This is a genomic window from Planctopirus limnophila DSM 3776 (genome assembly GCF_000092105.1).
GTDB lineage: Bacteria > Planctomycetota > Planctomycetia > Planctomycetales > Planctomycetaceae > Planctopirus > Planctopirus limnophila.
In genome coordinates this window covers 873,185-930,855 of sequence record NC_014148.1, presented here as the reverse complement: position 1 = coordinate 930,855, position 57,671 = coordinate 873,185, and the positions used below count along the sequence as shown (strand labels likewise).

Here is a 57,671-nt window from a genome sequence, read left to right as displayed (position 1 = left end):
TCATCAAGCACCTGATAGACAGCGTCTTCCTCGTAGTTGGAAATCGGCTCTCGATTATTCTTCTGATTGCAACCAGTGACTGTGGCCTTGAGAGTCAGCGGATACTGTTCCGGCGTCGTAATTCCCTTCTCAATCAGCGTGCCGAGAACTCGACGCTGCTTCCTGGAGAGCGACTTGAGGGGAAAAACTTCTGTGTGGGAGGTGTCCATGCCGAAAGCCCTGTCCTCTGGATGTACTGATCAGTTGAAGCTCTTTGAGTATTGCCGCCTTTTTCCCCGTGTGGATGCGAACGTATTCTGACGCAACCTCTGCCCCCTTGCCAACATCAGTCTGCTCACCAACGCACGAGGATTTCAAAGATCCTGACGAGTTTCCAGCAGGTGGAAATCTCCCCTTGACCCTTTGGCGATGTTCGACAACAACCAGTGAGAAAATCTGTCGAGATCGATTGAGGCAGACGTGCAAGGCCCGGCTGAAACGATGGGGCCGCTGGAGGCAACATGCCCAGGTTCTGGCCATTTGCAAATCGTTTGCCTGCTGCATTGCCGCCGACATGCAAGGCCTGGGTGCTGAATGTCATGAGTCGCACCGGGATACGCCTCGGAATGTCGGCTCTCTTTGTTTCTGCGAACGACCCCGCATATGCCGGCGATCAATCGGCTGGGGCCAAAGCCCTGGAAGAACTCGGTTGGGAAGTCACTTATTCCCGTATGGTCAATCAGAAAACTCCTCGACCAATCGTTTCAACGGAACCGGCACCTGCAGTTCTGGCTCATCCAGGTTTTACGCCACCGCACTCTGCTTTGACACCACACTCCGGGGCGATCAATGACCACTTGTTTTGTGACGATTTCGACGAACACCAGAAATTCGATCTGATTGTTCTGCCCCGCGCGATCAATGAAGAGAATCTGCTCTCGCGCCGGTTGCGACTGCAGACCGCCGGGTGGCTGTCACTACTGGCTCCAGGGGGATTTTTTGTGATTCCCCAGCTAGGGATTTCAACACAGCGAGTTTCAACACAGCGAGTTACAACACAGCGAGTTACAACACAGGGAGTTTCGGCAGAGGGAACTTCAGCCGAGAACCATGGTCTGGAGTGTTACCTTCGTCATCTCACCTGCTTTCCCGGGGATGTCCAGATTCTGCAGGAACAGCCACGCTTGCGGGACCTTTTCTCAGCGGGCGGCTGGCGGAAATCTGCACATCGACAACAGCCCTCCACTTCGTTGTCTCCTTTGAAGACACAGGGATTGGAAATCGCCTCCCAGCGAAATCATGCTCATCTGGTGCTGCAGATTCCCCCGATTTCTCACAGCCTGAGTGATTGGGAGAATTACGTCGAGAAAGGCTTACTCACCGAAATGGCGGCCTGTTGTCGTGGCCATCAGCAACTCCATAGTGCAGCGAGTGATCGGCAAAATCGCGTGGCTGCCGGGGCAAGCTCTCCAGAAAAGAGCCCCTTCTTCAATGAGCGTCGCAAGGCTGCCTGATCGAACACAGCTTTTCTCGCAGCCTCTTTGTGGCGACTTGCATGTCGAATCCACTCGGGCTCACTATCATGCGGAGGGTTGCCTGATGGAGCAACTTGACCGATGATGCATGTGCAGACTCTGTTGCGAGATGCTTTTCAGGTTGTGAGAAGCTTCTCGAATTCTCTCAACTGTTTCTCTCAACTGTCGCCAGGAATGATCCTCATGAAGCTGCTGTTGCCTATCATTTTCGCTGTGATGACGGGTTTGTTCTGGGGCACATATGGCCCAGCTGTCGGTTTAGCACGAGAAGCACTTCCGGGAGATAAAAGCCCGTTCAAACCTTACCTGATGATCGGGCTGGCTTATCTCGTCTGGGGTGTGATTGGCGGCGCTGTCGCCATGCGTGCCACAGGGGCCACGTTCACCTACAACGGCGGACAGGCTACCTGGGGCTTTATTGCCGGTTCGCTCGGAGCGTTTGGTGCACTGTCGTTGACGATTGCCATGTTCTCCGGGGGGATGGCAATGCCCCAGGTTGTGATGCCGATTGTCTTCGGCACGGCGGTCTCCGTCAGTGCTATTGTGGCGACATTGACCATTAATAATGTTGAAGTGAATCCGATGCTCTATGTCGGGATTGTGGGGATGGCCATCTGCATTGTGATTGTGGCCTACTTTACACCTCACCCCAAAAAACACGGCCCACCCCCAACTCCTGCAGCACAGGTCACAACTCCCTCGACCAGTCACCCGGCCTGATTGAACTGGGTTGCAGACGATCGTCGTCGAGTGAGCCAGTCTTTGTGGAGCATACCCGCGGATCGATGCAGGCATGCTCCACAGTCTTTTGTGAGGGATCATCGTGACCCCAAATCCTGCAGGGTGGCCCAGACGTGGCTTTGAACGTCTGGGTGACGAAAGTCACAAGAAAGTCCGTGCAAAACTCTACATAAGTTGCTTACGCAGAGAGAAAGACTCTTCGTGCAATGCTTACGGCTCGGAGTGAGGATGCCGGATTTGCGCTTGGTATTGTTCGCCGAAGGAAAAGAACACACGCTTGCTCAGAGCCGCAAGCATGACACGGATTTCCGAAGGTTTTCAACTGCCAAAGATGCCATTTGGCCCGAGATTCAGCTCGAATGGCATCGATAGATGACCCTCAGCAAGCTCACCAGAAACGACCGCTGGGCGAGCCAGCAATGCCACCCAGACGACACACAGGTTGTCCAGCAGACGGTACATAACGGTGCCGACTTTCAGCCAAGGGATTTATCAGGTGGGGGCACGAAAAATCCGCTGGGCGAAGTGGTAGAGATCGCTCTTCCAGACTTTGAAATCGTGGGCACCACCCGGGATCACTCGATAGAGATGAGGCACACTCTCTTCATCGAGTTTTTTGTGGACACCTTCGCTGATGCGAAAGAGGCTGTCCTGATCGCCACAGGCCACGTAAAGCAGCTTGAGCTTCTGCCTCGCTGCCGCGGGATCATCCAGCAGTTCCGCAGGTCGTCTCGTATTGGGAGCTGACGAAAAGCCGCCGACCCACGCAAAGGTATCGAGGTTTTTCAGGCCAATGTTCAACGATTGACCACCACCCATCGACAAGCCGGCCAGTGCTCGGGATTCTCGATCCGATTGGACGGAATAGGCTTTTTCGATCCACGGAATCAGATCGTCGAGCAGATCCTGTTCGAAAGCTGCAAAGGCGGGTGATTGCTTTGGAATCGGATCTCGTGGCCCGACATCCTTAGCCGCCCGGCCATTGGGCAACACCACAATCATGGGCACCAGTTTTCCCTCGGCGTAGAGATTATCAAGAATCACTTCGGGGGTGCCCTGGCGATACCACTCATTCTCATCTCCACCGATACCGTGGAGCAGATAGAGCACGGGGTATTTTTTTTCGGAGGAGTACCCGGGAGGCGTATAGACGCGAGCTTTGCGTTTGACGCCCACCGTTTTCGAATCGTATTCGATGAGTTCGATCTTCCCGTGCTCAATCCCTTCCCGCCGCACATCGTAGCCTTCTGGAGGAGCGGTGAGCCTGGTTTCATCGGCTGTTGAATTCGCAGAGATCGCGAATACCGTGAGCAGAGTCAGAGCCAGATATCGCCAAGTTAACATGTTCATAACGCATCCTCTGGAGAGCCGGGGAAAGTGTGTCAAGTGACCGTTTCAAGGTCTGTATGGAGGTCAGTATTCAGACCAGTGGCCACACATTGAAGCAGCCGGACGAGATCCTGAATTGTGCCGGGGGGAAGTGAGTTCTGAATTTGCTTGCGGATGGGTTCACCAGCCTGCCAGAGCTTTTGAAACAATTTCTCACCCTGCGGAGTCAGTGCGACGGTTCTGGCACGAGCATCGGTGGGATGAGTTTTTCTTTGAATCAACCCCTGCTTTTCGAGCAGCACCAGCATGGCCCGGACAGTACTGGGATCTGAGGGCATCCGCCGCGCCAGTTCGCGCTGGGTAAGAGCTTCGCCGCGATGCAATGTGGCGAGGAGGACAAACTGATCGGCTGTGACACCATATTCGGCAAAGCGATGATCTGATTGCCGATGGAGTGCCAGATAAGCGGCACGCAGCACCATAGGCAGCTGGTCTCTGGCGGTCTTCATCCGATCAGTCTCCACGGTTTTCATACGTATACGCACGAAATTAGCGGCTGAGCATCATGATCGCAAGAATTTTTTTCTGTCCGGTGATTGGGATGAGCCGGCACAGGTGGCTGGAAAAAATCGACCGTGGCCTCCGTTTGAGAGCACCGACTGATCGTATTCGTCGAGACGAAGATTGCGTCAAAGAACTCGGGGCGGCAGACTGGCTATTGAGTTTTTCACCAGCAAGCTAAGGCGAGTGACGATTGGGGCGGGCTACTCTGGAACAGCCCTGAATGTCTGCTTTGGCCGCAGAGAGTTATGGAACAACAAGATGATGGATCAGATTTTTCCCCATCGTGGTTGCCAGATTCGAGAGGGCAGTCCCGAGAAACCGGAATCAATTTTCGGAAGGTTATGGCTGGTGCTGGCTGGCTTCGCCTGTTTGACAGCTGCTCCAGTTCTGGGGGCTGATCCACAAGCTGCCAGCCGGCCCAATTTTGTCTTTGCTTTCGCCGATGATTGGGGCCGGATTGCGTCGATTTATCAGGAAACTGGTCAAGGGAAAGATCCCATTGCGCTGCATCAATTTGTCAAAACACCAGCGTTTGACGAAGTGGCTCGAAATGGTGTGCTCTTTACGCATGCCTTTGTGAATGCCCCTTCGTGTACTCCTTGCCGGAGTTCGTTGCTTTCTGGACAGCATTTCTGGCGAACGGGAATGGGTGCCATTCTGGTGGGTGCTCAGTGGGATGATGCCATCCCTGCCTGGCCGCTGCTGTTGAACGAAGCGGGCTATCATATTGGAAAATCGTACAAAGTCTGGAGTCCGGGGACTCCGGCCGATGCTCCATATGGAGGACGCCGCTTCGCTTATGAACAGCGTGGGCGGAGAATCAACAATTTCTCTGAAACAGCCACCAAACTGGTGAGTGAGGGTTCTACCATCGAAGCGGCCCGCGAGGAGTTGCTGGCGGAAACTTCGGGGAACTTCGACGATTTTCTCAAAGCCCGGCCGGAAGGTCGGCCCTTCTGTTACTGGTATGGCCCGACCAATGTCCACAGGCTCTGGGTGCGTGGCTCGGGCCAAGCTCTGTGGGGGATCAACCCTGATTCTCTCAAGGGGCAACTCCCTCCATTTTTCCCGGATGTTCCCGAAGTTCGTGAGGATGTAGCCGACTATCTGGGTGAGATCGAGGCCTTCGATGCCCAGGTGGCAGTCTTGATTCAGCAACTCAAGGATAAGGGGCTGTGGGAAAATACCGTCTTCATTATCAGCGGCGATCACGGCCCCCCCGGCTTTCCCTATGGAAAGTGCAACCTCTACGATTTTGGTACGCGGGTTCCTCTGGCGATGTGCGGCCCTGGTATCAAAAGGTTGGCCTTGGCAAAGCCAGATGCAACTGCTGAACCGAGAGTTGTTCACGATCTGGTTTCACTCCCGGATCTGGCACCTACGATTTTGCAGATGGCGGGTGTCCCTGTCCCTGAAGTGATGACTGCCAAAAGTCTGCTCCCCATTCTGCAGTCGGATGCTGCCGGGCATGTTGATCCTCGGCGGTCGCATGTGCTGATTGGTCGTGAGCGGCATGTGCAGAATGCCCGTGCGGGACGATTGCCTTATCCGCAAAGAGCAATACGCACGCCGGAGCATCTACTGGTAGTAAACTATCATCCCGAGCGTTCACCCATGGGCGATGGCGCACCGACTCCACCAGCAGGATGGGATTTCAATGTTCTGGCCGAAAACACACGCGCGACGTTTGCGGATATGGATGCGGGGATTACGAAAGCGTGGATCGTGATGAATCCCTCTTCGGCAGGTCTGGCTTATACTCTTTCGTTTAACCAGCGGCCAGAAGTCGAACTTTACGACTTGAAAAACGATCCGCATCAGATGGTAAATCTGGCCATCGGTGCCAGTGCAGAGGATCCTCAAGTGAAGGCGACCATTCGAGAGTTGCGAGAACGCATGGAGCAGGAATTGATTTCGACCGGTGATCCACGTCTGACGGGGACGAAAGACAAGTTTGATAAGCCGCCATTTACGAATGAAGGTCGCTAAAGACGATATAGATTTTCTATCGGTGAGATTGTCGGAGTGTTGAAATCCAGGAGAGAGTCATGAGTGAGCCTGTCCGACAGCGTCCTTTGCAATCGGCAGGTTTTGTCATGCTGGCGATTGCTGCGACCGACTTTATCATCAAACTGATCGAATACATGGCGGGAGATACACCGCTCTGGAAGATGATGCTCGGAGCCGGGATTGCGGTGCTGCTGGTTGATCTTGTGGCTTACGATCGATCGTCTGTGGGAGCCAACCTGCGCTTTGCCACTCAATGGCTCTGGCAAGGGCTGAGGCAAGGCTTTACGACAATCTGGCAAACCATCTCGCCACTCTTCCGCAGGACACCACCCGGCACGAATGGCTGACAGGAGTTAGCAAGAGCTACTTGCAACGCCACCAGAGATCTTCTTCGAGTTGATGTTTCTGGCAATACTCGACGATTTCGGCACGGAAACGTCGCGCATCCTGCGGATAACCTTGAGTGGGTTTAATCTTTGGGAGTTGCTGCAACCACCAGTGATTAAAAGCGTGCATACAGCATTCGCGTAGATACTTACATACCAGAGAAGCTGCTGCGACTGGTAGATAGCTTTCACTACGGGGGGCAAACGACGCAAAAATATTTTCTGCCAGATAGTAGCGACCTTCACCGGTGGCAGGCAAAGTCTTCCACCAGGCATCTGGAAAGTAATTGGCTAATAGAGCCTCGTAGTTTTTGCGGCCACCATGCTGATCACTCAGCAGAAGGATCGGCGCAGCGGGATCGTTCGCCAGTATTTCTTGAACAGCTTTTTGCATTAATTCGAAGGCGATTTCTGAGACTGCGGTTGATTTATTGCCTGTACTCTTCACTCGATAGTTGAATTCCGGAGTAAAGACGACTCGGGAATGAATCGCTGTCAACTCGATCTGTGCCTCGCAGCAGACATTGAGCCAATTCGAGATGGCACTTTCCTGAACTGAAGTCAGCTGTTGACCTGGTAATGGAATGGCCTTCAAGTCAGCAAACCAGGGTTCGATGATTTCGCTTGTTTGATGTTTTGCGGGCGACGATTGTTCGACCAGATCAACCAGCTCTCCGATATTGGCCGGAAGGCTTTTGCAGGAAGAATCAGCGCCGGCATGCCACACATGCAGCAGCCCATTGACAGATGCGGCCAGTGAGTCGAGGCCGCGTGATGTCGAGTAGACGGCTTTGGAATCGGCAATGTGCAGGCGTGTCTCCTCACGCGAAGTCGTCTGGGTGATGGCGCTACTTTGGCTTTCCCAGAATGTGTTCGATGCGGCATTCAGACACTGAGGAATTTGACCTTGAGTTGAGGAAGGCCACCAGGCAAGGGGGGTTTCCCAGACCGTGGCGGTAATCACGAGCGGTCCCAGGTTCGGTCCCAGCCCCGCTTCATCCAGGCCAATCCAGCGCAGTTTTCGTTGTTCTAAGCCTGACAGTTTGTTTCCGATCTGCAGAAAGTTCATCAATGATCCCAGGATCCAGGTCAGCGAAAAACAAGGAAATCAGTGGTGCTTGTTACGAGTTGATTCTCGGTGCTGATGAAAGGTTGGTATGTCACAGGGCCGTTGCTCTGCACTTCTCCAGATGGTGAAGATCCAGATGGTGAAGACCTTCTCGAGAGAGAGGTATCGGCGGACAAAAGTCGTTATCATCCGTTCCACCGAGTTTATCAAGTTGCCTATGATCCGCAGGGGATGGATTTGCGTTTCCATGCAAAAGCCCCTTCGAAAGCTTTCGTTTCATGACAAATTTAATCCAACTCATTGATCAGCAGACGGGTGCCAAGGCCACCATTCTTCCCGACCTGGGGTTCAACTGCTTCCAATTCACAGCCGTGATTGACGGGCAGCCGGTGGAAGTGCTGGATGCACCGGCAGATTTTGCCTTGGGGACTGCGAAACCTTCCAGCGGTGGGATTCCGATCCTTTTTCCATTCCCGAATCGAATTCGCAGTGGTCACTTCCGCTGGGCAGGCCAGGATTATCAGCTCCCTCTGAACTCGCAGGGAAAGAATGCCATCCACGGATTTGTTTACGACCGTCCTTGGCGTGTGACGGCTCATGGGAATGATTTTGTGACCGGCGAATTCCAGTTAAGTGTCGATGCTCCTGATCGCATGAGCCTCTGGCCGGGTGATTTCCTGCTGTGCGTCGATTACGAACTCATTCATAACCGGCTGCGTGCGAATTTCCGGATTACCAATGTTGGTTCCAGACCCATCCCGTGGGGCTTGGGAACGCATCCTTACTTTCGCCTGCCACTTTCTGCCCGGGGTCGGTGGGAAGACTGCGTGATTGAACTCCCTGTCACTCAGCAGTTTGAACTGGTGGAGAGTCTGCCCACAGGGAAGATCGACGCCATTCAGAACGAGCTGGACTTCCAAAGTGGTGAATATGTCTCGACTTTGAAGCTCGACGACATTTTCACTTCGCTCGATTATGACGGCCCGCAGTTCGATATGACGCTCATTGACGAAGCTGCCGGCCTGCAAGTGGTGCAGACCTGCCCACCGATCTTTCGCGATGTGGTGGTCTATACTCCAGCAGGGCGACCTTCAATCTGTATAGAACCTTATACCTGCCCCACTGATGCCATTAATCTGGAGAGTCAGGGGTTATCAGCCGGTCTACGAGTTCTGGCTCCAGATGCTGAATTTCATACATGGGTTGATATCAGCGTCTCCAAAGTGATTGCTTAAGGGGTTTTTGACAGGTTGCGAAAACTCTGAATTTCAGTGAGCTTTTCATACCAGATGACCAGTTGCTGTGACAAAGACGGCCACATGAAATACACCCGCAGTGTGCTGATCGTTGAAGACGAAGAGATCATCCGGACATCGCTGCTGGAGTTTCTGACGGATGAAGGCTATCAGGCCATGGCGGCCCCCAATGTGGCCACGGCTTTGAAGCTGGCTCGAGAACGTGAGTTTCAAGTTGCGGTCTGTGATGTTCAGCTCCCGGATGGTGATGGTCTGGCGCTGCTCCGCAAGCTGCAGCAGATTACGCCCGGAGTTTCCGGCTTGATCATCACGGCCTACGCCACAGTCGAGAATGCGGTCGAAGCGTTTAAGTCCGGGGCTTTTGATTATCTCGTCAAGCCGGTGATCTTCGATGATCTCGCCAATAAGCTGGCCAGACTGTTTCAATACCGCGATCTGTATCTCGAAAACCAGATCCTAAGGCGCGAGTTAGCCCGCCGGGATGATGGCGATGAGATTGTCGGTTCCAGCACGATTCTGCGCGAAGTTCAGGATTCTGCCCGAAAAGTGGCTTTAGCCAATGCCAATGTGCTGCTGGTGGGTGAATCCGGTACCGGGAAAGAACTATTTGCCCGCATGATCCATAAGTGGGGGCCCAAAAAAGACGAGCGGTTTCTGGCGATTCATTGCGGTATGCGCCCGATTGAAATGCTTGAGAGCCAGCTCTTTGGAGCAGCGGCGGGAACAATTCCAGGGAGTGGTGAACAATCGGGAGCGTTTCGGTCTGCGGAGAGCGGCACTGTCTACCTGGATGAAATCACTCTGCTGCCACTAGCCATGCAGGCCAAACTCGTGCGAGCTATGGAATACAGTGAGGTACTCCCGTTAGGAAGCGCTGATGCCGCCAAAATTCACTGCCGTATCATCGCGTCGTCGTCGCGCGACCTGGCACAGGAGATTGCTGAAGGACGCTTTCAGGACGATCTGTTCTACCGGCTGGACGGAGTGAAGTTGCTTATTCCTCCACTTCGAGACCGGCTCGACGATATCCCGGAACTGGTCGATTTTTTTATCGCCCGCCACAGCAAAGTGATGAATCGCCGCGTGACCAGTGCCACCAGTGAAACGATCCGCCTGTTGCTGACTGCGAACTGGAAAGGGAATGTCCGGCAGCTCGATAATGCCATTCAACGGGCGGTTATGCTCTGTGATTCAACGCAGATTACGCCCAAAGACCTGCCACCAGATCTCGTGGGAATCTCTCAACCACTGCCTGATACCGATGATCTGCGAACAGCGATTCGTCACTACGAGAAGATGCATATTCTTCGAGTTCTAAAGCTTTGCCCCGACAAACGAGAAGCGGCAAAACGACTCAAACTGGGCCTGTCGAGCCTCTACCGAAAGATCGAAGAACTCGGGATTGATCTGTAACCAATCTCAGGACTTCACTTCGTCAAGTGGGGAGTTGATTCTCAAAGGATGTGTGGGTCGGGACAAATTCTTCGACATGATGACCTCTTGACTTATGATTCATAGAGCAAATTGATGAAGTGTATGAGAACAGCCCGCGACATGAGCTCATGTCGCGGGCTGTCGTTACTGAACACCATAAATCGGCCGGTTCAAGAGTTTTGCGGATGGACATGTGCGGGGCGTCCTCCACAGAACTTAAGCCGGCTGAAGATGTGTGAGCACATCCTTCAATCGGTTACGAGCTGTGTGGAGCCTGCGCTTGATAGTGCCGACCGGACTCTGGAACTGCTGGCTCATTTCGATCAGTGATTGACCTTCAAAGTAAAAGGCCAACAACGTGGCTCGATCCAATGCCCGCAGCTTTCGCAGCCCAGCCTTCACCTCTCCCGCCGCTTCACCCTTCAAAACATGCTCCAGCGGAGACCGACCTTCGCCCCGGATGTTTCCGAAGATTTCGGGGCTGCTGATCGTTTCCTTCGGGCGACGGACTACCCGGTTGATGGCCATCCGCACGGTGATTCGCCGCAACCAGCCGGCAAACCGTTCTGGTTCCCGCAACTGAGGCAGCTTCCGCATGGCCTGAACCAGGACATCCTGTGTCAGCTCGGCAGCTTCAGTCCGATTTCGCAATCGCCGCAAAGCAATCGCGAAAATCGTCGATTCGAACTGCCGGGCGAGCACACCGAAAGCCTGCCGGTCACCTGATTGAGCCAATTCCACTAACTGCAACAATTCCAATTCATCAACCATATTTATTCGATCCCAACCTGCATTCACCCTCGGGCATAAAGGCCACCGTGGCTCAGGCAGATATCACTGTTCTGCTGTTTTGATGCGGTCGAGACAAAGCCATGGGACTGATCGCGAGGAGGGGACATCTGCCGAGTTCACTCGTAGAACGCCATCCGCTGAGCAGGAGGTGCTTTGCCTGACGATGCCGCCAGAAAACAAGCAGGAAATTCAGGAAGTCATTTGCAGATCCCCAGGGAAACAACCCTGTGAGAAATGCCCAATGTGGTCAAAAGGAGGTTTTCCATTTGCCACTCCCTGCATCGAGAACCTTTACGGCTGATGAAGCGAAAGCTTCAGATCAACCGCAGGGGAACTCGATTCAGTCATCCGTTGCGGATCGGCCTGCGACGAAGGAACTCTGCTTGAGTTGACCTGTGATAAAGACTTCGCCAGCCAAACTGGAGAAATCTTCCGTTGCAGACGACCGCTGTGCTTGAACTGGCAATTAGCCAGCACAAACAGGCTGCAGGCCAAAACCGGTGCTTATTGCACCGAAAGCCTGCCATCTGCCGCCTGAAAGCCAATTCAGCCAAAAGCTGACTGGCATCATCCAGACGGAGACTTGCGGATCACTGACGCAGCACAAGTCGTTTCCTTGCCCCGGCTGTACAACCTGTACCTGACGTACTACGACCTCGCTGGGTCGATAACTACGCAGATAACAGGGTGATTCATTCACCGTGGAAAACGACTCTTCGTGATGGGGTGATCGTTTCGACATCTTGAGTAACGAATTATCAAGACGTGTCGATCCACGATGACCCAGAGCGGCGGCGGCGACTGTCGCAATGTTTGCGGCGACAATGGTCGTGGTGTTTGCAATAGCAATGCCGTTGAACTGGTTCATCGTTAAACCCCCTGCGGACTTGCCGCAGCTTCCTTTTTGGAATCGAACTGTAAAGCTGTTTCGGTTCTTTCCTGATCACTCAATCATGTGTGGTGGGTGCCACTCGGCAAGCCCATCAAGAAACACACTCGTTAACCTTAGGCTTTCACAAAGCCCAATGAATACTGGCGATCTGTACAGAAAACATCAAGAGATGTTTCAACAATCCCAGTGATTACGAATGCATTATCGCCACGCAGACTATGACGCAATCATGGCTGTTGAGGTTCGCACGGAAAACTCGAAAAAATGGAAATTTTCCAAAAACGCCCGGATTCAACATTCTCAGGCCGATTGTGAAAGAGCTTGCGATTGTTGAACCTGTGGTGGTGTCAGACTTTAGCGCAAGCCTGAGAAAATCTCAAAAAAAATCTGGAAAAAAGACTAAAGCGTCAAAGTTTGCCCAATCATCATGCCGATAACCTGATTGTGGGGTGCAATGCCTCACAGGGAGATTGACCTGCAGATCTCCTGTCTTGCCTGTTTTCACAAATCCCGCCTCGAACCCCTCCGCAACTGCATCTCACAAGGACATGACATGAAGTCGCTACTTTCCCTTGGAATGGCTGCAATGGCCATTATGTTTGCCGCCGGCTGTTGCTGCCCGCGGCAATACGCCTGCGTGAATCCCTGCACCCCGGATCCTTGTGAAGCTGTGATTGCTGGCTGCGGACACAGCACCTGGTTCCAAAGAAAAGTTCAGCACTGGCGAGCCAAGCGTGCTGCCCGAAAATGCGGTGGCTTTGGTTTAGGTGGCAGCGATTGCTGCGGCATGGCAACTCCGACTGATGATTGCGGATGTGGTGGCGCTGGTGGCTTCCTCCTCGGCGGCGATACCGGTGGCTGTTCATCATGCGGCTCTGCCGCCAGTGTGGGCGCCAATTACATGCCGAGTGCGCCGGCAGCCAGCCAAATGGCACCCGTACCACCTGTGCCCCCAGTGACAACTCCTGCTCCGATGTCTCCGATGACCCCGATGCCAATTCCCGAATTCAATTCGAGCCAGCGAATGAGCACTCCACAAAGCCAGTTTGCACAGATGCAGCCGCAACAAGTCTCTTATGAAGAGTTTCAGCGGCTGCCAGGCGTGATCATTCAGGGGCCAACACCAGTCGGCAGCCCAATGGCGACTGTGCAGGCTTCTGGGCCCACACCTTTGCAGACAGTCAGCTTTGAAGCGGCCATGCCTCAAGCAGCACCTGTTCCAGCAACCACCGTTCAACCAACCACGATTCAGCCAGTGCAGTTCCTGCAACCAGTTCAGGCCAGACCAACAGCTCCTGGCAGTCCTGTCTGGACTCCCGCCCATTAAACCCTGGTTTAGTTCAACTCAGATGCTCACATGATCTGAAGAACTTTGTTGACTCATGAAAAAAGGCTGTCCTGCCCTCGCGGTGGAGACAGCCTTTTTTCGTTTCCAAAAGAAGAATGTATCGATGCAACTTTTGAATTGATTGAAATTCACCAGAATTCAGACCGACAGGCCAAGTCTGAACAGAAATGTGAACAATCAACTGGCCATGAGACTTGACAGCGCGATAATATGTTTACACAAGTATTTGTGCATAATATGATGTTACGATCACATGATGCAATTTTTTGAATTCATAAAAAGTACACATCTGGTGGGGTGGAGCATGCGGATTTCTTCAAAACGTATTTCATCAAGAGGGTTTACGCTGATTGAGCTACTGGTGGTGATTGCGATCATCGCCATTTTGATTGCCTTGCTATTACCAGCCGTGCAACAGGCTCGAGAGGCCGCACGCAGGACACAGTGCCGCAACAATCTTAAGCAGTTAGGTCTGGCACTGCACAATTATCACGACAATTACCTGATGTTTCCGCGGGGGAATTATCAGTCGCAGACGGGTGGCGGAACGATTCAGGATCCGAACCCTTATCGTGGCCGCAGTGCCCACATGATGATTTTGCCATACATTGATCAGGGCCCACTGTACAACACGCTGAATTTTGGATTGGCATCCGACAGTGGAGTCAATGGCCAGGCCTGCCAGCGCATTATTGCCGCGTTTTTGTGCCCCTCCGATCTGGGGACAGATAACTCGGCAATCGGTGGCGGGAACAATTATGTTGGTTCAGCAGGCCCCAGTGTCTATTGGGGCAGCCATACGACCGCGAACACCGATGCAATACAGATCGGACTGTTCAACACACGGGTGAGCGTGGCGATCCGCGATGTCACGGACGGTACCTCAAATACCGTGGCTATGAGCGAGCAGATTATTGCCAGGCCGGACAGTACTCCACTGAGCACCAATTCGAGAGCCGCAACGAAGCGTGGCGGTTCATTGGGATCGATTCCGCAGACATTTATGTCGGTCGCAGATCAGAAGACGTTCACCGATAGTTGCCTGGCGGCATCGGTGGGATATGTGGATGATTCGGGAGGCGAGGGCATCCGCTGGACGAATGGGATCGCGAACCAGACGCTGTTCAACACGATTCTGACACCGAATTCCAATCTGCCGAACTGCGTCAACGCCTGCACAACCTGCTCGGCTACAGACAATATGGGAGTCTGGGCAGCCCGCAGCCGACATACCGGCGGTGTACATGCTCTGATGGCGGATGGTGCTGTCAAGTTTGTGAGCGAGAATGTGGATAACACAACATGGCAGCGTGCAGGAGCACGGGCTGATGGAAATACCCTGGGTGAGTTTTAAGCTCTCCTGAATCAGCATTGAGGTACCATGATAGATCCTCAAGATTCGCTTTGCCCAAAGTGGGTTTTGATAGATCTGCCTTCTGTGTCGCAAATGAAACTACATGAATCGTAAGGTGAGTCAGAGATGATGTCGCGACTGCTGCAGATGGCCTTGGTTCTTTCCGTCTCTGTTTGGGTAGCCGGTTGTGGCAATGACCGCCCGGCTTTACCCGTCTATTCACTGGATGGTCTCAAGCGAGACCTGGGATCGATTGCCCAGACCGGGGACGGTGGGAGTGCGCTGGAAGGAATCAAATACTCGATCGAGAAGCTGGCCGGTGAGAAGTTCGAAGGAGCTGAAGAACTGAAGAAACAATTCAGTCGGCTGGAAAAGGCTGGCAATGCGGAGAACCGCAAGCAGATCGCTGGTGAGATGCTCAAAATTGTGGAAACGCCCAAGCCCGCCGCTTAAAGTCTGGCTGAGTTCCGCAAGTCTATCGTCAAAATGTTCGTTCCGCAGACCAGCGCTTCTAACCTGGCCCGCATGTAGACAATGAACCAAAGTTTTCATCAACCCGGTGGCCACTCTTCAAAGTGACTGCCGGGTTTTATTTTTGATGAGAGGACTGCTGAGCACACGCTGATTGTGCGATGAGGCCACCGCTGTGAGGACGAGCCTGGTTCACTGAAGATACCCAGCAATTCATTCCGTCTACTGAACGAGATCAGAACGAGTTCTATGGCCTAATACGAGCGGCGCTGGCGGCTTGAAGGTATGTTCAGCGCTTTGCGGTACTTGGTCACCGTGCGGCGGGCGAGGTTGAAGCCGTGCTTGGCGAGTTCTTCGACCAGAGCATCATCGCTCAATGGGTCATCTTTGTTCTCACCATCAACAATCTCTTTGAGTTTAAGGCGGATGATGTGCCAGGCAACCTCTTCCCCTTCGGCCGTTGTCGTACCGCCTCCAAAGAACCTTTTGAGTGGAAACAGTCCCCGTGGTGTCTGGATCCACTTGTCATCGACAGCACGCGAGACGGTCGTGACGTGGACTTTGACGATATCCGCAATCTGCTGCATTTTGAGAGGCGAAATAAACTCCGGGCCTTTTTCGAGGAATTCGATCTGATGATCAACAATGGCCTGAGCCACGCGCTTGAGTGTGTTGTGTCGCTGTTCGATCGATTCAATCAGCCACTTGGCTGATTCCACCTTGCGTTTGATGTATTCGCGCGTGGTGGGATCGGATGCTCCCTGCCGCATCATCTCAATGTAACGCTTGCTGATCCGCAGCCTGGGCGTGTACTCATCTTCGAGGCGCACGACGTACTTGCCGTTCTCATCCTGTTCCAGATAAAGATCGGGTGAGACAGTCTGATTGGGCCGACTTTCGAACTCAGCCCCCGGGTACGGATTCAGCTTTTGAAGCTCTTTGAGGGCTTCTTTGATGAGATTCAGCGAGTACCCTGTTTTTCGTTCGATCAGTGGCAATCGGTTCTGCGCGAGGTCTTCCAGATGCTGGGTGATGAGCACTGCCAGTACATCTCGAAAAGGGGTGTCTTCGTTGAGTTGTAAGAGCAGGCACTCTTTGGCGTCGCGGGCACCGACACCTGCGGGTTCGAGCTTTTGAATGAGGCTCAATGCCTGCTGGGCATCTTCGAGGCGAACGTGCCGACCATAGAGCTGAATCAGATCGTTGAGCGGACTCTGCAGCCTGCCGTGATGATCGAGGTTCTGAATCAGAAATTCGCCAAAATCGCGAATTTCTCGCGGAACTGTGAAGTAACTGAACTGATCGAGGAGGTGGTCGTGAAGTGACTGCGGCTTTTCGGTGATATTCGCAATCATGTCGTGAGCGCGATCACCAGCTTCATCGATCCGATTCGAAGAGGGCTTACTGCCGGACGTGTAGTTGTCTTCCGGCCAGTCCTGGGAGATTTCCAGAAGCCTCTCGAAGGCGGCCTCGCCATTCGCTTCATCTTTGCCTGCCATTTCTTTGGCAGAAATGGGGGTTTCAAAGGCTTCTTCGCGGGCCAATTCCATTTCGGCGAGCTTGCCGGGAGCATCGGGTTCGTCGAGGCGCATCTCGAGACAGACGTTTTCAGCCAGTTCCTGCTCGATGCGTTCCTGCAATGCCAGTACCGGCAGTTGCAGGATCTCCATCGATTGGATCATGCGCGGAGCCAGCCGCATTTGCTGGCTCATCTTCATATGTTGACCGAGATTAAGCTGCATAAGTGATCCCGGTGGAAAAATCAGCAAATCAGGTAAACGAAATCCGGATTGTTCACGAGCGCCAGAATTCGCTCAGATGCCGTCTATTGCACTCTTTCGGAGCGTGACTTAGAAACTACGTTAGCCAGTATAAGCAGATGCGAGGCTGTCTTCACAGAGAATGTACCCTGATTATTCAGCTTTGGCGTATGATTTGCTGTAAGTTTTGTCCCAGAGACGGAAATTCTTGACGTTGTGCCAATTCCAACGGAATTTTGCGGAATTTGTACAAGTTCAAACTGGGATTGCGCCCAGAATTCGTGACTGGAAACGCTCTATTGTGCAATGATCCAGCATGGGCCGAGAGAATTTACGAAATTCATTGAAAATCCTGCAGCGATGAGGATTCCTTAAAAGCTCTGGCGGCCCTTGAGAGCATCCGAAAGCATCTCGCGATTGGCAAATTCCAGTACACTGCCGGTGGCGATCCCGCGTGCCAGACGAGTGATTTTGACCGGTTCATCGGCCAGAAGATTCACTATGTACAGGGCGGTTCCATCCCCTTCGAGAGTGGGATTCGTGGCCATTACCAGTTCGCGAATCTTCCCGGCTTTAACACGGCGGATGAGCGTGGCGAGGTTCAAATCATCGGGGCCCACACCACTCAGTGGTGCAATGCGGCCACCGAGCACATGGTAGACGCCCCCAAAGGTTCCGGTGGCCTCCAGCGCCAGAAGGTCTCGAGGTTGCTCCACAATGCAGACCAATCCCTGATCCCGCCTTGAATCGAGGCAGATGTCGCAAGTTTCCTGCTCAGTCAGATTGTGGCAGACCGAACATCGACGAATTGTGCGGCGAACATCCAGAATGGCATGGGCAAGAGCAGCCGCTTCTTCCTCAGAGCAATCGAGAAGATGCTGTGCCAGCCGCTCCGCCGACTTCTGCCCAATCCCCGGGAGAGCCGCCAGTTGCTGAACAAGCAGACCGACATGTCGGCCATACGCATGATGATTCGGTTCAATGGCACGGGGCATGACTCTCCTTAGTCCTTACTTGAAGTTCTGCTACTGGTGCTGCTGCTGTCGATGAAGGGTTGGCTCTGTATGAATTCGACTTCTGGGGCTCACTTATGGGGAGGGAAGTTTCCCACCGAGTAATCCTTGAAGCATGGAAAGATCGCCCAATGCCGATTGTGTTTCTTTGGCAGCAGCCGCCTGTGCCTGCTTCATCGCCTCGTTGGTGGCCTCGATGGTGCAACGGGCAATATCCACTTCACGATAGCCGGGCTGAACTTCGCAATTCGTCATGTGCAGCAAGCCATTCACTTCGACCTGAACGGGGCCTGAGGTCGCCGAGAAGCGGAGATTCGCCAGGTCAGTTTGCAGACGCTGAAACTTGGCCGCCATCTCTCCCATCTGACTTCGCATTGACCACAAATTGGCAGCGAGGCCAGCCATTTGTCCAAACATTGCCGCTCTCCCGGGTCAAAATTATGAAACATGCATCGTTGTGATGAGAATTGAGGATTCCTCGATACTTAATTCTAGTCGTCGGAGCTGGAATCCGCAGTCGTGTCGGAATTCTCTTCGATCTCCACGGAGACAATCCGCTCACGCTCATGCACGCGCCAGCAATCAATGCCAAAAGCCGCTCCAATCGACTGGACGAATCTGTCCTCTGGATCTTCAACAGTGCGGCTGGCTGGCCGAATCGCTGGCGTTTCTGTCACTGAAGGATGAGGAAGAGGTTGCCGTTCCACTCTCGAATTGAGAGAAGTTTCAGGCTGAGCGACACCCCCGTTGCCATCCGCCAGCTGACCATTGGGGGAACTGGCAGGGTTATCTTTTGATGATGGAGACTCTGAATGTATGAGCGGATTGGATTCGCTGGATTCGTGGGCAGAGCCGGTCGTGAAGCGCAGACGAATGGATGTTCCCGTTGCGGTTCGCAGTTGCTGTTCGAGCTTACTCACAATGTTCGGCTGTTCGAGACACTGCTGCTCGAAGCGATGATTCGCTGAAATGACAATTTCCAGTTGGGTGGGGCCCGTGATCTGACAATGCGTGGCTCGCTGAAGGTGAATACCAGTCAAATCAGTATTTTTGGTACGCAAGTATTCTAGCAGAGTCGCTTCATTCCCCGGTTGAAAAACCAATTCAGGCTCTGCGAGCGAAGTGCTGATACTGGAGGCTTCAGCGGAAGAATCTACGGAAACGGTCGCGTCAGAACTTACTGGGACAACGGTTGCATTCGATGTGTTCGCCGTTGCGTGTTGATGGTGCTGAGGCTCAGTCTGCGATTGAAACTCAGGCTGTGATTCTTGAACGTCCGGCAAATCGCGAGATTCTGGAGAACCCTGAATGATGGCCACAGGTGGTGGCAAAACCCGTGGAGAAGAGTTCATGGGCCGGTCGGTCGCCAGGCGTCCTGAACTGGACGTGGCGGGAATTGACTTCCCTTGGAACCGGGCAATCAACTCATCGAGGCGGCTGAGATCTTCGAGGAGCGTGATACGGACAAGTGCCAGTTCGGTGAGTGCTCGCCCCCAGGTGGCGCGGGCCATCTTGATCTTGGCTTCAGCCAGAATCTGCAGGGCTGCGGAGATCGTTTTCAACCCCCAGGCTTCCGCCTGTGTTTCGACTCTCGACCGGGATGATTCAGTCGCCCCCAGGAGAGCGATGCCTTTGACTCCGGCAGCAGTCACCATCAGATCACGCAGGTAAGAAATCAATTGATCGGTCAAGGCGTCGAGCTGGACGCCATCCAGAATCGCCTGATCAAGAGCCTCCAGTGCACGGGCGGCATGACGGTCAATCAAGGCCTGTACCAGCTCGATAACCCGGTCATCGCTGGCAGTCCCCAGCAATCGATGCACATCGGCGACGGTGACATGCTGATGACCAAAAGCCAGTACCTGATCAAATAGCGACTGACTGTCGCGCATCGAACCATTGGCTCTGCGGGAAACAAGTTCAATGGCTTCATCATCAACCTGAAAGCCTTCGGTGTTGGCAATCTGCCGGAGCCGTTCGCCGATACTTTCGATGTTGACAGTACCGAAGTCGAATCGCTGGCAACGCGAAAGAATTGTATCCGGAAGCTTGTTCGGCTCAGTCGTGCAAAAGATAAACTTCACCCCTTGAGGTGGTTCTTCAAGTGTTTTGAGCAGCGCATTGAAGGCTTCCTTCGTGAGCATGTGAACTTCGTCGATGATGTAAACCTTGTAGCGGGTTCGCATCGACTTGACGTTCACATTCGCTCTCAACGTGCGGATATCGTCAATCCCCCGGTTCGAAGCTCCGTCGATTTCAGAAACATCAACATCCTGCCCGGCGGAAACCGCCCGACAGATTTCACAGGTATTGCAAGGGACAGCCTCGACAGCATTCGGACAATTGAGGGCCTTGGCGAAGATTCGCGCCATCGAGGTTTTGCCCACACCCCGGGCACCGGTAAACAAATAGGCGTGAGCGACGCGGCCTTCGAGAATGGCGTTTCGCAGCGTCTGGGCAATTCGATCCTGCCCCACAACTTCGCTGAAAGTCTGCGGGCGGAATCGACGTGCCAGAACGGTATAATTCTCAACATTCATCGGTCAATCACCACATGACAAAAGGCAGCAACTCAGTGCCAGGCTCGCAACACAGTGCCAAACCCGCAGCTCCGGGCAAGCATGTCTTTTTCTGCGGTAGGGTGCAAGGAGTTCAGATGGATTGCACCATCTTCATCTCAGATGAGCGAATTCCAGGAGAAGCCGTCAACAGACGTCATAAGAACCCGACTCTTCAGGAACAATTGAAGCACAGACCACGCAACAGTCATCAGGAATCGGATTTCAAACGAAAAAAGGGGTGGAAAGCTGCCCCCTTCTGCACCTGAAAACCTGCTGCTTAGGGCTGCTTCCTTTCGGACCTGACCCGGTTCACACGGCCTCACCACAGTCGGAGGCAGCTTCTCACCCCCCGTTGTTCCTGCATAGTTGTTATCGTCTCGTGTTCAGGATTGCAAGGAACCGGCCCGGCAGCCTGGCTGACTTTCGACTCGTAAGTCATACGGAGACTGTCTATGCGGTCGGAATGTGTTCTGACGGATGAGTTTGACCTTTGAACTGGCCCATGGATTCGATGACGCACACGAACAATTTTCAGTCGGTTTACATCCACGTTCCGTTTTGCCGACATCGCTGCGGCTATTGTGATTTTACGCTGGTGGCCGGGCGAGATGATCTTATTCCCAGGTATCTGGCTGCGCTGGAGCGGGAAATGCAGGCCCATGATCAGCCACTGGTCGTCCAGACCGTCTTTTTCGGCGGGGGAACTCCCACACATTTGCCAATTGTCGAACTGGAGCAACTTCTCAAGATGGTGACGAGACGTTTTCCACTGGCCGATGGTGGGGAATTTTCGATCGAAGCCAATCCTCTGGATATGACAGAGGAAGTGATCGACGTGTTGCACAGTGCGGGCTGCAATCGAGTCAGCCTGGGAGTGCAATCATTCCAAAATAAACATCTGCAGACACTCGAACGCGACCATCAAGGGGGAGAGATCCCCGAGATCGTGCAGCGAATTCGGGCCCGGATCCCCAATGTTTCACTGGATCTGATTTTTGGTGTGCCCGGGCAAACTCTGGTCGACTGGGAGTATGACCTGGAGCAGGCACTTGCTTGCGGCCCCACGCATCTTTCCACCTATGGACTCACCTTTGAAGAAGGGACGGCCTTCACGACCAGAAAGCGACGTGGACAACTGACCGAGATTGACGAAGCTCTCGAACGGGAGATGTACGCACTGGCCATAAAGAGGCTTCAGGAAGAAGGATTTGAGCATTACGAACTCTCGAACTTCGCCCGCCCCGGCTATCAATGTCAGCACAATCTGGCGTACTGGAATGGTTCGCCTTATGCCGCCTTTGGCCCGGGGGCAGCCAGTTATCTGCAAGGAACGCGGCGAACCAATACTCGCAGTGTGCTGGGCTACTTATCGCGGATGGAGCAGGGAGCGTCGGTGATTGCCGAAGCGGAGACTCTGGAGAAAGAGCATGCCATGCGCGAAGCTCTTTACGTGGGTTTACGCCGCTTGAGCGGCATGGATTACGCAGAATTCCAGCATCGGTTTGGTATCGATCTGCAAGAATTTGCGGCTGAGACCATTCAACGACTCGTCAGGCAAGGTCTGTTGGCAGCTGATGAAAAGAGAATTCGATTGACCAGCGAAGGAATTTTTCTGGCCAATCGAGTCATGGCCGAGTTCCTGTAGCCTTGCCTGTCTCCCGAGAGTCCACTGATGGTGCCAACTGACAGAGTACGCCTCCATGGAAAACTTTGCGGCCTAAGTAGCCCGTAGCGAATCAGGATCGTTTCTCTGGCTGCATCTTAATTGCTGCCGAGCATTTCGATTGGACGGAGGCCCACTTGCAGGGAAGAGTTCGAGAGTGACGAGTAAAGTTGTTTCTGGCAGCACGAGGAATCATTAAAGATGTTGAACTTGAGTATCGGTGCCAGGTATGGGCTCGCATTGCTGCTGGGCCTGGCAATCTTTACCCGACCGGCGGCAGCCTGCACCGGAATCACCTTAAGACCCAAAGACGGATCGATCATTTACGGCAGAACTCTTGAGTTTGGTGCCGATCTGTTGTCGAACGTGGTGATTATCCCCCGCGGCTTTGCCTATACAGGGACCACACCTGATGGAACGCCGGGCCTCAAGTGGAAAAGCAAGTACGCTTCGGTGGGGGCCAATGCATTTGGGCTTCCCGTGCTGCTGGATGGACATAACGAAAAGGGGCTCGCTTGCGGCCTCTTCTACTTTCCGGGCTATGCCAAGTATCAATCGATCAGTCAAGAAGATCTCCCTCGGACGATTGCTCCCTGGGAAGTGGGGGCCTACATACTGGGAACCTGCAGTACGATCGAAGAAGCCACCAAGGCGATTCGCAGCGTCAAGGTGGCTAATACAGTCTTGCCGCAGATGAATATGGTGCCTCCTGCCCACTACATTTTTACGGATGCTACCGGCCAGGCCATTGCCGTCGAGTACGTCGGTGGAGAGCTCAAGATTCACGATAATAAGCTCGGAGTCTTCACCAACGCTCCGACGTTCGACTGGCACGTCACGAATTTGAGTAACTATCTCAACCTGGATCCACTGGGAAAGACCTCTGTTAAGTTAGGTGAACAGCAGGTGAAATCGCTCGGCATGGGAAGCGGCATGCTGGGATTGCCTGGCGACTTCACGCCTCCTTCGCGGTTCGTGCGGGCTGTCGCCTTCTCGAAAACAGCACTTCCCGTCCAGACCAGTCGCGAAGGGGTGCTGCAACTCTTTCATCTTTTGAATCAGTTTGATATCCCCAAAGGGTCAGCAAGGTCACTCGAAAATGGTGAAGAAGTTGCAGATTACACGTTGTGGACGAGCGGAAATGATCTGACGAACAAGCGATTCTACTTCCGCACATTTGAGAACAGCGAAATCCGCATGGTGGACCTCATGAAGGGGCCGCTAGATGGAACAGAGATGGTGGTCTACTCTATGAAAGGTGAGCAGAAAATCCAGGAACTCACCGCACCCGCTCAAAAAGTTTCGAGCATCTCGCCAGCTATAGTGCCTGTTAAGATCGTTCAGAACGCCGAAACCACCCGCCGCCAGCGAATCTTCCGACGCCCAGCCAATTTGATTGCTCCGTGAGTGCTATTATGAATCAAATACCGCCTCGTTAAAGGTCGTCAGCTGCGCGTTTTCTGGATGGGTGGATGAAGTCCTGACACTATACCTGATCTCCTCGCTCGCAAAGCTCTTTGATACCGAAGCTCTTGGCTCCGCAAATACCTACTAAGTTAGAGTCCCGCATAACCTACTGGGCTGGGAGACATGCTACGCCACCAGATTTCCTGTGTTCTGCACATGGGTTTGGATGAACAGGCATAGTGGGCCATGTTCACAGTTCAGATCTGCCGATTCCAAATAGCCGCTTTTCTGTCGTTCTGGAAGGACTGCCTGGTGAGGGTCTCGTCGAACAAGTGGCAAGAGTCTGAAATTCGTATCAGATCTCTTGCGTATTGAACCACTTTTTCAGGGGTGGCTCGGCGGGGAGTGAGAGTTGTTCCAGAAGGTCAACTGGTGTGGTGGCGATGCGCAGGAGCAGCCGATGTTCCGGACGAACAAAACCCTCGGTAACAAGATGATCGATCTGCCCAATCAGTGGCGTAAAGAACTGCCGTGTGTTCAGAACGGCGATGGGTTTATTGTGCAGGCCCAACTGCTTCCAGGTAATGGTCTCCAGCAGTTCCTCGAGTGTGCCATAACCACCCGGAAGAGCGACAAAAGCATCGGACAGTTCCATCATCTGACGTTTGCGGGAGTGCATGGAATCGGTCACGAACAACTCAGTGCAATTGTCTTTCATGACTTCGCGCGTGGCGAGAAATTCGGGAATGATTCCGATGACCTTTCCGCCGGCCGCGATAACCGCATCGGCCATGATTCCCATCACGCCAATCGATCCGCCGCCATACACCAGATTCCAGCCCTGAGCCACCATTAGCTGGGCCAGTTCGACAGCGGCATGCTGATAATCGGGATGAAACCCGGAGCTTGAGCCACAGTAGACACAGAGATTCGGCATGACACCTTCTTGATACGTATCCCAGGCGGTCATCCACTACGCTGTTATAGTAATGAAGACAAGCTTGCCCAGGTTGTGAAGACATGCTTGCCCAAGGCTGCAAGCATGGCACAGGTCTGCAAAGCATAGTGCTCAACAGGTACGGCGCACAGAGCACCTGGATGACATCGAAAGCGTATCAGAAATTGTTACTTGAAGAACCCGCCGATCATTTCGACGAGAGCACCGCTATAGACGGCTGTCTGCCCCTGCGAAGAGATGACGCGCATCAGATCGGCGGCAATCACAGTCCCTGCCACCAGCGTCAGGGTTGAAAGTGCCAGGAGTGAAAATGTGCCAGCGCCCCATTCCTCTTCACGAGGAGTCGGTCGTCGGACACCACCGGCAGCCAGGCCGACGGCACTGGAACCTTCGACCATTTCCGAGTCCATATCGTCTTCGTCGGCATCGGCGAAGACGTTGTCGTCATCATCGTCGGCATCGTCAAATGTCACGACGTCATCGTTCTCGAGTTCGGCGACAGAGCTATCGCTGAGATCTTCGAATTCATCATCGTCGTCGACATTCCGGCTTCCCTTGCGAATGGTGGTCGCCAGATTGCCATCAAGGTCTTCGTCGTCATCGAATAAAAGCACATCAGCCTCTGTCTGATCGCGACGATTCCCTTTGGAAGGAGCAACATCGTCGAGCATGGGGACTTCGAAGGCTGTCGTCGAGACGGTGTCTTCTTCATCGTCCAGAATCAGCATCGGGGCTGTCTGGTCAAGGTCGTCACGCGCGGGAGGGGCCTTGCCGGAGTTCTTTGAACCAGAATCGCCAGCCAGCTTGGGGCTGGAATCCATCGCGAGAGTGAACTGCTCGGGCTCAGTTTTGGATTCAAACAATCGCGAGCTGCTTGAACCTGGTTTCGGTTTTTCCAGGAGAATGCCGCTATCAGCAGGGCGTCCCAGCTCCATGCCGCTGTCGCCGCCTAACCTTAAAGCACTGTCGCCAGGCAGGAACAGGCTGTCGCCCTCATCGTCATCGAGAATTGCCGAACCGCCAAAATCGCGATCTCTTTTTTCCACATCCGAGACCAGTGCGACGTCGCTATCGCTACCGGGCTTCACAATATCGCGCCCACCCACGAGACGGACATCGCTGTCAGAACCGGGAGATTTCGCGAGTTTAACGTCACTATCGGAGAGCGAGAGACGGACATCGCTATCCGAATCGGAGCGGCTCATCAGTTTGACATCGCTATCTGAACCTGGTTTTGAAGCCAGACGGACATCACTATCGGAAGGAGCCGCAGCTAACGAAATTTCCGGATCGGTGCGAACATCGCCTTCGTCGAGGGCAAAAGAGGGGGCCACCAGACGGACATCGCTGTCAGAACCCGATTCCCCTTTTCTACGCGAGGGTGTTGGCTCATTGAACAGGTTGCCATCCTCATCATCAGACAGCAGGTTGACGTCAGGATCGGAGTCGATTTGACGCCGCCGGAGGGCTTCTTCGATATCTTCCGATCGAAACTTCCAGTTGCCGCGATCGGCGAAGCCTCGCAAATCGCCTTTTTCGCGCATGCGGCCCACATCTTCCGGGCGCATGCCGAGCATTTCTGCTGCTTCTTCGAGGCTCAGATATTTCTTCGCCATTGCGATGTTACCCCAGACAGTTCATCTCGCTGATGAGGACTACAGAATTGGAAGGTCTGTCGCCTGATCGTGTTTCTGCGCCTGATCGTTATCTTGCCTCACATCGGCATCTCCTCAGGCAGACCCATTGTTCAGCCGGGAAATTCTCCAGTAAAGTCAGCCAGAATTCGCTTGCGATCCTTATGCCCCGCATACCTGTCGCAATCGCCACACCCTCTGAGGGAGGAAGTGGTGCTGAAATCTCCGGATTGGTGAAGCGAGGCACTATTTTCCGCTGCTGACCGGGCTGCTGACAAGCAGAAATCAGGGTGCGTGCGGATTTCGTGGGAATTGAGGGTTGGAATTGACGGGAGACCAGTCTTTCCCCGCGGGCCTGGCATGAATTCAGACTCCCTGGAGTGAACAGATGCCAGGGAGGAATCCTTTGGCCGGCTTGAAGGGGATCGTAAAGATCGGAAATGACGAATTTGCCGATTTCGAGTGTGGACGCCCTGAAAATTGGTCTAAGTTTTTACAATGCTTCAAATTCTTTCATGCTTTGGACTTAGTTTTGCACTGATCGATCTTTTCATTCTTACAAAAATGTGGTATTCCAGACTCTGAATGCAAAAGCTGCGCATAGGTCATGCGGGCTTTGAGTGCACGATGCACGTTGCGGTAGGGGATGGATCCATGCTGTCCGGTTTCTGGAAATTTGCCGCCCTTTCGGTCGTGGTTGGGGTCTGTTCACTCGTTGTCGTGAATGTTTACGGCCAACTCAACCAGCTTAATCAGTTGAAGCAGCCTCTGGTGCATGCGGGTGAAATCTCCGCTGAGCAAGGCGCCGAAACCTTCCCGGAACTTGATCTGGCTGTCGATGCGTCGCTGCCTCCTGTCCATGAGGCCCATGTTTCGACGAATTCGACCAAGGTAGTCCCGGGTGAGACGGCAAAAGGTCCATCTTCAAGTCGTGGACTCGATTTTCGACTGGCGGCTTATCAGGCCGGTGGGGAATTCCCCGAAGCTGACCCCACGGACGATGAGAAGCAAAGTCCTGTCGTGCGCAGTCAATCAGCCAACGAACCTGTATCGGGCCCTGCACTGGTATTGCCTCCACCGACCGTCGCCGAAAAAGACTCAGCGGCAGCCATGCCCACACCTCCTGTCCTCCCCGATCTGGATGCTCAACCACTGACAAGAACCTCAGGTTCGGCACGCACTGCACAGATCGAACCCACAAAAGAAGCTTCCGGGGTCGCACCTCGTTTATTGGAGATTCCTGATGCCCAGCCGATTCCGATCGGTCAACCGACTGTTGGTGAGAAGACCCCAGCCGGAAGCAGGATTCAACAAACCAGCGGCATCCAGAATGGTGAGGCGGATCCCTTTGCTGATGCATTCCCAGCGGACTTACCTCCATTAAAAAACAGTGCTCCAGCCAGTAGTGGACGAGAACCTGCGGGTGCTCAACCGGGTGACAATCAGCAGCCCGGTGACATGCAGCCTTATCGCCGACCATCAATGGCCCCCTCGGCACCACCGGCGGTGATCCCTGAGGCAGATCCCTTTGGGCTGGATACTCCTGCAACTCCTCCCGCTGGCAATAATAGCCGAGATCGTCTGCCATCGCGGAATCCATCGAATCGTGAATTGCCCACCGATTCCGGTCTGCCAGCCAATGGTTCTGGTCGCACAACTCCTCCAACCAGTTTGCCTGTCGATCTCGATGTTGAATTGGGTTTGCCTTCTCAGCTTCCGCCTGCAGGTTCCACGAATGCTCCGGCCACTGGTCGAAATCGGAATGAGCCCGATCGATTACGCCTGGTTGAACCTGCGATTGGCCCTGATCGTGATTTTCCCGGCGATGAAGTTCCTCGTACCGTTTTGCCTCCGCGCAATTCGGGATCACGAGATCTGGAAAACTCATCGCGAACTCTTCCGGCTGATAATGATCCCTTTGGTTCTGAGCCCGTGCGGGGACGGTTGCCGCAAGATCCTCGCGGATCAATTAGAGATGATTTCCCGCAACGACGTCCCGTGAACGAAGTGGTTGAGCCACCATTCGATTCCTCAAACCGCCCGGCACGTCCAGCCGTGCTCCCGGAACCTGGAGCAGCGGCCGAACCCACTGCGCGGGCTGTTGAACAACCGCGGGTTGTCATTGAGAAGCAGGCTCCCGCCAGTGCCGTACTGGGCCAGTCGCTGATTTATTCGGTGGTGGTAAAAAATGAAGGAACTGTGGCTGCCCGGCAGGTGATTGTCGAAGATCGAATTCCTAAAGGAACACAGCTGACGGGAACTGCTCCTCAAGCCGAGATCAGCGACAAGCGTTTGATCTGGAAGCTGGGGACTTTGACGCCCGGTGAAACCCGCACCATTCAAGTGCGAGTGACCCCGGTGGAAGAAGGACAGATTGGCAGTGTGGCACGCGTCAGTTTTGTCTCGGAAGTGGCCGCTGAAATTGTCGTGGCTGCTGCGGAAATCGATCTTCGGAGTGATGTTCCCGCAGAAGTGACTCTGGGAAAAACCTTCGAAATGACGTTCCGGGTCAAGAATCTCGGTAAAAACACGGCCAAAAATGTCATCGTGCGGGATCTGCTTCCAGAAGGAATTGATCACCCTGCGGGCAAAGATGTTGAGTATCTCGTGGGTGACCTCGCTCCCGGGGAATCTCACGATGTGTTACTCGAAGTGGTGCCAACCCGTGTGGGTCGATTGAAAAATCAGGTGACCGTGCTCGCTCAGGGAATGCGGCCCATTGAAGCTCTGAAGGAGATCGTGGTTCTGGGGAGTGGCCTGGCAATTACTCATCAGGTTCCCTCCCGTGCCATCGTGGGACGCCCGGCCCGCTTTGATAACCTGGTGCAGAATCAGGGCAGTGCGGTCTTGAGAAACATCAAAGTCGTGGAGGAAATCCCAACCGGTTACGACTTTGCGGATGCCAGTGAAGGAGGCGATTTCGATACCACAACGCGCACCGTGAGCTGGGAAATCCGTGAGCTCCCACCCGGGGCCACAAGAACATTGAGCACTCGATTGACTGCCCGCCAGACCGGTGAAGTGGCTGCCACAGTTTCTGCGATCAGTGGTGAAGGTGCGAAAGCGACTGTCAGTGCAACAGCAAAAGCCGAAGGGCTCCCTTCAATCACGATTATCCCGATGAACGAAGAGAAGCTGATTGCTGTGGGTGAACGCGTTCACTCTCGGCTCGTCGTCAAGAATCGCGGCAGCGCACCGGCTCAAAGTGTTGCACTGGCGATCGATATCCCTCCCGGCCTGAAGCTCATCAGTGTGGATGGCCCTGTACAGCACACACAGCAGGGTTCGCGGATCATTTTTCAGATTCCCGGCTCGGTGGCGGCTGGAGCCGAATTACCGTTCGAACTCGAGTTAGAAGCCTCTCGCGAAGGGGATAACCCGATCGGTGTGCAGGTGGTGGCTGAAAACATGCTCCGACCACTCCATCGAGATGACGTAATCCAGGTCATCACCGATCCCGCAGCACCAGGGTCAAATACTGCTGGAAGCCGAGCCTCCACCCGCCGATAAACGAGCCGACTGCTATCGCCAGAAATTAAAACGGCCGGGAGAACAACAGGAGATCCCGGCTGTTGTTTTGATCGATCGATCAAATGGTGCAGTCCGTCAAGCGACCAGTGACCTATACGCGTCCTTTAAACCAGAGCGGGTTAAAGGGTAGTCCAGCATGCTTGTGCGGAGCCGCAAGCATTGCACAGATGATTGAGAGCCTTAATTTCTATGCATGCCTCCCAGCCCACAGTGGTCCTGAACTTGAGAAATCAACGTTTCAGTCGCATAGTCGGTTCGAGTACTACATCTCTCGCCAGCGACCCGGTACGAGCAATGGATCGCTCAGACGCAGCATGGTTTCACATGCCACATTCGCCACCAAGTCGTTAGCATGATTCACAAACTTAGCTGCGAGTTCAGCGTCAGCCTGCTGTCCAAACCGACCGAGCAAGGCGAGCATTCTCAGCGTCTCGGATATCGTTGTCGCCACGTTGAGCCGTGACTGAAGTTGATTGGCAACTGCAGCGGTGGGGAAAGTTTGAAGAAGGAGAGCGGCACGTGCGACGTAAATATCGTCCCTGTCATCAGCACATTCATCGAGTGTGTAACTAATGGCCGATATGTCGCCACGATTTCGAAGTTCCCAATAGCACATATCCGAAAGCCGCCGCTGGTCGCTTTCCCGCACAACCGCATCTTCAGGCGATCCACGGCGATTCCCCCACTTCTGTAGCAGTGTCCGAACTTCCGGGCTATCGATTTGACGAAAGGCATCCCCAATGTCCCAGTTCTTTTCAGGGGAGCCCAGTTTGCAGTGAGATTTCAGGTAGTCAACTAACTCAGCTGTGTAAATATGTGTGTAGTACTCGCCACATCGCCACCCACGCATCCAGGAAAGGCGGCCAAGTCGTTCACACAGCCACTCAGAGCCGTCCAGTCGTGAACTTGCATGCTTGATCACCTCTGCGACTGCCGTGGGAGAGCCACAACAGAGGAGGGCTTCAAATATGTGGTCCTCAATGCCGTCCCCTTTTTGAAGTTGATGAAGACGGCCTAGGGCGGACTCGGCTTCTGAGTTCCCAATCAGGCCGAGGCTCGCAATCGCTTGCAGCCCGACCCATTCGTCAGAATGCTCAGTGGCAAGCTTCTCCAGAAGCGGCACTGCAGCCACGTCCCTCAAATCACCTAACGCATGAGCGGCTGACGACTTGGCCGATTGGTCATCGGTGGTGACCGCTTCGGAAAGAATCTCCCGTAGACGAGGTGCCGAGCGGATCGCCCCGTATTCTCCAAGCCGTGTCGCCGTTGATGCACACAGTTCAGGCAAGTCGAGGCAATCTAGAAGGATCTCTTCGATCTCTGCATTCGGGTAACGGGGAAGCAGTCTCAGTAATTTTTGGCGAATTGCAACGTCGGTTGATTGCCGCCACCATCTCAACCACTCGTCGGCACTCACGCAACTTCGTTCCTCACCGTGATCCAACTCAATCCAGCCACTCCGCTTGGAAGCGGCTATTGCGGCAGGGTACAGCAGCGATACGGCATGAGCTCGTTTTGCTAAGTGAATAGCAATCCATGATACGTCTGGATTGGCATTTTCGATGAGTTGTTTAATATGCGGCTCAAAAGCAGGCGTTAAAAGGTAGCGCACGTCACTAACCACGAAGTGGACCAGTCCGATCAATTCGTTCCGAGCATCGTTATTAGCATGATCGTCTGGCAGCGGAGCGAGACGGTCCCCAATCGCTTTCACAGACTGGGCGAAGAGCCTTCCAGCTGCATCCGATCCGAGGGCAATCAGGGCGTGGTTCTCGTAGTGCTCGAGCAGTACGTTCTGGGTGAGTCGGGAAGCCAAGTGATCCACAAGACGGCAATCGCCTAGATAGGCCAGCACTGTCACTGCATTGACATGTTCCTTCGTACCAGTGGCACTTGAGAGTTGTAGGACGGACTGATCCGCCAGGGCAAGCCGGAATTCAAATGTCGCATCACGAATGAATGCCAAGAGATCCTTAAAGTAGTAAGTGTCGTTGCCTTGGCGCGTGCCGAACCACTGCCAGCGGTATACAAAAGCCGCGGCGGGAGCATAGCTAAGTTTTGTAAATGCTGTCGCGCCGAGGGACTTCAGGTCGTTGTGAAGGTCAGCAGGAGGGAGAAGATGCTTCCCAAGTACGTCGATAGCTTCTTGACAGTTCAACTCTCCGAGCAGAGTTATCGCCATCGCAGCCCGAACACGATGACGGTCTGTGATTTGAGCACCGAGTTCACCTGCGATTCTTGTCCTGACTTCTGCCGTGTAGCAATCCGGATGTGCTCGCACAACAATGGCAGCTTTTATTGGAGACGCTTCCAGTAGCCGCTGGATGAACTCGTGACGAACATCCTCGCCGATGAGCCGGGACCCTATTCGCACAAGCCTGGAGTACGCCGTCGTAAACGGAAGCTGCGAGAAGGCTTCCGCTATATGTGCAGGGTTGCTCTTGATGTCCTCGACATCCGCTTCAGCCCGGTAGAAGTCCTGGACTGTTTCAACCGTAAATCTGATGCGATCGGATTGGTTTGGCAGGCTTTCCAGGATGCCCGCTTCAATCATCCGTTGAAGGATTGGACCCGGCGGATGTGAGGAGTCAAAACGAGGCACTTCCGATAGTTCGTCCACGGATACGGAGCAATGACTGGTTTCGGCAATCCGGCTCGCCACCATTCGAAGCGCTTGTTGAAAGTGGCTGCGGGTGATCCGCTCACTTGTAAGCGTCTCTGCATCGAGGCGGTGATTCAACCAACACTCCAACAGGGCCGCCCTCGTTACCTTCTTCGGCGAAAGACCTTCTTGCATCTGAAGGTCAAGAAACACTCGGAGCGTGAATGGATGACGTAATTCTTCTCTCGCATCGGCTGGCAAGATAGCCAACTCCGAACGAGTCCGGCCAGCCCGCAGCCATGCCGCCTCAAGCTCTCCTTCGTTGAAGCGGTCAGGAAGCGGAAGGCCCGCAGCCGGATCACTCTTTTCGACTTGCAAGCGTTCAGCGACTTTCACCGGCGAGCGGTCGTCGAGGTTCGAGGTGGGCATCCATTTGACCCAAGACGAGTCCACACAGGTTTGCCAAAACTCCCGACGTGAGGTCACCACCAAAATGCTGACCTGGCACAATTTCGACCTCAACCAGAAGGTGATTGCTTTGCGTACGGCCTCTGGATTGTGTGCTTCATCTAATCCATCCAGCACTACCGTCAGGGGCACTGAACCGGACAGCAGCTTGGACAAAGCCGCCTCTTCGATCACACGGGTAGATGGATCCAGGAACCCTTGGGCATAGTTTATCACGGCGGCAACGAGTTTGTCCTCCGGACCGAACTCGATATCTCGGGCCTGAATGAGCAGAACCGGAAGAACCGCCCCAAGTGTGCGGGTGAGCTCACAAACCAGACTGGTCTTCCCAACCCCAGAGTCGTTCACGAGTGCGATCAATCGGATAGGGGCAACACGCCGGTCGCTGCTGTCATTGTACCGGTACGCCGACTGCCACACCCGATATAGCTCTCTGTCGGAACTCCGGTGAGAATACCTTTCTGGGTCATACCTGCCGCTCCCTCTTATGTAATCGATTGCAGTCTGCGAGGCCATTCGACAGCTGGCAAGGATACTAGACCCAGAGAGGCGGGAGTAAGGGATGCCTAGATGGTTGTGTCTCAGGTCTTGATGATCCGTATCGAGCAGTTGGCTAATTTCCCGCCCGTCGATCACCCGGAGGATTGCTTTGCCAGCTGCCGCACGTGCCTCTGAAAGCCAATCAATTGTCTTGTCCTGGGGGCCATCTCGGTCGGCATTGTGCGGAATGACTACAACCACCCCGGTCGCCATCGGACAAGCCGCAACAGCCTCCCCGACGTCTTGCACCACTTTGTTCCACCAACCAGATCGTTGCACTGTGTAACAAACCGCCACGCTACAAGTCGCAGCGGTCTCTCCAACATAGGAATCTGGCTGGCCTTTGATGCTCTCCCCACGTTCGTTCAAACCGTGGGTTCGAAGACGCCGGTATCGGGATTCGCTCCTGCGTAGCAGGTCGTCACCAAGCCGATGAAACTGGCCATCATTTAGTCGCTGAATTTCGTCGAGAGTGCCCATGCCCAATAGTGTAAGCCGTATTTGGCATTTGTCAGTAGGGAATGAAAGCAAAACCTTTGAACAACGTACTGGGAGGCCTTGCGCTCGAAAAACTCCAAATCCCGTCAGCAAATTGGAGAAACCACACACTTTTCACTCAACCCAACGGGCTGGTTTGATCCTTGTGGTTACCAAGAACACGGCAGGCGGGAGCCTGCCCTACTTGATAACGACAGCGGCAAGATGGTGCATTGCGTAAGAACTTCATGCACCCTACATGGCTGGGCCACCGAGGGAGGTCAATTAAGTTGGTGGGTTGCGCAGAGCCTTAACCCACCCTACCCGGCTACCCGGCTATGTTCGGTCATGAGAATAGTCCGCCAATCAAATATCATAATACATGGCAAATTCGAAGGGGTGGGGGCGTTGTCTGAGAGCTTCGATTTCTTTTTCAGACTTGTACCAGATCCAGGTATCAATCACGTCTTCAGTGAAGACATCACCCCTGAGTAGAAACTCATGATCTTTACGTAACGCCAGCAGCGACTCATCGAGTGAAAGTGGCGTGCGGGCGACATCCACGAGTTCTTCCGGTGCCAGATCGTAGATATCTTTATCGAGTGGTGGGCCGGGATCGATCCGGTTTTCAATGCCATCCAGGGCCGCCATCAGCATGGCCGACATCGCCAGATAAGAGTTGCTGGAAGGATCCGGGCAACGGAATTCAAAGCGCTTGTTTTCAGGTCGTGGGGAATGGACCGGAATGCGAATGGCGGCTGAGCGATTGCGGCTGCTATAGGTGAGGTTGACCGGTGCTTCATATCCCGGAACCAGGCGTTTGTAGCTGTTGGTGGTGGGGCAGGCAAAAGCCATGACAGAATAAGCATGCTTGAGAATTCCGCCAATCGCATAGAGGGCGGTATCGCTGAGGCCGGCATAGCCTGAACCTGCGAAAAGATTTTGAGCATCCTTCCAGAGTGAGAAGTGAAGATGCATCCCGGAACCGGCATCATTCCAGATGGGCTTGGGCATGAAGGTCGCGGTCTTGCCATGCCGGGCGGCGACGTTCTTGACGATGTACTTATAGAGCAGTAGCTGGTCTGCACTCTGAACCAGAGGTGCAAACTTGAGATCAACCTCGCATTGACCGCCCGATGCGACCTCGTGATGTTGAGCTTCGACACCCACACCGCATTCCTGAAGCCTGAGCATGATCTCGGTACGGAGTTCCTGCAGAGTGTCGGTGGGAGGCACCGGGAAGTAACCTTCGCCATAGCGAATTTTGTGTCCACGATTACCGCCAGCTTCCACACGGCCGCGATTCCACTGGCCTTCCTGACTGTCGATGTAATAGAAGGCGTGCTGCTGGCTGCTGTCGAAGCGGACATCGTCGAACACAAAGAACTCGCATTCCGGACCGAAATTGGCCGTATCGGCAATGCCGGTAGAACGCATGTACCGTTCGGCTTTGCGGGCCACGTTGCGTGGGTCTTTGGCGTAGTCTTCCCGAGTGATGGGATCCTGAATGTTGCACGTCATGGCGAGCGTGCGTGTCATAAACGGATCGACAATCGCGGTGGAAGCCTCGGGAACGACCAGCATGTCGCTCTCGTTAATGGCCTGCCATCCGCGAATCGAGGAACCATCAAAGCCAAAGCCTTCGTCAAAGCTCTGCTCCGTCAGTTCGGAAACGGGGATGGTAAAGTGCTTTTGCAGCCCCGGAAAATCCATGAATCGCAGATCGACGGCGTAGATCTCACGTTCCCGGCAGAGCGCGAGAACTTCACGGGGTGTCATATCAGTCACGAAAGGCAACTCCTGGCGCAAGGAGGTAACAGAAATCAGTTCTCCATAGTTAAGCAAACGCTATACCAATAGGCAATGCTGCATTGTTGTCACACAATCGCGGGTGATTTCGTTAGAAAAACGTAATCTTACCTGCCTTGTTTTTGTGCATTTGCCGCAATTTCTGCGCGGTGGTCATGCAGGTTTTCTGGCAGAATCTGGTGATTAAATCGTGCTATTCGCTCTGACGGAATGTGGTCGCTGGACCAGAAAACAAGACTTCTGGCAACGTCAGCGGAGTTTGCGAGCCGAGCTGAATCACCCAGTCTGCCCAGGATAATGCCACGGGATGGATGTCGGCCAGCCAGACGGTGTGGCCAATGCTGACCAGTTCCAGAAAGGCATGCATTAATTGGTGAGCATCCTGATCGTGCAGGCCCATGGTGGGCTCATCGCAGATAAAAATGCCATTTTCGACGGGCTGACCAAGTGCCAGGGCCAGTTTGATGCGTTGTCGTTCTCCGCCGGAGAGTGACTTCAAAGTTTGCCCCAGGCGCAGGTATCTCAATCCTGTGCGAGAGAGCGTCGTGAGCATGCTTTGAAGTTTGTGGTGCCCTTTGAAGTAGGTGAGGGCTTCCGCGACAGTCAGATCAAGTGCTTCCGCAATATTCAGCCCCCGGTAGCGAATCTCCAGAGCATCGCGGCGGTAACGCTTCCCGTGACAGTTCGGGCAGGTCATCGAGGCTTCATTGAAAAAGGTGAGATCGGCAGAGATCTGGCCAGTCCCCTTGCATTGAGAGCAGCGTCCACTCTGGGCAACATGCAGGCTGAAGAACCTGGCTGTCAATTGCCGGTTTTTGGCTTCTGGTGTCTGGCCGAAGAGTGCTCGAACTTCTCCGAAAAGATCGAGCAAGCCGATCAGCATCTGGCTAGGCTGTCCTTTCAATGGTGACGAATCGACCATCCAGAGGGGATGGCCAGCGAGTGCAGGAAGTGTGTCTCCATGGGAAGTCGGCTGAAGAGCATCGATGAGTGCCGCTGATTTCCCAGATCCATGCGGACCCGTGACGACGCAGAGCAGACCCAGTGGAAGCTTCCATTGAAATTGCTGGAGATTTTTGAGGTTGATCGGGCCGGGATCGATCCAGCCGGCGGGTTCCCGCAAGACCCTTGGTGCAGTGAGTTTGACCTGATCATGTTCCGGCCATGGCTGAGTTGGCGCAGGAGAAGAACCAGCGTAAACGATGCGGCCTCCTTCACTGCCAGCTCCCGGGCCCATTTCGATCACAAAGTTGGCTCGTTTTTTCGCCAGGGGATGGTGCTCGACCATGAGCAGGCTGTTGCCACTCTTTAAGAGGCTCTGGATGGCGTCGAGCACGATGCACGCTGTCTGGTCATCCAGTCCGGCGAGTGGCTCATCCAGAATATAGAGCGTATTGACCAGACCCGCTGAGAGGAGCGGGATGAGCCTGGCCCGACGATATTCAGTTCCCGAAAGACCACTGACGCTTCGGAAAAGCGGCAGGTGATCCAATCCGAGCCTGCGGCACCATTCAATTCTCTGGAGAACATGCTCCCACAAGGATTGATCTCGCAGGTTCGAAGTCTCTTCGAAACTCCCAGAAGCGAAGTATTCCTTCCGGGCTTGCTGAAGCAAATACTCGAGTTGATCCAGCGATTGTTTGCCAGCATTTTGCCAACTGACATTCCCCAGGCTCAATGACTGCTGGAAGATCGTCGAGGGTGAGACGGTGCTTGCTATGGTTTGTGAGGCTGGTGGGGTTTGTGGGGGGGGCTCATCATCGAGCAGTGCCAGTTGTGGCTTCGGGAAATCTCGCTGGCAAGGTTCGCATCGGTAACGTGTGTTGAACTCGTGCCGGTACCACGCCTGGCCATCAATTGTGCAGGCAAGATAGGCGCTTTCCGGTAGAGGAGTTTGTGCCCAAAGACCGATCGCGCCGGCCCCGTATCGCATGGCTGTTTCACAGCTTTCGAGCATGCGTTCGATGGTTTGTGAGCCTGCGATTAAGCGATCAACAATGACGGCGACAAGTTCGAAATGCTGTGGCAGATCCTTAGAAAATTCGTGAGTGACAAAGTTTTCGGAGAGAGCTTCTGTTTGAAAGAGACCTCGGCGAAAACCTTGCTGACGGAGTTCTTCGATGAGAGCCTGATGTGCTTTTTCTGTTGGTAAGCGAGGCGGTGCGGTACGCTTCGTTGAATTCCGGCTGGGACCTGCAGTTTGTGAGTCGAAAGATAATTGAAGAGCCGATTTTTCCGGTACCTTCATGGTCACCAGAATTCGTGTTCCCTGTGGGAGTTTTGCAAGCCGCTGGGCCACCTCTGCCGGAGAGGATGAAGTGATTTTACGCTGGCAAGTGGGACAGATCACGCTGCCACAGCGGAGAAACAGCAGCTTCAAATGGTCGGCAATGCTGGTCACAGAGCCGAAGTTTTGAGCATCGACATACTGGCTTCGAGATTTGTCACCTGTCTGGGCGAGTTGTCGCAGGGCGATTGTCGGCGGAATGTTTTCCAGTCGATCGACGGCAGGACGCTCGAACTTTTCGAGAAGTTGCCTCGTGGCCAGTGAAAAAGTTTCGATGTAACTCCGCTGACCTTCTGCAAACAGTGTATCGAAGGCCAGGCTCGACTTCCCTGAACCACTCACCCCGCTGACCACGACGAGCTGCTGCAGGGGAATCTCGATATCGACTCCCTGCAGATTGTGCACGTAAAGATTGCGGATCAGGATAGGTGCGGGATTCATGCCTGTCATTCTCGTCGCAGGAGTCGGTTTCTGGCAACTTTATCCAGTCGTGTCCGAGTGCGGCAGGAATTGCCGCTTCATCTTGACCGAAACTGTCAAATCGCCAGAATTCGATGATTGATCGGGACCAACCCGTCACGATGAGACTGTATCGGAAGAACAGATCAACGCTGGTCGATGGAATAGTGTCGAGTGCGACAGGAACCACTCGCCTTCAGTCAGGCAGAATCAGGCACACCAATTGACGAAACGGGTCAATTTTTGAGAGGTGGAATCGAGTGATTTTGAAGTGCTCGTCAGCACTCAGCAATGCGATATTCAACGATGGCTGGACAACGAGTTGAGATGAACCGCAGACTGGCAGGAAGCTGGTAGCGGCAGCGCAAGGAGGCGCCGAATTATGCCACCACAGCATGCTCTCCCGGCATCACTGAGTCTGAAAGATCATCTACCGACCGCAGAGTTAATGGGGGCGGGTGACATCTACTTCAACGATGTCACACTCGACAGTCGTGAGTGTCGCCCGAAAACATTGTTTGTGGCTGCACCAGGTCGAAATAGTCATGGCAGCCAGTTTCTCGAAGAGGCCATTTCCCGCGGCGCTGTGGGAGTGGTGACTTCTCAAGTCTTACCGAATTGCCCGCTTCCCCAGTGTGTCGTGGCGAATCCTCGGGCGGCTTATGCTTATCTCTCGCAATCGCTGTACGGTCATCCCGCCAGCCGCCTGAGAATGATGGGAGTCACGGGGACCAATGGAAAAACGACAGTCAGTTGGATGACGAGAGCGCTGATGGCCAAATCCGGGTATCGGACGGGCTTATTGGGAACCGTGGAATACTTTGATGGTTATCGTGCAGAGCCCTCGGTATTGACGACTCCTGATGCGAAATTGATGGCTTTCTGGCAGCATCGCATGGTCAGCCGGGGGACAACTCATCTGGCCATGGAACTTTCGAGTCACTCTCTGGATCAATCGCGAGCCGCAGCGTTACCACTTGATTGTGCAATTGTTACCAATATCACGCACGATCATCTCGATTATCATGGTGATTTTGCCAGTTATCGCGAAGCCAAAGCCCGGATTCTGGATCTCGTTAAGCCAGGCGGAACCATCGCATTGCATATCAACGACCCGGGAGCCGCCTCGCTGGCGAGTCTGGTGCCTGCGGAATGCCGTCTGATTCGCTATGGCGTGAATGTCGATGCCGAGCTCTCGGCTCAGATTCTGAGTGAATCCTTAAGCGGGACGACATTCCGTGTGCAGTACCAGGGCCAGGTGATGCAGATGAAGCTGCGGATTCTGGGGCGGCACAACATCGAGAACGCACTGGCAGCTTTAGCTGCCGGGCTGGCCTGGAAAGTTCCCTTTTTATCGATGGCAGAAGCCTTGGAAGAGTTTCGGCCAGTGCCGGGAAGAATGGAACGCTGCACTTGGGGTGAACCGTTTGATATTTTTGTGGATTACGCTCACACCCCTGATGCATTGAGCAGAGCGTTATGTTCGCTGCGCGGGCTGACGAGAGGCCGGTTGATTTGTGTCTTTGGGGCTGGCGGAGATCGCGATGCCACCAAACGGCCACTGCTGGGTCGTGCTGCCAGCCAGGCCGATGTCGCCATCGTTACCAGTGATAATCCGCGATCAGAAAACCCCGAAAAGATCATTCAGCAGATTTGTGATGGGGTGCCTGCTCAACAAGTCGAAGTCGTGATTGAAGTCGACCGAAAGCTGGCAATTCAACATGCCATTGAGCAGGCGTTGCCCGGTGACATGATACTGATTGCCGGGAAGGGACATGAGAGCGAGCAGATTATCGGAGCCAGTCATCTCCCTTTCGATGATCGGCGAGTGGTGCGTGAGCTGCTGGAAAATCGATCCAAGGAATCTTTGAATCGGTTGCCACCAGCCAAATCTTTCATTGCAAACTCTTATTCAGCAAGTGGTTGTAGCGATATGGCTCCCGCTTCTTCGCCCATGGGGATGGCTTTACAGACGGAAGCCATTCTGCCCAATCCCGCCGCTGTCGAAACAGATTCCTTGCAGCGTGTGAGTGCCTGATGCCGACGATACCCAACGACTTTTCTGGATCGAAGCAGGACAGGGATAGCGAGCTGTTGCGTCTTCGCCCGCATCTTCATCGAAAGCCTGATGTACTCATGATCTGCAGCTTAACGCCGGGTTTGAATGGTGTTGCATTCATCGTGGAGGCGCGATGAAACGACATCCGCTTGAAGTTCTGGCAACGATCCTTTGCGGGACAATTCTGGGTGATCAGCGAACTGTCGCTGCCGCGGAAAAGAAATTCTCGGGCCGGGTATCGATCGATTCGAGAAAGCTCAAAGAAGGAGATCTGTTTCTCGCTCTGTCAACGGGTCAGCGGGATGGGCATTTGTTCTTGAGTGATGCCGCGAAGGCTGGTGCCGCTTTTGCCATTATTGAACGTCACTTCGAGGCGGAGTTCGCTTCGCTCAAGTTATCGATGCCGGCTGTGGTAGTGGCAGATTCGGTTCTGGCTTTGCAGTTACTCGCTGCGAGTCATCGCGATGAGTTTGATGGCCTGGTCGTGGGCATTACCGGGAGCGTGGGAAAAACGAGTACACGTTCGATGCTCTACGAAGTGTTGCAGGCCAGATACTCGGGTCGGCAAAGCCCGGCGAATTTCAACAATACACTGGGGTTGCCGTTATCAATTCTTGAACTTGAATGTACTCGGGATGAGTTTGCAGTTCTTGAAATGGGGGCCGGCCAGCGAGGGGATATTGCGCGACTGTGTGAGATCGCCCAGCCCGAAATGGGTGTCATCACCTCGATTGGTCTGGCTCACCTGGCAACGTTTGGGACACCGCTCAGCGTGGCCGAATCGAAGGCAGAACTGTTTGAATCGTTGCCGGAAAATGGAGTGGCATTCTTTCCGGGGCATGATCCATTTGCTCTGGTTCTGAAAGATAAGGCCCATTGCCGTACGGTGACTGTCGGTGAAGATACCGTCAACGACTGGACGATTCAGCAGGTTCGTGCTGTCAGGGATGGCTATCGATTTGTGATGGATGGCCAGGACTACTTCATTCGAACGGTCGCCCGCCATTTTGTTCAGAATGCAGGTCTGGCGATTGCCGTGGGGCGTGAAGTGGGAATCTCGAATGCCGAGATCGCCGATCAATTGGCGAAGTGGCAGCCTGTGAGTGGTCGCTGTTCGCTGATTCCACATCCATCACTGACGATTCTGGATGATTGCTACAATGCGAGCCCTTCGGCCATGGCAGCGGCTCTACGCACATTAGAAGAGCTGGGAGAGCGCGAAGAAACCCGTACCATCGCAGTGCTGGGCGATATGGCCGAGTTAGGTGAGATCAGTGAGCGGGAACACCGTCGTGTGGGACAATTGGCTGGCGGGCTTTCGATCGATTTTATCCTGGCTGTGGGCCAGCATGCAGACCTGATTGCTAAAGCGGCCAAGGCGACGAATCTTTCATTACATCGGTTGGCTGTCGCTCGAGATGTTGAAATGGCGTGGATGCTGCTGGAATGCTGGATCGAAGAGGGCGATGTGATTCTTGTGAAAGGGTCACGTTCGATGGGGCTGGAACGAATTGTCGAGAACCTGCGATCATTTCAACCCGCAGTCCGAGACCGATTCCATCGACTTTCGGCATGAGCCCATTCGATTCAAAACGGTTATCAAGGCATCGACCGTGGGATAGAAAAACCTCTGGCAGCGAGAGGCGTTTCTCTCAGGAGAGTTTTGAGATATCCATAAACTGTTCGCGAATCACATCAAACATGTGCTCGCAGGAGATGAAGGCGTCCACAATATCCGGGTCGAAATGAGTCCCGGAAGAATTGACGATAATCTCACGAGTGACTTCGGGAGAACAGGCTTCCTTGTAAACGCGTTTGGTGGTTAACGCATCGTAGACATCGGCCAGTGCCACAATCCGGGCAGCCAGTGGAATCTCTGTTCCTTTAAGACCGGCGGGATAGCCTGAGCCATCGAATTTTTCATGATGGCTGGCAGCGATGTCTCGGGCGACTTGCAGAAATCTGGCTTCGGGCATGCGTTCGAGTGCTGAAGACAGCGTTTCCGAGCCTAACGTCGTATGTCGCTTCATGACTTCAAATTCTTCACTCGTCAGCTTCCCCGGCTTGAGGAGTACGCTATCGGGCACACCGACTTTACCGATATCGTGCAGCGGACTGGTGAGGAAGACCAGACGGATGAACTCGGCGTCGATCATGTCGCGATAACGCTCTGAGCGGCTCAATTCATCGGCCAGAACTCGTGAATAATGCTGAACACGTTCCAGATGGTGGCCCGTATCCGGATCTCTGGATTCGGTGAGTTTGGCGAGCGAGTGAATGAGGACTTCACGAGTTTCCAGCGAGAGAACTCTGACTCCGGCTCTTAACCTCACCAGAAGTTCTTCGGGATCGAAGGGTTTGTTCACAAAATCATCGGCGCCGGCAATCATCCCTTCCACCAGCGACTCCCGGCTATTATGGCTGGTAAGCAGCAGGACATAGACATAGCTGACGAAGTCCTGAGAGCGGACGGCTCTGCAGAGGTCGATTCCGCTCATGCCGGGCATATCCCAGTCAGAAATCACGAGTCGACAGGGTTCTTGCGAAAGAATCTCCAGAGCCGTCGTTCCATTATGGGCACGAAGGACCTCGTACCCTGCAGGTACTAACGTATGTTCGAGCATTTCGAGGATCATGTCGTCATCATCAACAATCAGGATTTTCATCTCTGACGCTCCTTGTTACCGGAGAACCACACGATCACCAATAGACGACACTAGAGAGCCACCGATCCAGCAGCACTGGCTGGAGCATGCTCCGCCAGAAGCTTTCGATCGATCCATTCTCTGACTGTATCAATTTCATTGAATAAGTCATTCAGATTCTGTTCGTGAACAGTTAAAGACTCGTCACTGATCTGCTCTTCGAGATTTCCAGCCAATTGGGCCAATCGAGTCGCACCAACGTTAGCTGCGGCACCTTTCAAGGAGTGAGATAACGATTTGAGAGTTTTCGAATCTTCAGCAGCTAAAGCGAGTGCGAATTGTGCCTTATCGGCCAGTACCCGGGTGGCGAATTTTTGAAGAACTCTCAGGGCGAACTCGTGATCTCTCCGGCAGCGATTGACCAATTCCTGAAATTGCACCGCTTCGATCGATTGCTGATGAACATTAATGATGGCCTCTGGTATCGCAATGGAATCACTAGAGACTGAAGAAAGAATCGACTTCGTAATATTTTTTGCAGGTGAAATCGTTTCAATAGCCGTCACTACTTGTGGAATTGTTCCTACAGAGACCGGGGACAATTGTGTTACCAGATTCTTGTTGCTGGATAACTCAATATCAACTTTGTGTTCTTGCTGTGGAACCGGCTGATGAGTTGTCAGTATTTGCAACAACGTGTTACTCAATTGAGCATGGTCAATCGGCTTTGTGAGATAGCCATCCATGCCAGCCTGTCGGCAGCGATCGTTATCTCCCTGAATAGCGTTCGCCGTTAAAGCAACAATCGGAATATGCTCTCCGTTCTGAGCTTGTTTTTCGATTTCTCGAATCTTCCGTGTGGTTTCGAAGCCGTCGAGGGTCGGCATCTGGCAATCCATAAGTATCAGGTCATAAGTTTGCGATTTCAGTTTCTCCAGGACAATTGACCCATCAGCGGCTGTCTCTGTATCGAAGCCTAATGACCTGACCAGCTCGGTGGTCACAATCAGGTTGACCTCATTATCGTCGGCAATCAAAATTCTCGCAGAAGGTGTTTTGGTTTCTGATAGTGGCTGTTGTGCAGACAATTCACGAGCATTTTCTAAAGGAACGTAGTCGCGCAGTTTCTGCAACATCTCGAGCAGACGTCCTGCCCGGACAGGTTTATTGATCCACGCATCCCACGGAGGGATCCCATCCACTGCTGCATCACTGAAGTCGACACTGGTGAGCATGAGAATGCGCAGGGAATCCAGGTGTGCGTACTTGCGAATGCTGCCAGCGAGCATTTCACCATCAAAGCCTGGCATTTGCTTATCGATAATGGCAATCGAGAAAGCTGGACCTGTGGTGGCTGGTTTACTTAATAGCGATAATGCGGTCTCTGCCGAGAGGCATTTACTGACCCGGCAACCCCAGGCAACCAGATGTTCGCTGAGAATTTCGAGGTTAATTTCGTTATCATCGACCAGCAGAACACGCAGTCCGGCTAATGGCTCATGCTCTGGAGCGACTTTTGAAACCTCAGCAGAGGTTAACGGCAGGTCGACAGTAAATGTCGTACCGACACCGACGGCACTCTCTATCTGTATCGATCCCTGCATCAGGTCGGCCAACTGACGGCAGATCGATAGCCCCAACCCGGTACCGCCAAATCGACGAGATGTGGTGACATCTGCCTGGGTAAAGGGCTGGAAGAGTTTTTGTTGCTGAGCTGGCGAAATTCCGATCCCTGTATCTTTGACATGGATCTGCAAGCGATGCTCCCCAGTCGGGGATTGAGCCATCGAAACCTTGATGAGGACATAGCCGACAGAAGTAAACTTGAGAGCGTTACCGACAAGATTGACCAGGATCTGCCGCAACCGTTCTGGATCCCCTTCAATTCGTTGAGGGACATCGGGAGCAATATGGCAGGCCAGCTCGACTCCTTTACCTTCCGCACGATGGACAAACATCTCGGAGATATCTTCGACCAGTTGGTGCAGATCAAAATCAACAAGAGCCAGTTCCATACGACCGGCCTCGATTTTGGAGAGATCGAGAATATCGTTTATTAAACCCAGCAAGGTATCGGCCGATGAACGACAGATGGTCACGTAGCGTTTCTGGCGATCATCGAGCGAGGTGGCTTTAAGCAAGTCGAGCATGCCAATGACACCGTTGAGCGGAGTCCGGATTTCGTGACTCATCTTGGCGAGAAATTGGCTTTTAGCTTCGTTAGCAGCTTCAGCTTCGGCTTTTTCTGCTCGCCATTGTTCAGCTCGGCGAACCTCGGTGACATCCTCTACAGAGCCTTCATAGTATAAAATGCGACCAGCGGCATTCTTCACCGGATGAGCGTTTTCGGAGATCCAGATGGTACTGCCATCACGCCTGTAAACTTCCGAGACAAAACCTTTGACGGCCCCTTCCGTTTCAATCAGACGGCAGAACTCAGCCCGTCTTTGTGGATCGACATAAAGATCTTTCGAAATGTCGCCGATTGAGCCAATCAGATCGTTGGGGGAATCGTAGCCATAGATCTTGGCCAGAGCAGGATTCACATTCATGTAGATCCCGCTCGGCGAGGTTTGAAAGATCCCTTCGACGGCGTTTTCAAAGATACTGCGATATTTTTCTTCGGCCGATTTCAAGGCGTGGGTGGTTTCTTCGCGGGCACGAATTTCATCCGTCACGCGATCCAGCACGCGGTTGTATTCTGCAGCGATCTGGCCGACTTCGCTATGGGGCTCAACAAAGACATGCTGGCTGAAATCACCGCGGGTCCGATGATCGTTCATGGTACTCATTAGTTCGGCCAGGTCGTTGGAAGCCCCATGTTCGACAAAGTTCAATCCCACAATTTCGTCGCGGGCTCTGACGCGCAGAGGCATGACTTTATTAATCAGATAAATACAGACTCCACCGACACCAAATGCCCAGACAAACGCGACCCCGGAGCCCAGCAACTGCACACCAAACTGCTGCAGGCAACTCATGCCGTGCTGGAAACTTTGCTCAGGAGTAAAGAGTGGCCAGAAGACGGTTCCAAAGAGTCCACAGGCTGCGTGAACAGGAACTGCAGAGACGACATCGTCGATCTTGAAATCATCGAGTAAATAAGTAACTGCGACGGAGATGACACCGGCACCAACACCCAAGAGGACCGCTCCCCAAAAGGGAATAATGTGGCATGACGCGGTCACGGCCACGAGCCCGCCCAGTGCCCCATTGAGCGTCATTTCAACAATGGCACGTTTCTCGATCCACCAGGCCATAAAGAGAGCTGTTAAACAACTGGCAATCGCAGCCAGGTTGGTAGCGACCAGAATTCGAGGAACCTGTGAATTGAGTGCTAATGTGCTGCCGCCATTAAAGCCAAACCAGCCGACCCAGAGGAGCATGACACCGCAGGTTGCCAAAACGAGGTTATGTCCACGAATGCGAGGAGCTTTGGTATCAAAGCGTCCCAGTCTGGGGCCAATAATGATGACAGCAGCTAGAGAGAACCATCCGCCAATGGCGTGGACAACAGTCGAGCCTGCAAAATCGACAAAGCCCAGTTTTGCCAGCCAACCGGTGGGAGATCCTGTATCCGCCCCGCCCCATGCCCAGTGACCAAACAATGGATAGATCAATCCGGAAAGTACAACGGTGAGGACCAGATACCCGGCGAAGCGAATTCGCTCTGCGACGGCACCCGAAACAATCGTGGTCGATGTTCCGCAGAACATCATCTGGAACAGGAAAAATCCTAACGCGATGGCCGAGGCCGCTGTGGGGGTACTACCAATGGAGAAGAATTGCTCATCAGGCATGAAGCGAGAAGTGCCAATCCACCCATAGGCAGAGTGGCCGAACATGATGCCGTAGCCAAACAGCCAGAAGATCATGGCTGAAATGCAAAAGTCTGTGAGGTTTTTCAGCGCGACGTTAATGCTGTTCTTGGTGCGGGTCACACCCGCTTCCAGCAGGCAGAAACCACCCTGCATCATGAAGACGAGAATGGCGGCGCACATCACCCACAACAGCGAAACCGATTGAAACGCATCGAGCATGACACTTACCTGCACGGTGCCAGTCCGAAGAATTGGTGGTGTTGACCGCTGGAGTGCGACAGTGATCACACGTCCCGGGCTCACTTCGGATGATCGATCGGGACAATTGTGAACCTAGGTTGCGTTTTGGAAACATCCCGATGACGAATGCCACCTTCAAGAAATTTGAACGAAGTCGAATCGACGAGAGTATCGATTCTTCCAACTTTGACGGCAAAGAATAAGTGTTTTCCCTCGCTTTGGAAGAGTTCATTCCGACAGAAGACTGATCGTATGCCATGTGTCTCCAGGGAACCGGGAATGATGAAGCTTGCGAGTTGATCATCGACAGGTTGGACATTGGTCGTTTGTATCGATTGTAACGTGTCGACCGGTAATAACGATTTTAAGTATATAATTTATCTGAGATCATTGAAAACTTGAGCACTCTTAAAGGCTCCCGTCGAGAAACTCGCACTAGACTGAATGCAGTCGATTTGCATCAAGAGGTGAAAGAAAACAGCCGAAGCTTACGAGAATGCCAGATTTGAATCGTGGGGTATAAGTTTCAGGTCAACATTTCAGCCGGTTGTTGATACCTGCTAAGAATTGGTCTGGTGAAGAGTGATTCGACTCGATTGATGAATTGAAGGAATTCATAGGCATGCCTTGGGGATTATCGAAGCAAGAACTGTTCGCTAAGGCTCTGAGTTCCTCAGGGTGCGGGCCGATTCTGCGCCGTTGCCCTCTGTGGAATGGTGTCTTGATTCTGAATTACCATCGAGTTGGAGATGGTTCGAATTCTTTGCTGGATCGAGAGCTGTGGAGCGCTTCGATCGAAGATTTCGAATACCAGGTGAGGAGAGTGAGTCTCGACTTTGATGTGATTCGTCCCGAAGAACTGACAGATGCCTTCAGCCGTCGAGGTCGGCATGTCATGTTGACATTCGATGATGGATACATTGATAACTACGAATTTGCCTTTCCGATTCTGAAAGCCTACAACACGCCGTGCGTGTTCTTTGTGACAACCGGCTTTATCGATCACCATCTCGTCCCCTGGTGGGATGAGATTGCCTGGATGGTCAGGACATCACCGCGTAGTCATTTGCCGGCCAGCGAATGGTCTATGGAAACCATCACTTTTGATGAGCCGGATCGTCAGAAAGCTGTGAAGACATTGTTGAAGCGTTATAAAACGCTCAATGGGGGCCGGACGAAGCTCTTCATGAATTACCTGGGTGAAGCTTTAGGCACAGGCCGGGCTCCTGAGCTGATCGGTGAAAAGTTGTGGATGAACTGGGACCAGATTCGAGAAATGCAGCGTGGCGGGATGTCTTTTGGCGGACATACCACCACTCACCCGATCCTGGCGAACCTATCCCGCGATGAACAGAATTTCGAGATTGGCAACTGCCAGCAGCGATTGACCGAAGAGCTGGGTAAAGCGTGCCGATGGTTCAGCTTCCCGGTGGGCGGTCGAGGGAGTTTTAACAACGATACCCGTGAGCTGTTAGCCTATCACGGCTTCGACTGGTCGTTCACCTATTTTGGAGGTTACGGCACAGCATCTCGGGTCGATTCTTTAGCTGTGCCCCGCATGGCTGTTGAAACCAACGTGACACGCGACCTTTTCGACGCCATCCTGACGCTACCTCAATGCTTTCACCGCAGGTGAGAAGTTATTTCGCTGAGGATTTGGGGAGTACCCAGATATTCCGAAATCGTACCTGATCGCCATGATCCTGTAAGAAAATTGGGCCGGGTGTGGGTTTCACGGGGAGTGGTGCTGCCGTCGTCGCTTTTGGGACTTTGATGTCTTTATGAATCAATGTGCCATTGTGCCGAACGGTCACTTTGGCGTCTTCAAGCTTCTTGCCAGTTTCATCAAAGCGGGCGGCTGTAAAGTCCACATCGTAAGTCTGCCATTGCAGAGGCGGGAAGCACATGTTGACCGCCGGAGCACTGACGGTATAGATGCCGCCGCACTCGTTGTCTTTGCCTTCGAGGCCAAAAGAATCGAGAATCTGCACTTCGTAGCGGCCCTGCAGATACAAACCGCTATTGCTTCGGCCCTGCCCCAGCTTATCCGGCGCGTAAGAGAGCATGAATTCGAGGTGGAGTGAGAAGTCATCAAAAGTTGGTTCGCTGGTCGCCCCCTGCATCAGCCAGCCTTCGGGAGAGATTTTGCTGCCGGGGAACCGATTGGTCCCTTTTTCGTCAAAGAGGACAACAGCACCTTCGGGAGGCTGTGTTCCCAATGTCGGGCTTTTGCGAATGACTTTTTTGAGCTCGCCAATTTTGTTGCCGTCACTGTTCGTGACGGTGATGCCAGTGGCTGAGAGGATCCCAGCAAGTTCTTCTCCCTGAAACGTGACCTGTTCGCCGGTTCGCGACCCTTCCACTTCATGCTTGCGGGTGGAATCCCATCCTTCACCGGGCAGGCCCAGAGGATATCCGACGAGACGAAACTTCCCTTTTCCACGGGCGATCACCTGTGCTCCGACGGGAATTTTGCCTTCTTCGATGGTCACTTCGCCGCGATATTCTCCCTGAAGGGCAAAGTCGTCATCGACCTTGGTGACGTCGGTTTCACCGGCAGCGTGGCAGGAGGTGATCCCCACGGAATCCGTCGAAAAGCCAGTACCAGCAGCTAACAGCAGTGCCGTCGTGAGGAGATTCAGCCCTTGGGAACGGTGGAGCAGAAAGACGGTTTTCATAGCAGGTGAATCCTTGAGCTTGATCGCGACAATCCAGATCGAGTCTCAGCAAGTGGAACCTTGTTTGGATGAGATCTCGAAGATCATGCGGCACGAGTGATTTGAAAGCAAGATGCTGAATGGAACATCGCCAGGTGATGAAATCATGCGGCTGATTGAGCAATGTCAGCCGGCCCGATCTGCAAAAGCGTGGGTGTGAGTCGAGTTGCCGATTGGCAAGATCTTCGCTTCCCGTGTACTCTTTCGATAGATCTGGTCTGGAGTCCATCCGGCTGGGTCATGATGAATTCGCATTGAACGACATTACTTTGAGACTTCACGGGATTCCTGCGATGGTCGATTTTGGAACTCAGGAAGATAATAACCGCCGGAAAAAAATCGCCAATGAGTGGTGGAAAAAGGGGACGGAGGCGATGTCCCGGCAGAACTGGGACTTTGCCATCGAGATGTTTGGCAATGCCGTGCAATTCTTCCCTGAATTTATGAACTATCGTCAGGCCTTGCGGGGTGTCGAGGAGAAGAAATACGGCAACAACAAGACTGGCGCCCGGATGGTTTTCCTGAAGGTGAACAGTTTGCGGGGCCGGGTAAAGAAGGCTCGCACAGCCAAAGACTGGGCGGAGATGGATAAGGCCGCCGAAGAAGGCCTGGCGCTGAATCCCTGGGATGGGCAGTTCAATCATGATGTGGGTGAATGCTGCCGCGAACGAGGGTTTGAAGAGGTGGCCACCTGGGCTTATGAGAAGGCGGTTCAATCAGAACCCGAGAATAAGACTTTTCTGATCTCGCTGGCAGATATTTACGAGCAGCGTGGCAACTACCAGGGGGCGGTTGGTATCTATCAGCGATTGGCCAAGCTGGAGCCTTTGAATGGCTCGTATCGATCCAAGATTACGCAGTTGGGTGCCAGCCAGACGATTGATCGTGGTGGGTATGAAAAGGCAAAAGACACGCAGGAAATGAAGCGTGGTTACGAACATGATCGATTGGCGAAAGCGGAAGAAGCCGACGGGCCGGGGATGTCGGTCGAGGCGGATTTGCAAAGGCAGATTCGCAAAGAGCCCGAGAATATTGGCCACTATGTGAAGCTGGCCGAGTATTACCGCAAGGAAGGAAAGTTCTCTGAACAGGCAGAGATTTTGAAGAAGGGGTTGGAAGTTTCCAATGATCCCAATTTGCGAGAGCAATGGGAAGATGTCGAGATTCTTCTGACGAAGCGACAACTCGAACAGTTACGCGATGCTGCCGAAAAGGGGGATGCGAACGCCAAAGCCAAAGCGGCTGAAATTGCGAAAGAGTTGATTGCCCGGGAAGTGGATGTGTTCACACGTCGAATTGATCGGTATCCGGCTGATCTGAAGATCAAGTTCGAACTGGCAGAGCGATACTTCCGCCTGAAAAAGTACCCGCAGGCGATTCCGCTGTATCAGCAGGCGGCGAATGACCCTCGCCATGAGGCCACAGTACTGGTCAACCTCGGGAAATGTTTTCTTGCCGAGAGCCGAAATGATCTGGCTCGCCGACAGTTCGAAAAGGCCGTTACCAAACTGAACTTTCAGGATACGCCTGACCCTTACAAGGAGTGCCATTACATTCTGGCGCGACTTTACGAACAGTCGAAAGACAATACGAAAGCCGAGAACCATTACAACGAAGTGCTGGCTGTCGATTACAGCTATAAAGATACTCGTGAGCGGTTGGAGAAGATCCAGGGAGCAGCCGGATAGGCTTGTTGGAGAGGGCTGTGGTAGAGCATGTTGTGCAAAGCCGGCATGGCTTGGGATGAAGCTGGGATGTTGCCTTGTGTGTCAAATACAGATCTGGGATGCAAGTAGAGTGTCCAATATCTGAGTTTGATGCCTATAGAAGATGGTGCAATCCGTCGGAACTTCTTGCACCCTACCTGATGAAGTGCAGATGATCCTCAGATTGCCCTCTTTCACGATGACGTGGGCGAGGGTTTCTTCTACTGAGGTCAATCGAATTAAGTGGCGGGGGCCCAGTCTTTAATGTGCAGGTCGACATTTCTCTGGCCGCGGAATTCATTGATGATGGGCTGAAAGGCGAGGTGAATTGCCGAGTGTGCGGCGATCTCTTCAGCCCATTCTCCCTGCCCAAAAGCGACGGCCCGCAAGGTTTTATCGTGCTGCTTGAGCAGGAGCGATAAGTGGCGCCCTCCTTCACCCATAGTTTTCGGTGGTGCAGCCAGTTCCACACGAGTCGCGGCGAACATGGGGCGAGGGTTGGCACTGCCAAAAGGGGCCAGCAGATCGAGTTCTTCAATAGCCCGGGTGCTGATTTCCTGGAAGGTCACTTCGGCATCGATCGGCAAAGGGGCTGAACCTGGTTCGACCGAGTGATTCTGAGAAACAAAATCGACCAGCGACGCCCGGAATGTATCCAAATGCTTGCGGGACAACTTCATGCCGACTGCCGCATGGTGACCACCGAACGTAATAAGGTGCTCCCGGCAAGCGACCAGCCCTTCATGCAGATTAAATCCGGCGAATGAGCGGCCAGAGCCTTGCAGAATATCGGCTGAAGTCGAGGGGCCCAGGAGAATGGCAGGTCGTTGAAAACTTTCAGCCACTTTGCCAGCGACGATACCAATCACGCCGGCATGCCATTCGTCATGGGTGAGCACGAGTGCTTTTTCTTCGCTCCAGGCAGGGTGATCGTTGACGAGATCTTTGGCCTGCTTGAACATTTTTCGTTCGAGCGATTGTCGCTGCTTGTTGAGTTCATCGAGGTAGGCAGCCAGTTTCTGCGCTCGATCTTCGTTATCGGTCGTCAGGAGTTCGACAGCGAGGCGGGCTTGCCCTAAGCGGCCTGCAGCATTAATTCGTGGGCCCAGGGAAAAGCCAATATCATCTGCCGCGAGAGATGTTTTTTCGTGAAGCCCAGCCGCTTTGATGAGTGCCTTCAGACCAATGGAGGATTTCTCGCCGATGGTGGAAAGGCCATAGTGAACGAGAACACGGTTTTCTCCCGTTAAGGGAACGACGTCGGCAACGGTACCGATGGCTGCCAGGCCAATGGCACTTAAGAGAAACTCTTTCATGCGGGGAGAAGCCTTTTTGCCATCCCCTAATCGAGCACAGACAGCCCAGGCGAGTTTGAAGGCGACGCCGGCACCGCAAAGCTCGCCGAATGGGTAGCTGCTACCGGGCAGACGAGGGTGGACGAGAATCGTTTCTTCCGGGAAATTTTCGGCAAACTGGTGATGATCAGTAATGATCAGTTCGAGGCCGAGTTCGCGGGCGCGTCTGGCTTCGATAAGACTGGTAATGCCACAATCAACACTGACGACGAGCTGGGATGGATCCTGGGCTGCGAGAGTTTCGATGGCCGTGCTGTTGAGCCCGTAACCTTCTTCGAGACGGGCTGGAATATAGTATTCGGAGCGACCACCCGCGAGGCGGATACAATGCCATAAGAGGCTGGTGGCAGTGACACCATCGACATCGTAATCGCCGTATATCGTGATGAGTCGCTGATGTTTAATGGCTTCAACGATGCGGTCGGCGGCTTGACTGATGCCGGGCAATTGTTCGGGATCGTGAAGTTCGCTGAGTTTGCGGGAGAAGAACTTCAAACCCATTTCGCGGGTATGAATCTTACGGGCGACAAGGACGCGAGCCAGGAGTGGGCTGATCTGCAGTTCTGCGGCCAGCCTGCGAATGGATTCTTGATCGACATGTGCATATTGCCAGACCCGCCGCTCTGTCGAGACCATACACTTATTACTCCATGCTCAAAGTGACGGGATTGTCACCCCGCAGAGCGTACCACGATGAGTGTGAAATCCAAATGGAGCCAGAGCGGCTTTGACTGGTAGCGACTGTGGAGAGCCATGGGGGATGCACGACGCTCCCCTCGATGCGAGTGAAGTCCGGGACGATTACTCGGGAAGATCCCGAGTGGGGCGTGGACGATTGGCCCAGTGTCCTGAGGGATCGCTGCCACTGACGATGACTCCTTTCTGATTCCAGTCGAGAGCCGCACGGACTTCTGCAGCGGCATAGCGAAGAGTTAATCCGCAACGGCGACGCGAGGAATTGTTGGCTTCGGAACCATGGAGCAAAAGATCAGAGTGAATCGAAATCTGCCCTGCTGCCAGCGAGTCGATGACTTCGTGGCCATATTGCCAGGGGTTTTCGATCGTCTGGTTGAGAACGTTATGTTCGGCAGGATTACTATCGCGGAAGGTCATATGCCCGTATTGATGCGAGCCTGCGATAAAACGCATGCAGCCATTCTCGATGTCAGCATCGTCGATGGCGAGCCAGGCAGTCACATTGCGAGAAGGGCTCAGTGGCCAATAGCTGGCATCCTGATGCCAGGCGACCGCTTTACCGTCTCCAGGCATTTTGCAGAAGAAATGCGAGCCCCAGGCGACGACATTTTCACCCAGCAGATCTTTAACAATGGCGACAATGCGGGAATTCGTCAGCAGATCCCAACAGAATCCATACTTGAGATGTGCTGAACTGATGGAATAACTGTCAGCCCCCGTCGCCAGTGTGCGAGAAAGTAATTCATCGAATTGCTGACGGATCGAGGCGATTTCCGCAGGGGAAAAGATCGTCAGATCCTTGATGTATCCGTCACGGTTAAACTGCTCAACCTGTTCTTGAGAAAGGACTTGTGGGTGTGCATTTGTGGTGGGGTAGAAGCGCAGATCGCGTTCGATCTGCTGCAGTTGTGATGAATCTGGCACGGCCTGAAATTGATCTTTGAGCAATTGTGTTCCCCTGACTAGAACGTGTACGCGTGCATATTCGTATCGTACTTTGTTGATGGGATTGGACACGTTCCGAAAGCCATTTTCCAGTACAAAACCGATGACCTGACCTGCGGTCGAGGATTTTTTCTGCTGGCAGATGAACCTTAAGTCAGGAGTGTTGCTACAGTTCGTGCCAGCGGGGATGATGTTTGGAAAAGCTGGAATTCATGGCGGCAGGAATTCGTCATGACAAAGATTGCATTATTTGAATTCGATTTTCGGGCCAGGAATTAATGACCGAATCGTTGATGACTCAGCAGCATGAGTTTGAAGCATTCTGCAAATCCATCCGTCAAGCGGGGATTGTGGGGTTCGATACGGAGTTTATTTCGGAGTTTACCTGGCGCCCCGAATTGTGCCTTCTGCAGCTGGCGACGCCTGATCGAGCAGTTCTGGTCGATCCGTTTGAAGTGCGTGATCTTGCTCCCTGGTGGGAGATTATGCTGGATCCCGACGTCGTGGTGGTGGCGCACGGTGGTCGAGAAGAGGCGCGGTTCTGTGTCACCAACACGGGACAGGCTCCGGTCAACTTTAAAGATGTGCAGATTGCGGAAGGATTTCGAGGTCGGAGTTTTCCTTTGGGTTACGACGCGCTGGTGAAGCGTGTTCTAGGTCATAAATCCCACGGGAAAGAAACACGTTCCGACTGGCGCCGAAGACCATTGACGAAATCGCAGGTGCATTATGCGCTCGAAGATGTTCAGCACATCCTGCCCATCTGGGCCAAGCAATCGGCCGATTTGAAGAAGAAAAATCGACTGGCCTGGGTTGAAGATGAATTCACGCGGCTGGTTCGCGATGTGGTACTGGAACGAGCTGATGAGGCGTGGTTAAAGCTACCCGGGCTGCACAAGTTGAATTCCCGCGAACTGGCTGTCGCCAAGAATGTTTTCTGGTGGCGGGAGCATGAAGCCGAGGCGCGAGATAAGCCTGCACGACGCATCTTGCGGGATGACCTGTTGATTGAGCTGGCTCGACGTCAGCCAGCTAATATTGATGAACTGGTCGCGACCCGGGATATGAATCGCACGGAGTATCGCAAGGCGGCTGCAGAGATTCTCGCAGCGATTGATACCGCCCTGGCGCTCCCTGAAGATCAGTTGCCTTCGAGGCCCCCGGAGCCGGAGGACGATCAGTCGCATGATGAGCAATTGCTGGGTCAGCTCCTTGGGATTGCGCTGGCCAACCGCTGTGCTGAAATGAACGTGGCGATGTCGATTGTGGGGAAGACGGCTGACCTGAGGCATCTGGTGAGGTGGCATGTCTTTGGGGACAAGCGGCATGGAACACCCCGGCTGATGCAGGGCTGGAGAGCCGAAGTATGCGGCGACCTGCTCAGTAATGTCCTCGATGGCAAAATCTCGTTGCGAGTGGCCGACCCGCAATCGGATCATCCGCTGGTGTTCGAGTATCGCAGTGATGAAGGGATTGTCGAGAAAACCTCGCGACTGGGACCAGCGAAGCGGCCTGTGAGACCATCTCGCCGGAAGCCTAAATCTTCGTGATTTGTGAGTAGAGTTGTCGTGTGTATCGACGTCTTTGGATTTACTGGCACAGCTTCAGCAGTAGGTGCTGCCGACAAGAATAGTTGATTAACTGGTTAGCGCGATAACCTTTCGATCTGCCATTCGAGCAAAAACCTCAGTTGACTCAATACTCGGAAATGCGGATATTTTCAGAAGACTGAATATTTAGATAGCCTCGTGCAGTAAGGCAGGTTGTTCGAAGTGAGCGGGAAAGTTGCCAGTTTGATTGCACTCGTACCGATGCTGTTTCACAGCATTTTCGGGTGCTGCTGGCATCATGTGCATATCCTGCCGGGAGCTGCCCAGGTCACTGTTGCAGTGGCTGATGAAGCCTTGGTTCGCACCCCCGCCAGACGTTCTTGCTGTGGTCATACTCACGGCGGGTCTAAGCAAGTTCCCGAAGAAGTTACTTTGGCTGGGCAGGCTGCTGGTGACCCGCAGTCCTCAGAGCACCCTCCCTGTGAAGAGGAGGATTGTGCTGTTGATCTGGGGGTGGTGATTGCCAGCCACTCAGAGAAAATCAGCTTTGAAGCGCCGGATTTTTTCCCTTCATCCATTAACGAGTTGCGATTGATCGACCAACTCCAGGGGAACGTCTGGTGCGGCGTGATTGAAAGGTCGCTGCCCGTTTCTGCGCGCGAGCGATGCGCCATCACTCAGGTCTGGCGCGTTTAAGCCATGACAACCTGCTTGTGAGCAAGCGGCTATCTCTTTGGGCGACCTGCTGTTGCCATTTGCCGGTTTTTGTTTCACCGAAGCGTGGGTGCGACGTCTGATCGATCTCCATGCTTCTTGCTCAACGTTTTCTCAGCTTGACGCTCAAAGTCTACGCGGGCTGTCTATCCCGAAAAGGGAAACTTATGAATCTTTCCAGCTGGTTCCGTAAATGCTCGTGGGAATGGATCTGGTGGTCTGGAGCCATTGTACTTCTGGCTTTGGGAGGCATCACAGCCACTTACTGGTGGCCCCATGCACAGACCTGGGTTCGCCATACGATCTCTGCGCAGAAAAGGGTCAATGCTGCGGATGACCATCCTCACGGTGAGGGTACTGATGCAGCAGGTCATGACCATGGTGATCATGCCCATGCACATGATGATGCAAATTCACTGGAGCTTTCGCAGCAGGCGATGGGAAATATCGGGCTGACCAAAGAGTCTCTCAAACCGATTCAGTTGGAGACATTTGTCCGCTCGATCACAGTGCCGGCGATTGTCGTAGAACGCCCTGGTAGAACGCGAATTCAAGTCTCGACACCGATGGCGGGTGTCATTACCCATGTCCATGCGGTTCAGGGTGAAGCAATCACTCCGGGAACATTGCTGTTTGAGCTTCGAATCACGGCTGATGAACTCGTCGCGACCCAGACGGAAATTTTCAAAACGATTGGTGATCTCGATGTTGAACAGCGGGAGATCGCCCGATTGGAAGAAGTGACCAGATCGGGCGCGATTCCTCAGCGAACCATGCTGGAGCGGCAATATGCCAAAGAGAAGCTGGAAGTGCTGCTGGCTGCGCAGAAAGAAGCCTTAAGGCTGCAAGGACTATCTGACCGTCAGATTCAGGACATTATCGAACACCGGCGAC

Annotated in this window: 39 protein-coding genes and 1 other RNA gene (2 of these 40 running past the window's edge); 19 read left to right on the top strand and 21 right to left on the bottom strand. The window is 53.5% G+C overall.

What is annotated here, in order from left to right:
- A protein-coding gene (locus tag PLIM_RS03780; RefSeq protein WP_013108990.1) for a YceH family protein crosses the window boundary here: on the bottom strand, nucleotides 1-209 show its 5' end (the start). 565 nt of this gene lie to the left of the window's left edge; the window shows 209 of its 774 coding nt (coding positions 1-209); its start codon is at nucleotides 207-209; its stop codon lies off the left edge, out of view.
- Between the two features lie 291 nt (nucleotides 210-500).
- Between PLIM_RS03780 and PLIM_RS03770 the strand changes: the two genes are divergently transcribed.
- On the top strand, nucleotides 501-1,493 hold the full coding sequence (locus PLIM_RS03770) for a hypothetical protein (RefSeq protein ID WP_013108989.1): 993 nt from the start codon (nucleotides 501-503) through the stop codon (nucleotides 1,491-1,493).
- A gap of 204 nt (nucleotides 1,494-1,697) precedes the next feature.
- The gene (locus tag PLIM_RS03765) at nucleotides 1,698-2,234 is read left to right on the top strand and encodes a hypothetical protein (protein ID WP_013108988.1); all 537 of its coding nucleotides are present in this window, start codon (nucleotides 1,698-1,700) and stop codon (nucleotides 2,232-2,234) included.
- Nucleotides 2,235-2,747: 513 nt separating this feature from the next.
- Here PLIM_RS03765 and PLIM_RS03760 read toward each other — a convergent pair.
- On the bottom strand, nucleotides 2,748-3,605 hold the full coding sequence (locus tag PLIM_RS03760) for an alpha/beta hydrolase (RefSeq protein WP_013108986.1): 858 nt from the start codon (nucleotides 3,603-3,605) through the stop codon (nucleotides 2,748-2,750).
- A 32-nt stretch (nucleotides 3,606-3,637) separates the two neighbouring features.
- The gene (locus PLIM_RS03755; RefSeq protein ID WP_013108985.1) at nucleotides 3,638-4,093 is read right to left on the bottom strand and encodes a MarR family winged helix-turn-helix transcriptional regulator; all 456 of its coding nucleotides are present in this window, start codon (nucleotides 4,091-4,093) and stop codon (nucleotides 3,638-3,640) included.
- 313 nt (nucleotides 4,094-4,406) lie between these two features.
- On the opposite strand from PLIM_RS03755, the gene PLIM_RS03750 reads away from it, so the two are divergent.
- A complete protein-coding gene (locus PLIM_RS03750; RefSeq protein WP_013108984.1) occupies nucleotides 4,407-6,137 on the top strand; it encodes a sulfatase family protein in 1,731 nt (576 codons plus the stop codon).
- Nucleotides 6,138-6,196: 59 nt separating this feature from the next.
- The gene (locus tag PLIM_RS03745) at nucleotides 6,197-6,505 is read left to right on the top strand and encodes a hypothetical protein (RefSeq protein ID WP_013108983.1); all 309 of its coding nucleotides are present in this window, start codon (nucleotides 6,197-6,199) and stop codon (nucleotides 6,503-6,505) included.
- 16 nt (nucleotides 6,506-6,521) lie between these two features.
- Here the strand turns inward: PLIM_RS03745 and PLIM_RS03740 are convergent, their stop codons facing one another.
- The gene (locus PLIM_RS03740) at nucleotides 6,522-7,613 is read right to left on the bottom strand and encodes a hypothetical protein (RefSeq protein WP_013108982.1); all 1,092 of its coding nucleotides are present in this window, start codon (nucleotides 7,611-7,613) and stop codon (nucleotides 6,522-6,524) included.
- 278 nt (nucleotides 7,614-7,891) lie between these two features.
- Between PLIM_RS03740 and PLIM_RS03730 the strand changes: the two genes are divergently transcribed.
- A complete protein-coding gene (locus tag PLIM_RS03730) occupies nucleotides 7,892-8,848 on the top strand; it encodes an aldose 1-epimerase (protein WP_013108980.1) in 957 nt (318 codons plus the stop codon).
- Nucleotides 8,849-8,932: 84 nt separating this feature from the next.
- Nucleotides 8,933-10,282: a sigma-54-dependent transcriptional regulator gene (locus PLIM_RS03725; RefSeq protein ID WP_013108979.1), complete on the top strand. Its 1,350-nt coding sequence runs from the start codon at nucleotides 8,933-8,935 to the stop codon at nucleotides 10,280-10,282.
- Between the two features lie 237 nt (nucleotides 10,283-10,519).
- Here the strand turns inward: PLIM_RS03725 and PLIM_RS03720 are convergent, their stop codons facing one another.
- Together PLIM_RS03720 and PLIM_RS03715 are read right to left on the bottom strand one after the other, a co-directional pair.
- The gene (locus PLIM_RS03720; protein WP_013108978.1) at nucleotides 10,520-11,074 is read right to left on the bottom strand and encodes an RNA polymerase sigma factor; all 555 of its coding nucleotides are present in this window, start codon (nucleotides 11,072-11,074) and stop codon (nucleotides 10,520-10,522) included.
- Between the two features lie 487 nt (nucleotides 11,075-11,561).
- Complete coding sequence (locus PLIM_RS03715) at nucleotides 11,562-11,963, bottom strand: hypothetical protein (RefSeq protein WP_013108977.1); 402 nt, start codon at nucleotides 11,961-11,963, stop codon at nucleotides 11,562-11,564.
- 610 nt (nucleotides 11,964-12,573) lie between these two features.
- Between PLIM_RS03715 and PLIM_RS03710 the strand changes: the two genes are divergently transcribed.
- The 3 genes from PLIM_RS03710 to PLIM_RS03700 all read left to right on the top strand — a co-directional run bounded on the left by PLIM_RS03710 (nucleotide 12,574) and on the right by PLIM_RS03700 (nucleotide 15,142).
- Nucleotides 12,574-13,314, top strand: a complete 741-nt coding sequence (locus tag PLIM_RS03710) for a hypothetical protein (protein WP_041401071.1) — start codon at nucleotides 12,574-12,576, stop codon at nucleotides 13,312-13,314.
- A 325-nt stretch (nucleotides 13,315-13,639) separates the two neighbouring features.
- Nucleotides 13,640-14,689 (top strand): DUF1559 domain-containing protein, encoded by a 1,050-nt coding sequence (locus PLIM_RS03705; RefSeq protein WP_041402846.1) that lies wholly within the window; start codon nucleotides 13,640-13,642, stop codon nucleotides 14,687-14,689.
- A gap of 126 nt (nucleotides 14,690-14,815) precedes the next feature.
- Nucleotides 14,816-15,142: a hypothetical protein gene (locus PLIM_RS03700; protein WP_013108974.1), complete on the top strand. Its 327-nt coding sequence runs from the start codon at nucleotides 14,816-14,818 to the stop codon at nucleotides 15,140-15,142.
- A gap of 272 nt (nucleotides 15,143-15,414) precedes the next feature.
- On the opposite strand, the gene rpoN is transcribed toward PLIM_RS03700, so the two are convergent.
- The 5 genes from rpoN to ffs all read right to left on the bottom strand — a co-directional run bounded on the left by rpoN (nucleotide 15,415) and on the right by ffs (nucleotide 20,833).
- Nucleotides 15,415-16,902: an RNA polymerase factor sigma-54 gene (gene rpoN / locus PLIM_RS03695; protein WP_013108973.1), complete on the bottom strand. Its 1,488-nt coding sequence runs from the start codon at nucleotides 16,900-16,902 to the stop codon at nucleotides 15,415-15,417.
- Between the two features lie 389 nt (nucleotides 16,903-17,291).
- Entirely contained in the window at nucleotides 17,292-17,915 is a 624-nt protein-coding gene (gene recR, locus PLIM_RS03690) for a recombination mediator RecR (protein WP_013108972.1), read from the bottom strand.
- A 93-nt stretch (nucleotides 17,916-18,008) separates the two neighbouring features.
- A complete protein-coding gene (locus tag PLIM_RS03685) occupies nucleotides 18,009-18,350 on the bottom strand; it encodes a YbaB/EbfC family nucleoid-associated protein (protein WP_013108971.1) in 342 nt (113 codons plus the stop codon).
- Nucleotides 18,351-18,424: 74 nt separating this feature from the next.
- Nucleotides 18,425-20,473: a DNA polymerase III subunit gamma/tau gene (gene dnaX / locus PLIM_RS23575; protein ID WP_013108970.1), complete on the bottom strand. Its 2,049-nt coding sequence runs from the start codon at nucleotides 20,471-20,473 to the stop codon at nucleotides 18,425-18,427.
- A 263-nt stretch (nucleotides 20,474-20,736) separates the two neighbouring features.
- Nucleotides 20,737-20,833: signal recognition particle sRNA small type (gene ffs / locus PLIM_RS23460), an RNA gene on the bottom strand.
- A 172-nt stretch (nucleotides 20,834-21,005) separates the two neighbouring features.
- Between ffs and hemW the strand changes: the two genes are divergently transcribed.
- Nucleotides 21,006-22,139 carry a radical SAM family heme chaperone HemW gene (hemW, locus tag PLIM_RS03670; protein ID WP_041402840.1) on the top strand — a complete coding sequence of 378 codons (1,134 nt, stop codon included), beginning with the start codon at nucleotides 21,006-21,008 and terminating at the stop codon, nucleotides 22,137-22,139.
- A 219-nt stretch (nucleotides 22,140-22,358) separates the two neighbouring features.
- A complete protein-coding gene (locus PLIM_RS03665) occupies nucleotides 22,359-23,564 on the top strand; it encodes a linear amide C-N hydrolase (RefSeq protein WP_013108968.1) in 1,206 nt (401 codons plus the stop codon).
- A 355-nt stretch (nucleotides 23,565-23,919) separates the two neighbouring features.
- Here the strand turns inward: PLIM_RS03665 and PLIM_RS03660 are convergent, their stop codons facing one another.
- Complete coding sequence (locus PLIM_RS03660) at nucleotides 23,920-24,501, bottom strand: LOG family protein (protein WP_041402835.1); 582 nt, start codon at nucleotides 24,499-24,501, stop codon at nucleotides 23,920-23,922.
- Between the two features lie 188 nt (nucleotides 24,502-24,689).
- Complete coding sequence (locus PLIM_RS22360; protein WP_013108966.1) at nucleotides 24,690-26,138, bottom strand: helix-turn-helix domain-containing protein; 1,449 nt, start codon at nucleotides 26,136-26,138, stop codon at nucleotides 24,690-24,692.
- A gap of 672 nt (nucleotides 26,139-26,810) precedes the next feature.
- On the opposite strand from PLIM_RS22360, the gene PLIM_RS03650 reads away from it, so the two are divergent.
- Nucleotides 26,811-29,666 carry a DUF11 domain-containing protein gene (locus tag PLIM_RS03650; RefSeq protein WP_013108963.1) on the top strand — a complete coding sequence of 952 codons (2,856 nt, stop codon included), beginning with the start codon at nucleotides 26,811-26,813 and terminating at the stop codon, nucleotides 29,664-29,666.
- Between the two features lie 283 nt (nucleotides 29,667-29,949).
- Here the strand turns inward: PLIM_RS03650 and PLIM_RS03645 are convergent, their stop codons facing one another.
- The 3 genes from PLIM_RS03645 to PLIM_RS03635 all read right to left on the bottom strand — a co-directional run bounded on the left by PLIM_RS03645 (nucleotide 29,950) and on the right by PLIM_RS03635 (nucleotide 38,311).
- Nucleotides 29,950-33,105, bottom strand: a complete 3,156-nt coding sequence (locus PLIM_RS03645; RefSeq protein WP_196349523.1) for a HEAT repeat domain-containing protein — start codon at nucleotides 33,103-33,105, stop codon at nucleotides 29,950-29,952.
- A gap of 1,035 nt (nucleotides 33,106-34,140) precedes the next feature.
- Nucleotides 34,141-35,553, bottom strand: a complete 1,413-nt coding sequence (gene glnA / locus PLIM_RS03640; RefSeq protein WP_041401064.1) for a type I glutamate--ammonia ligase — start codon at nucleotides 35,551-35,553, stop codon at nucleotides 34,141-34,143.
- A 223-nt stretch (nucleotides 35,554-35,776) separates the two neighbouring features.
- Nucleotides 35,777-38,311, bottom strand: coding sequence for an ATP-binding cassette domain-containing protein (locus PLIM_RS03635; protein ID WP_013108960.1), 2,535 nt, complete (start codon nucleotides 38,309-38,311; stop codon nucleotides 35,777-35,779).
- 400 nt (nucleotides 38,312-38,711) lie between these two features.
- On the opposite strand from PLIM_RS03635, the gene PLIM_RS03630 reads away from it, so the two are divergent.
- Nucleotides 38,712-40,367 carry a UDP-N-acetylmuramoyl-L-alanyl-D-glutamate--2,6-diaminopimelate ligase gene (locus PLIM_RS03630; protein ID WP_013108959.1) on the top strand — a complete coding sequence of 552 codons (1,656 nt, stop codon included), beginning with the start codon at nucleotides 38,712-38,714 and terminating at the stop codon, nucleotides 40,365-40,367.
- Between the two features lie 154 nt (nucleotides 40,368-40,521).
- Nucleotides 40,522-41,964, top strand: a complete 1,443-nt coding sequence (locus tag PLIM_RS03625; protein ID WP_013108958.1) for a UDP-N-acetylmuramoyl-tripeptide--D-alanyl-D-alanine ligase — start codon at nucleotides 40,522-40,524, stop codon at nucleotides 41,962-41,964.
- A 76-nt stretch (nucleotides 41,965-42,040) separates the two neighbouring features.
- On the opposite strand, the gene PLIM_RS03620 is transcribed toward PLIM_RS03625, so the two are convergent.
- Together PLIM_RS03620 and amt are read right to left on the bottom strand one after the other, a co-directional pair.
- Nucleotides 42,041-43,054 (bottom strand): HD domain-containing phosphohydrolase, encoded by a 1,014-nt coding sequence (locus PLIM_RS03620; protein ID WP_013108957.1) that lies wholly within the window; start codon nucleotides 43,052-43,054, stop codon nucleotides 42,041-42,043.
- A 50-nt stretch (nucleotides 43,055-43,104) separates the two neighbouring features.
- Nucleotides 43,105-47,157, bottom strand: a complete 4,053-nt coding sequence (gene amt, locus PLIM_RS22355) for an ammonium transporter (protein ID WP_148226961.1) — start codon at nucleotides 47,155-47,157, stop codon at nucleotides 43,105-43,107.
- Nucleotides 47,158-47,716: 559 nt separating this feature from the next.
- On the opposite strand from amt, the gene PLIM_RS03610 reads away from it, so the two are divergent.
- Entirely contained in the window at nucleotides 47,717-48,730 is a 1,014-nt protein-coding gene (locus tag PLIM_RS03610) for a polysaccharide deacetylase family protein (protein ID WP_013108955.1), read from the top strand.
- A 4-nt stretch (nucleotides 48,731-48,734) separates the two neighbouring features.
- Here PLIM_RS03610 and PLIM_RS03605 read toward each other — a convergent pair whose 3' ends face one another.
- Complete coding sequence (locus PLIM_RS03605; protein ID WP_013108954.1) at nucleotides 48,735-49,772, bottom strand: 3-keto-disaccharide hydrolase; 1,038 nt, start codon at nucleotides 49,770-49,772, stop codon at nucleotides 48,735-48,737.
- A 233-nt stretch (nucleotides 49,773-50,005) separates the two neighbouring features.
- Between PLIM_RS03605 and PLIM_RS03600 the strand changes: the two genes are divergently transcribed.
- Nucleotides 50,006-51,499, top strand: a complete 1,494-nt coding sequence (locus PLIM_RS03600; protein ID WP_230849387.1) for a tetratricopeptide repeat protein — start codon at nucleotides 50,006-50,008, stop codon at nucleotides 51,497-51,499.
- 257 nt (nucleotides 51,500-51,756) lie between these two features.
- Here PLIM_RS03600 and recJ read toward each other — a convergent pair whose 3' ends face one another.
- Together recJ and PLIM_RS03590 are read right to left on the bottom strand one after the other, a co-directional pair.
- Complete coding sequence (gene recJ, locus PLIM_RS03595) at nucleotides 51,757-53,508, bottom strand: single-stranded-DNA-specific exonuclease RecJ (RefSeq protein WP_013108952.1); 1,752 nt, start codon at nucleotides 53,506-53,508, stop codon at nucleotides 51,757-51,759.
- A gap of 165 nt (nucleotides 53,509-53,673) precedes the next feature.
- Nucleotides 53,674-54,516 carry a phytanoyl-CoA dioxygenase family protein gene (locus tag PLIM_RS03590; protein ID WP_013108951.1) on the bottom strand — a complete coding sequence of 281 codons (843 nt, stop codon included), beginning with the start codon at nucleotides 54,514-54,516 and terminating at the stop codon, nucleotides 53,674-53,676.
- A gap of 275 nt (nucleotides 54,517-54,791) precedes the next feature.
- Here PLIM_RS03590 and PLIM_RS03585 point away from each other — a divergent pair, with 275 nt between their 5' ends.
- From PLIM_RS03585 to PLIM_RS03575, 3 genes are all read left to right on the top strand, one after another.
- Nucleotides 54,792-56,063, top strand: coding sequence for a ribonuclease D (locus tag PLIM_RS03585; protein WP_013108950.1), 1,272 nt, complete (start codon nucleotides 54,792-54,794; stop codon nucleotides 56,061-56,063).
- 222 nt (nucleotides 56,064-56,285) lie between these two features.
- Nucleotides 56,286-56,759 (top strand): hypothetical protein, encoded by a 474-nt coding sequence (locus PLIM_RS03580; RefSeq protein WP_013108949.1) that lies wholly within the window; start codon nucleotides 56,286-56,288, stop codon nucleotides 56,757-56,759.
- A 185-nt stretch (nucleotides 56,760-56,944) separates the two neighbouring features.
- Nucleotides 56,945-57,671: the beginning of an efflux RND transporter periplasmic adaptor subunit gene (locus PLIM_RS03575; protein WP_013108948.1), read on the top strand. It continues 824 nt past the right edge of the window; 727 of the gene's 1,551 nt are visible here — the first part of the coding sequence; its start codon is at nucleotides 56,945-56,947; its stop codon lies off the right edge, out of view.

What these genes read in the sequence shown, in the direction of transcription:
- PLIM_RS03750 (WP_013108984.1), top strand. Translation starts at nt 4,407, where the DNA reads ATGATGGATCAGATTTTTCCCCATCGTGGTTGCCAGATTCGAGAGGGC.
- PLIM_RS03705 (WP_041402846.1), top strand. Translation starts at nt 13,640, where the DNA reads ATGCGGATTTCTTCAAAACGTATTTCATCAAGAGGGTTTACGCTGATT.
- PLIM_RS03760 (WP_013108986.1), bottom strand. Translation starts at nt 3,605, where the DNA reads ATGAACATGTTAACTTGGCGATATCTGGCTCTGACTCTGCTCACGGTA.
- PLIM_RS03715 (WP_013108977.1), bottom strand. Translation starts at nt 11,963, where the DNA reads ATGAACCAGTTCAACGGCATTGCTATTGCAAACACCACGACCATTGTC.
- PLIM_RS03585 (WP_013108950.1), top strand. Translation starts at nt 54,792, where the DNA reads ATGACCGAATCGTTGATGACTCAGCAGCATGAGTTTGAAGCATTCTGC.
- PLIM_RS03630 (WP_013108959.1), top strand. Translation starts at nt 38,712, where the DNA reads ATGCCACCACAGCATGCTCTCCCGGCATCACTGAGTCTGAAAGATCAT.
- hemW (WP_041402840.1), top strand. Translation starts at nt 21,006, where the DNA reads ATGACGCACACGAACAATTTTCAGTCGGTTTACATCCACGTTCCGTTT.
- PLIM_RS03625 (WP_013108958.1), top strand. Translation starts at nt 40,522, where the DNA reads ATGAAACGACATCCGCTTGAAGTTCTGGCAACGATCCTTTGCGGGACA.
- PLIM_RS03745 (WP_013108983.1), top strand. Translation starts at nt 6,197, where the DNA reads ATGAGTGAGCCTGTCCGACAGCGTCCTTTGCAATCGGCAGGTTTTGTC.
- rpoN (WP_013108973.1), bottom strand. Translation starts at nt 16,902, where the DNA reads ATGCAGCTTAATCTCGGTCAACATATGAAGATGAGCCAGCAAATGCGG.
- glnA (WP_041401064.1), bottom strand. Translation starts at nt 35,553, where the DNA reads ATGACACCCCGTGAAGTTCTCGCGCTCTGCCGGGAACGTGAGATCTAC.
- PLIM_RS03685 (WP_013108971.1), bottom strand. Translation starts at nt 18,350, where the DNA reads ATGTTTGGACAAATGGCTGGCCTCGCTGCCAATTTGTGGTCAATGCGA.
- PLIM_RS03665 (WP_013108968.1), top strand. Translation starts at nt 22,359, where the DNA reads ATGTTGAACTTGAGTATCGGTGCCAGGTATGGGCTCGCATTGCTGCTG.
- PLIM_RS03730 (WP_013108980.1), top strand. Translation starts at nt 7,892, where the DNA reads ATGACAAATTTAATCCAACTCATTGATCAGCAGACGGGTGCCAAGGCC.
- PLIM_RS03725 (WP_013108979.1), top strand. Translation starts at nt 8,933, where the DNA reads ATGAAATACACCCGCAGTGTGCTGATCGTTGAAGACGAAGAGATCATC.
- PLIM_RS03610 (WP_013108955.1), top strand. Translation starts at nt 47,717, where the DNA reads ATGCCTTGGGGATTATCGAAGCAAGAACTGTTCGCTAAGGCTCTGAGT.
- recR (WP_013108972.1), bottom strand. Translation starts at nt 17,915, where the DNA reads ATGCCCCGTGCCATTGAACCGAATCATCATGCGTATGGCCGACATGTC.
- recJ (WP_013108952.1), bottom strand. Translation starts at nt 53,508, where the DNA reads ATGGTCTCGACAGAGCGGCGGGTCTGGCAATATGCACATGTCGATCAA.
- PLIM_RS03650 (WP_013108963.1), top strand. Translation starts at nt 26,811, where the DNA reads ATGCTGTCCGGTTTCTGGAAATTTGCCGCCCTTTCGGTCGTGGTTGGG.
- PLIM_RS03620 (WP_013108957.1), bottom strand. Translation starts at nt 43,054, where the DNA reads ATGAAAATCCTGATTGTTGATGATGACGACATGATCCTCGAAATGCTC.
- dnaX (WP_013108970.1), bottom strand. Translation starts at nt 20,473, where the DNA reads ATGAATGTTGAGAATTATACCGTTCTGGCACGTCGATTCCGCCCGCAG.
- PLIM_RS03765 (WP_013108988.1), top strand. Translation starts at nt 1,698, where the DNA reads ATGAAGCTGCTGTTGCCTATCATTTTCGCTGTGATGACGGGTTTGTTC.
- PLIM_RS03740 (WP_013108982.1), bottom strand. Translation starts at nt 7,613, where the DNA reads ATGAACTTTCTGCAGATCGGAAACAAACTGTCAGGCTTAGAACAACGA.
- PLIM_RS03755 (WP_013108985.1), bottom strand. Translation starts at nt 4,093, where the DNA reads ATGAAGACCGCCAGAGACCAGCTGCCTATGGTGCTGCGTGCCGCTTAT.
- PLIM_RS03635 (WP_013108960.1), bottom strand. Translation starts at nt 38,311, where the DNA reads ATGAATCCCGCACCTATCCTGATCCGCAATCTTTACGTGCACAATCTG.
- PLIM_RS03605 (WP_013108954.1), bottom strand. Translation starts at nt 49,772, where the DNA reads ATGAAAACCGTCTTTCTGCTCCACCGTTCCCAAGGGCTGAATCTCCTC.
- PLIM_RS22360 (WP_013108966.1), bottom strand. Translation starts at nt 26,138, where the DNA reads ATGGCGAAGAAATATCTGAGCCTCGAAGAAGCAGCAGAAATGCTCGGC.
- PLIM_RS03700 (WP_013108974.1), top strand. Translation starts at nt 14,816, where the DNA reads ATGATGTCGCGACTGCTGCAGATGGCCTTGGTTCTTTCCGTCTCTGTT.
- PLIM_RS03720 (WP_013108978.1), bottom strand. Translation starts at nt 11,074, where the DNA reads ATGGTTGATGAATTGGAATTGTTGCAGTTAGTGGAATTGGCTCAATCA.
- PLIM_RS03770 (WP_013108989.1), top strand. Translation starts at nt 501, where the DNA reads ATGCCCAGGTTCTGGCCATTTGCAAATCGTTTGCCTGCTGCATTGCCG.
- PLIM_RS03660 (WP_041402835.1), bottom strand. Translation starts at nt 24,501, where the DNA reads ATGCCGAATCTCTGTGTCTACTGTGGCTCAAGCTCCGGGTTTCATCCC.
- PLIM_RS03710 (WP_041401071.1), top strand. Translation starts at nt 12,574, where the DNA reads ATGGCCATTATGTTTGCCGCCGGCTGTTGCTGCCCGCGGCAATACGCC.